The sequence below is a fragment of the Undibacterium sp. Ji50W genome, from assembly GCF_049340445.1.
Classification (GTDB): domain Bacteria; phylum Pseudomonadota; class Gammaproteobacteria; order Burkholderiales; family Burkholderiaceae_D; genus Undibacterium.
This window is the reverse complement of the sequence record NZ_JBMPOX010000027.1, coordinates 1-57,671: the sequence shown is the minus strand read 5'-3', so window position 1 is coordinate 57,671 and position 57,671 is coordinate 1. Positions and strand designations below refer to the sequence as shown.

The window sequence follows — 57,671 nt, the reverse complement described above, 5'->3', positions numbered from 1 at the left end:
GGGCAAACGTCCTGCGGACGACGTAAAAGCCAAAACGTATCAGCGCCAGTGAACCAATGATGGGGACCAACAAGGTCAGCAGATAGGTATGCTGCCATTTACCTAAAATCACTTTGGCAATCAGTATGAAGATCAGGGCCAGTGCCGGTGACAGCACCCGGGTGAAACTTTCCACCCCCAGCTTGACGACATCAGAATCGGTTTCTTTGGTCGTCACACCACGCCTGAGCGTGCGTGACAAGACCCAGGCCAGGCCAACACAAAACAGTACGACGCCTACCTGCCAGTAAAAATCTGGCTGGCCCACATCATTCGATAAATCAGACAATAAACTGGCGAGTAGTGGCGTGCTCATGGTGCGTGCTCAAGAGTAGATTTGGGATGCATCCCTGCCCTGTTGAATCGTGGTCAGGGATGCTGGCGATCAGACTTTGTTGCGTTCCATAATGGCGGCAAAGAACCCGTCCGTCTGGTGCAGGTGCGGATACAGTTTCAGGTAGTCGCCCATTTCCAGCTCGACTTTTTGTTCTGCCAATACCTGGGATGCAGGCACCAGCGTGAAGTCAGCGTGTTCAGCCAGGAAAGCCTGGACGATGCCTTCGTTTTCTTCATCGAGGATACTGCAGGTGGCATAGACCAGACGGCCACCCGGCTTCAGCATGCGCGCTGCACTGGCGAGGATGGATGCCTGCTTGACGTTGAGTTCAGCCACGCCTTCCGGGGTCTGACGCCATTTGACATCCGGATTACGGCGCAAGGTACCCAGACCGCTGCAAGGTGCATCCACCAGCACGCGATCGAGCTTGCCTGCCAGGCGTTTGATCTTGGCATCTTTTTCATGCGCGATCACCACCGGATGCACATTCGACAAACCGCTGCGCGCCATGCGTGGCTTGAGCTTGGCCAGACGTTTTTCAGAAATATCAAAGGCGTACAGGCGACCGGTATTGCGCATCAATGCACCCAGTGCCAGGGTTTTGCCACCGGCACCGGCGCAAAAATCTGCCACCATTTCACCGCGCTTGGCACCGACCAGTTGGGCCAGCAACTGACTACCCTCGTCCTGCACTTCTATCGTGCCATCTTTGAACAAGGGTAAATTTTGAATCGACGGTTTTTTTATTACACGCAAACCCGTGCTGGAATACGGCGTAGGTTCGGCAATGATGGGGGCCTGCGCCAGAGAGGCGATGACCGTATCGCGGTCACCCTTGATGGTGTTGACACGCAAATCCAGCGGTGCCGGGGTATTGAGTGAGATGGCCAGTTTCAGCGCATCTTCTTCGCCAAAACGTTCCAGCAATTTGGTCCATATCCATTCAGGCAGGTTGGCCTTCATGATCAGCGGCAGGTGCGTGCGGTCAATTTCCATCACGCGTTGCAGCCAGGCGGTTTCATCTTCAGTCAGACCACCAAGGGCATCGACACCGACGGCATCGACCAGACCCAGCAGGCTGAGACGACGCATGGGTGAACCTATGCCGGATTCAGAAAAATTGGTGTACACCGATTTGTTGCGCAACAAGCCATAAATAGCCTCCGCAATCACGCCACGTTCACGTGAACCCAGGCGTGGGTGATCACGAAAATAACGCGACAAAGTGCCATCTGCCGGACCGGTAAAACGCAAAATCTCACGCAATACTTCTTCCGTGTTGACGAGAATGGCTGGAGGTAATCTCATGCTGCTTCCTTCTATATGCTGATATGACCCGGATGGGTCTTGTTACTATTTTGGACTGCCAAAAAACAGCCCCAGCGGCTTTGCCGCCCCTGGTCCTGACAATTTTGTGCAGGTCCCACTACTGATTTTACCGATTAAAATGCATCAATCACTGATACGGACACGATTGCCTTCTATCCGCAATTTGCCTTCGACAAATTGCAATACGGCACGCGGATAAATCTGGTGTTCCTGCTCCAGCACGCGGTGTGACAGGCTGTCTTCGGTATCATCGTACAGTACTGGCACAGCGGCCTGGGCGACGATGGGGCCATGGTCCAGCTCGGCAGTCACAAAATGCACGGTCACACCATGCAATTTAACCCCGGCATCGATTGCCTGCTGATGCGTTGCCAGGCCGATAAAGCTGGGCAACAGGGAAGGATGGATATTCAACATCCTGCCGGCATAATGTTCGACAAAACCTGCGGTCAATATCCGCATGAAACCCGCCAGCACCACCAGGTCAGGGGCAAATTCATCAATCTTCGCCTTCAATGCGGCATCAAATGCTTCACGCGAGGGGAATTGTTTGCTGACAACCACAGTCGTCGGTATGCCACGACTGGCCGCATAATCGAGGCCACCGGCATCGGCACGGTTACTGATCACGGCAGCGATTTGTGCCGGCCATTGCTGTTTTGCGGCGGTTTCAACGATGGCTTGCATATTGCTGCCACGACCAGAAATGAGGATAACAATCTTTTTCATGGCGGCATTGTACCGCTGACACAGGGTAAGCCCCAAATAAAAATGCCGACTTCAGCTAGTCGGCATCATGTCACCTACCTGCAAAATCTGGTATTTATTGGATACTTACGTACTCAAATGCCTACTCAAATGAATAAAAAACCCGGAAAGCGACTTTTTTTTCCGCCCAAAAATCGGCAGCATCGCGGAAGACATCGAGCAGGGTTTCTCTTGCTTCCCTGTCAAATTTTTGCGTATTTGGCAATTGCTCAATCACCACCACAAAGCCCGGTTGCGCACCGGCCTTGTAGATCATATCGGTCAGGCAGTCGGACAGCGCATCAAAATTCCGGCAAAGTGGTTTGGGAAAACCAAAAGATAAGGCAATCTTGCCCAAGACCTGCTGCTTGGTGACGGCGTCCAGGCAATAGGCATACAGGAAGTGCTGACCCAGCTTGGCAGCCTCTGCCTGCAGGTCAGGCACGCGAAAAGCCCGTATCGACTGCACGACATTTGGCGTCACCGTTGCCAACAAACTCGTTTCTCCCTCTGTTGCTGAGATCATATTTACTCTTTAATTCGTCGAAAACTTTCGTAATGGTCTTCTGTGTAATAGTATTCACCCGACGTCTGCGGGTTAGCGCCGGCAATGATGCGACGAACACCGCGACTACGGGCGCGCGGCGTTTTTACCGTGTATTCATGGTAATAACCGCGTTTCTGCTTGGGAAGTCTGGCTTCATAATTACCAAATACGACGCCATCTTTATCGTAGGGGAAAGGTCCACCCTGCTTGATCAGCTGTAATGTCGTTTGTGCTTCTTTTGGCAACTCAGCAACATTGACATAGCCAACATTCGACAGGCCGCCCGTGTCTTTCGCAAAAGAGGTAGCGGCGAGCAAAGCAAGCGCCAGAAATACCAGCCATTTTCTAAAAAATGTTGGATTTACCATTATTTTCAAATCCGCACGTGCTTAAACAGGGCATAGAGTAACGGTTTGTCCATGATGAATCAATCATTGTTGCACTTGTTACAATGTAAAAATGCGTGGATTTGTCATATTTGTGACAGAAAAATGCTTGTGAGAAATGAAAGCATGCGAAGTGTATGCGATGACCGTGCTTGACCGTTTCCCACGGTCAACAATGACGCAATGACGCAATGACGACCTCAGGCGGCAGCCTGGCCTTTTGCCTCGGAATTAAAAAAGCACAAGACATCGTCGCTGCGGGCACGGGTATCGCGCCTGCCGAGTTCTATCAGTTCCCGCGTATAGCTGGATTCAAACAGCAGGTAAGATGCCAGTGCCGAGCCGCGCGCTTCGGTGGCACCGATGCCACCCAGCATGGTGCGGACTGGTAAAGGCAGGCTATTGGTATGGCGGCTGGCGATTTCATCCAGCCTTTCGGAAGGGGCAATGACCAGGATATCCACCGGGCGCAAGGGGGTTTTTTCCAGTAGTTCCGGCGGCAGCATGGACAGGGTTTTGTTGACCCGCATCAATCTTTCTATATCCACTGCCAGACTATCCAGGAAAATGCTGGACAAGGCATGGCCAGCGATCTGCGCCAGGCTGGGGTAACGGGCGGTTTCGGTACTGACGCTGGGTGGTTCGGCCAGGCGACCAGCACCGACGATCATGATTTTCTTGGCACCCAGATGGATGGCTGGCGAAATCGGTGCCAGTTGGCGCATGGAACCGTCGCCGCAATATTCCATGTGGCCACTCCAGTTCAGCGGCACCGCAGGAAAAATGAAAGGTATCGCCGACGACGCCAGCAAATGCTGGACGCCGATGAAATCGCGCTGCGCCAGGCGCTGGCTCCTGATCCAGGGTTCAATATCGGCCAGGGTCTGGTAAAAGGTCAGATGCTGACCCGCCGTGTAGGATGAAGCAGTCACCGCCAGCGCATGCAGGCTGCCATTTTGAAAAGCGCTGTCAAGGCTGGACAGATCCAGCATGCGCGTCAGCAATGCTTCCAGCGGTGAATTGTCGAGCAGGGAATTCGGTGGTGCCTTGCGCCATTTATTCAGCAACCAGCCAAACGACCATAAGGTCAGCCAGCGTGCGCCGCTACGCATCACACCCAGCGAATCGGCACGGTACACTTGCGCCGCTTCAAAGTTTTCCCAGATATGCAGCATGCGCTTCAGCGCATCGCCAAAATCATCCGCACCGCAGGCCAGCGCGGTCGCATTGATCGCCCCGGCTGAGGTGCCGCAGATAATGCCAAACGGATTTTCCGCCGGATGCCAGCCCGCCTCCGCCAGAATCGCTGCGATTTCATTCAGCACACCAACCTGGTAGGCAGCACGCGCACCACCCCCGGTCAAGATCAATCCTGTCGCAGCATTCTTGCTATATGGTGTAGGCATAAAAAAAGGGCAAATCCAGATGTGCCCTAGTGTAGTAGCCTACTGACAATTTGTCATGCTGCATGGCACAGTGAAAACACTGCATTCGGCAAATACAACATCCCGTCATTAGTTGATGGCGGAATTCAAAGATATCCACCGACATCCACTCGCTCATGAAGAATGCGGGCAATCCGAATTTCATGCTCACCAATTTCATAAAAAACCAGATGAGACCCAATCAGATGTAATCGGCAGCCATCAAACAAATCATCCCTGATACGGCCAATAGCCGGGTGGTTTGCCAGCAAGTGTATCCCCTGCTCTAATTTGTCTGCATACGCATCCATCTTATTTTCACCCCAGGTCTGAAGGGTATATTGCAAAATATCGCTCAGATCCTGTTGCGCCAAATCGGAAAGAACAACTTCAAAATTATGGGTTATCTGTTGTGACAAGAGGATTCACCTTGCGCCCTGTTTTTGCGTTTTTTATGGCTTTGGCTTTACTTGCATTCATGTCGAATACGGTCGTTTCCCCCCCATGAAGTTGGGCGACACCACGTTCAAGCTCCTTACGCAAAAGCGTATGCTGATCACGCTGCTCCATCAAGCGTAAAGCCTCACGCACGACTTCACTGGCGTTGTTATACAAGCCACTTTCAACCTTGGCCTTCACCAAGGACTCCAACACTGGAGTCAAGCTAACATTCATAGTAGCATCCTCAAGAAAAATTCAGACCCAAGAAGAATAACAAACTTTGTCAAAGTTTGACATAATTTTCCCAAATCAACCTGATATTGCTGAATTAAATTGCCATGAAGTGTTAAGAAAGCGTAGCGAGCGCAAGTTTGAGTTAAGAAGCGCAGTAGTTTTTTTCTTGCAGCACACTGAGGCGCAGTAAGTGCTGAGAAAGCGTAGCGAGCGACGCTAGTTTTGATTAAGAAGCGCAGTCGTACTCAGGTACGACGACGAATTTACAAAATAGCAGATCAAAAATCGCGCCGCGCAGTAGCTTTATCAGCATTTACTACTTGGGCTGCATGCTGGTCGCATGAAGTGTTGAGAAAGCGTAGCGAGCGGCCTTAGTTTTAGTTAAGAAGCGCAACCGTACTTTAGTACGGTGAGCATCGCAGGCTAAAAATAAGGTCGCGCAGTAGCTTTATCAATACTTCACTTGGGTTGCATGCGTATGGCTCCATCTAAGCGGATAGTTTCCCCATTCAGCATCACATTTTCAATAATCGACTTGGCCAGGCTCGCATATTCATCCGGCTTGCCCAGGCGTGACGGGAACGGTACCATCTTGCCCAGGGCATCCTGCACTTCTTGTGGCATGCCCAGCAGCATCGGGGTTTCAAAAATGCCGGGGGCAATGGTCATGACGCGGATGCCGCTGCGTGACAGGTCGCGCGCCATCGGCAGGGTCAGGCCAACGACGGCGGCTTTGGACGAGGCATAGGCTGCCTGGCCGATCTGTCCGTCATAGGCCGCGACAGAGGCGGTATTGATGATGATGCCGCGCTCGCCATGTTCGGCGGCGTCGGTCTTGCCCATGGCGTCTGCTGCCAGGCGACACATGTTGAATGTACCGATCAGGTTGATGTTGACCACACGCTGAAATACGTCCAGCGGATGGGGGCCATCCTTGCCCACGGTCTTGACGGCAGGGGCAACACCGGCGCAATTGATCAGGCCACGCAGGGTACCCATGGAGGTAGCGGCTTCCACCACGGCTTTGCCATCGGCTTCAGACGTCACATCACATTTGACAAACTTGCCAGCCAGTTCTGCCGCCAGCTTTTCACCGGCTTCGACCTGCACGTCTGCCAGCACGACCTTGCCGCCATTGGCAACGATCATTCTTGCGGTTGCTGCACCCAGGCCGGAAGCGCCGCCGGTGATGATAAATACATGATGTTGGATTTGCATGGTGGTCTCTCTCAGCGAATGATTTCTATGACGCGGGTTGATAGTGGGTTGATAGCGAGTTGATAGCATTGGGAAGATGATATTTCCTCTTATTTACGTTTACGTAAACGTCACACATGCTTATTGTAGCGAATATTCTTCTCAAGACAAAAATAAAAATGGCAGCGACTTTCTCGCTGCCATTTTCAATGCTGACTACCATTTGGCTAAACACACCTACGCACAGCTAAACTGCAAGCCAGCGGTCTGCCTTATTTGCTGGCAGAAGCCGGTTCAGCCATGGGCGGTGGTGGCGGTACATCCATAGGGGCCGATGCTGATGATGCTGCTGCCGTGGGCACCACTGCTGCAGCAACCGATGCAGAGGCCGAAGCTGCCGGTGCCGCCATCTGCGCAGGCGGGCTGGCGTGACTGCTGGCTGCTGCTGTAATGCCGGTAGCAGGCAACAGAGGTACCAGCAACAGGGCCACAATGTTGATGATCTTGATCAGCGGGTTGACTGCGGGACCGGCGGTATCCTTGTAAGGATCACCGACGGTATCGCCCGTTACTGCTGCTTTATGGGCGTCCGACCCTTTGCCGCCAAAATGACCATCTTCTATGTATTTCTTGGCGTTATCCCAGGCACCGCCGCCGGTGGTCATCGAAATAGCCACAAACAGACCGGTGACGATGGTTCCCATCAGCAAGCCACCGAGTGCAGCCGGCCCCAATAACATGCCAACCAGAATAGGCACGATGACAGGCAACAGCGAAGGAATGATCATTTCCTTGATGGCCGAGGTGGTCAGCATGTCCACCGCCTTGTCATATTCGGGTTTGCCGGTGCCATCCATGATGCCCTTGATTTCCTTGAACTGGCGCCGCACTTCCACCACCACCGCACCGGCTGCACGGCCCACGGCTTCCATCGCCATGGCACCAAACAGGTAAGGGATCAGGCCACCGATGAACAGGCCGACAATGACTTGCGGGTTGGACAGGTCAAACGAAGTGCTCTTGCCAACCGAATCCAGGGCATGCGTGTAATCGGCAAACAGCACCAGTGCCGCCAGACCGGCAGAACCGATGGCATAGCCCTTGGTCACGGCCTTGGTGGTGTTGCCGACGGCATCCAGCGGGTCGGTAATGGCACGCACCGAAGCAGGCATTTCCGACATTTCGGCAATACCGCCGGCATTGTCGGTAATCGGGCCATAGGCATCCAGGGCAACAATAATACCGGCCATGGACAGCATGGATGTGGCAGCGATGGCGATGCCATACAGGCCAGCAAGTTGAAAGGAAACCAGTATGGCGGCACACACCGCCAGTACTGGCCAGGCCGTCGATTTCATCGATACGCCCAGACCGGCGATGATATTGGTGCCATGACCGGTAGTCGATGCCTGGGCCACATGCTGCACGGGTTTGAAGTCAGTGCCGGTATAGTATTCAGTGATGTAGACCATCAAGCCGGTGAGGACGATACCGACCAGGGCCGAACCCATCATCTTCATGCGCATGACTTCATCCGGCCAGACTTGCCAGGTGACGACGGCAAAACCAATCAGTGACAGACCGGCAGCCCACCACAGACCCGTGTACAGGGCCGACATGATTTTCTTGCCCGGTTTGGCCTTGACCATGGAGCAACCGACGATAGAAGCCAGTATGGACACCGCCCCCAGCAACAGCGGATAGACGATGGCTTCGGTCACATTGCTGGTCACCACCAGGGCACCCAGCAGCATGGTGGCGATCAGGGTCACCACATAGGTTTCAAACAAGTCAGCGGCCATACCGGCGCAATCACCGACGTTGTCACCAACGTTATCGGCAATCACGGCGGGGTTGCGCGGATCATCTTCGGGGATGCCGGCTTCGACCTTGCCCACCAGGTCGGCGCCAACGTCAGCACCCTTGGTAAAGATACCGCCACCCAGACGGGCGAAGATGGAAATCAGCGATGCACCAAAGGCCAGGCCGATCAGGGGTTTGAGGACGTCATGCTGGGTCAGCGTACCGCCAGCCGCATTGGCCACCAGTACCCAGTAAAAAATGGTCACACCCAGCAAGCCCAGGCCGACTACCAGCATGCCGGTGATCGCGCCGCCTCTGAATGCGACATCCAGGGCTTCATTCATGCCCTTGGTGGCTGCCTGTGCAGTCCTGACATTGGCCCGCACCGATACATTCATGCCGATGAAGCCGCAGGCTCCTGACAAGAAAGCACCAATAAAAAAACCGATGGCGGTGATCAGGCCCAGACCGGGCATGGCGGCAATGGCAACAAACAGCACCACGCCAACAATGGCAATGGTGCGGTACTGCCTGGCCAGGTAGGCGGCTGCGCCCTGTTGAATAGCGGTGGCAATTTCCTGCATACGCGCATTGCCGGCATCCTGTTTCAAGATCCAGCTACGCGATATCAGGCCATACAGTACGGCAATGACTCCACATGCGATGACAAACCAAAGACTTGCTGCCATGTTGACTCCTCCTGTTGTTATGGACACGCCTGCCTTGTGGGCAAGCATGCTTTTTTGACGACAAAGTAAAACAAGGACATTTCTTCATTCTTACGATACGGCGCTATCAGAGCCAAATCAGAGCCAAATCAGCTCTTGGATAAGAATGAAACCTGCACACTGCGAAACTTGTTCGTTACCCATATTTTTGGAGTGTCATGTGAGTGACATGACCTGGCTTGGGCTGGCCAAAAAAAAGCGGACAATCGAGTCCGCTTTTTTAAAACTTATTCTGCCAGCGCAGCAAATGCGCTGTCGCGGATAGTGTCTACCGGTCCGACGCCAGCGATCTTGCGATATTTAGGCGCGCCAGGCTGACCGGATTTAGCCCAGTCGCCATAATAAGACAGCAGCACTTCAGTTTGTTCGTGATACACGGACAGGCGTTTCTTGACGGTTTCTTCCTTGTCGTCGTCACGCTGTATCAGTTCTTCACCGGTGACATCATCCTTGCCTTCCACTTTGGGTGGATTGAATTTGACATGGTAACTACGACCAGAACCCGGGTGTACGCGACGGCCACTCATACGGTCAATAATGGCTTCATCAGGGACAGCAATTTCCAGTACATAGTCTATTGTGACGCCGGCATCCTTCATCGCATCCGCCTGTGGCGTGGTGCGTGGAAAGCCGTCAAACAAATAACCATTGGCGCAATCTGGCTGTTTCAGCCTGTCTTTGACCAGGCCGATGATGATGTCGTCGGACACCAGGCCGCCTGCATCCATCACCTTTTTGGCTTCCAGACCCAGCGGTGTGCCTGCCTTGACTGCAGCACGCAACATGTCGCCAGTAGAAATTTGAGGAATATTGAATTTTTCTTTAATGTAATTGGCTTGTGTACCCTTGCCGGCACCCGGCGCTCCCAACAAAATAAGACGCATTTTTAATTTCCTAAGACGAGTTTGAATTTTTTTGTGCATGTATGGAACATGCCACCATTTATTTTTATGGTCGGCACGGCTATTTTGCTTTTTTTCTTATTTAGCAGTGATAACACAGTATCTTTTCACGAAACTTACCACAATTTTCCCGTTTCTTGATGCTTTGCCACGAAATCCGGGCTAAGTTCACCGTTTTTTTATTTCTTATCAATAAAGAATTGCCTGACCCGCAGCAAGTCTTCTGCCGTGTCCACCCCTGGCGCAGGGCTGGAAGCGGTCACGTGGACGGCAATCGCGTAGCCATGCCACAAGACCCGCAATTGTTCCAGTGCCTCGATTTGTTCCAGTGGGGAAATAGCAAGTTGCGGATATTTTTTTAAAAAATCGTTGCGGTAGGCATACAAACCAATGTGACGCAAAGGTGCATAGCCAGCCGGGAACCCGCTACGGCTGACAGCAAATGCATCCCTGTGCCAGGGAATGGTGGCGCGCGAAAAATACAGGGCGCGGCCATGTTTATCCAGGACCACCTTGACCACATTCGGGTTAAAACCGTCGTCGACTGCATGGATGGGGTGGGCGGCTGTTGCCATGGGTACATCGGCATTCACCAGGGCGGCAGTGGCAGCGATCAGGGCCGGGTCGATCAGCGGTTCATCGCCCTGCACGTTGACGATGACGGCATCATCGGCCAGGTTCATGCCAGCAGCAACTTCGGCAATGCGGTCCGTGCCAGATGGATGGTCAGCCCGTGTCATGCAGACGGGCACGCCATGGGCCTGGCAGGCGGCCACAATGTCAGCATGGTCAGTTGCCACCATGATGGCGCTGGCACCGGATTCCAGTGCGCGTTCAGCCGTGCGTACCACCATGGGTTTGCCGCCGATATCGGCCAGCGGTTTGTTCGGCAGGCGGCTGGACGCCAGCCTGGCCGGTATGATGGCAATAAAACTCATGCCTGCAAATCCAACATCATTATCACACTTAGCATACTCAACCTATCCAGATTCAAACTCAGACTCTTGCCGAGACTTCTTCTGGCGTCAGCGCACGGGCCTGGTCTGCCCACATGATGGGAATATCGTCCCGAATCTGGAACGCCAGTCTGTCTCCATAGCAAATCAATTCCTGGCTGGCTTTGTGGTAGACCAACGGTCCCTTGCACAAAGGACAAACCAATACATCAAGCAGACGTGCGTCCATGCTTTTTCTCCGAAATCATTTGTATCAGCGATGCGGCAAAGCCGGCATCCAGTTCTGCTTCCACCGGCACGACCCAGATACGGGTATCGTCCAGCAAAGCCGCAATTTGCCTACATTTTACTGCATCCTTTTCCGTGATCAGGATGCATTCTGCATCTACCCGGCTAAAACTCTGCGCGTCATAGGCATGATGGTCAGGAAAAGCCAGCCCCTGGCACACCAGCCCCTGGCCCGCCAGCATATCAAAAAACCGCTGCGGATTGCCTATGCCGGCAGCGGCCAGCAGATGTTTACCACGAAAATCTCCCAGTGGTTTTTGCTGCTGCCTGTCATTCAAGCGATAGGCAGCCCCGACCTGCAAGTGCATGCGCACCGCATCTGCCGGTACGCCAGGTGCTGACAGGCTACTGCCAGCAGGCAAATTACATACCGTAAAATCACGGCTGCGCTGCACCGGTTCCCGCAAGGGGCCGGCAGGCAGCAGCCAGCCATTGCCGACACCACGCTGATCAAACAAAATGATTTCGACATCGCGTGCCAGCGCATAGTGCTGCAAGCCGTCATCAGCCACGATCACATCCACTTGCGGATGGGCTGCCAGCAAAGCCTGACCTGCCATCACCCGATTGCGCCCTACTGCCACCGGACACTGGGCACGTTCAGCAATCAGCAAGGGTTCATCCCCCACCACTTGTGCAATTGAATGCGGGCCGACCAGGTTAACGCTATCCGCGTCAGCGCCATAGCCGCGTGAAATCACACCGGGATTCCAGCCCGCCTTGCGCAATTCCTGCACCAGCCAGATCACCAGCGGTGTCTTGCCGGTACCGCCAACGAAGATATTGCCGGCCACCACCACCGGCACTGCCAGTCGGGTCTGCGGCTTGTAGCCCATGACAAACAGGCCAAAGCGAAACATCACCAGCAAGTGGAACAGTTTTGATAGTGGCCACAACAGGCAGGCCAGCACGCCACGCTTTTGCCAGGCTTTCAACAACAGGCTTTCCATGCGGGTTCCCATGCCATGTTCAAAAAAAGAAACCGGGGAGCGATACACACTCCCCGGCTACCTGACTATACGGTTATCAACAATACAGACGGTGTCCTTACTTGGACCTGGCCGATGCCTGCGCTGCAAAGGTGACCTTGGACATCCCTGCCAGCCGCGCTGCTTCCAGCACATCAATCACCGACTGGTGCGTGGCCGCACGATCAGCATTGATGATGATGACCGGATCAGGTTGGTTGCCGGTTGCCGCCGGGTCGAGTGCCGCTGCGGCTTTTTTCAAATCTTCTGCCAGGGTCAGGGTGTCGAGGAAAGACACTGCCTGGTTATTGATTTTGTAGCGCCCCTGCGCATCAATACCGATATCGATCTGGTTAGGCTTATCCTGCGCCTTTTCGGCATCTGCCGTCGGCAAGGTGATCTGCAATTCGGTAAAACGGCTGTAGGTCGTGGTCACCATCAGGAAAATCAGAATGACCAGCAAGACGTCAATAAACGGGATCAGGTTGATTTCCGGCTCTTCCCTACCCCTTCCTTTACGAAAATTCATGACTACTTCCTGGCGCTGTGAACAACGTCAACAAACTTGATGGCCTGCTGTTCCATGTCCACCACGATACTGTCCACCAGGGCACGGAAATGACGCCAGAACACCATCGCAGGCATCGCAATCATCAAGCCAAAGCCGGTATTGTACAAAGCCACGGAAATACCGTGCGCCAGTTGCGCCGGGTTGGCACCAGATGCATTTTGTGAACCGAAAATTTCTATCATACCGACAACGGTACCAAACAGGCCCATCAAGGGGGCGAGTGAAGCGATCGTACCCAGGGTCGTCAGGAAACGTTCGAGGTCATGCGCAACGGCACTGCCGGCTTCTTCTATCGACTCTTTCATGACATCGCGTGGTGCATTGACATTGCGCAAACCCGCAGCCAGCACCTTGCCCAGCGGTGAATTGCCCGCCAGTTGTTGTATCACTTCGGGTTTGACCTTGCCGGCCTGGTACACGCGGATAACTTCAGCCAGCAGTGTCGGTGGCAAGATACGACTACGACGCAAAGACAGACTGCGTTCGATGATTAATGTCAGCGCAATAACTGAGGCAATCAGCAACAAATAAATTGGCCAGCCTGCGGCTTGAATGATGGCGAACAAATTAACTCCTTGAAGGTTCCTAAATCCAAGCCCGCAATGTAGCGCGTTGTCTGCCTGCGGGCAAGAGCAGGCAGCAAAAAACTCTACACAAAATTTATCACCTCCCACAACTGTTTTGCACAAAATCTGTGTGCAAGCTTGTGGATAAGTCTGTGCAATCTGACTAAACCCATGATTTGTATGGATTTTTCATCACTGCCAAAGAATTAGGCACAGCCAATCTGTGGATAAATTGGTATTTTCAAGCCAGTTTCCGGGCGTGGTTCTGCACATAATTTGTGGACAAGTTTGTGCAAAAGCCGGGTACAGATTGCCAAGCCCATGATTTCAAAGAAGATTATCGCCATGCCAATAATTTAGGCATGGCGCTTATTTGGCGCTTTTCTGCACAAGTTTTCAGCAGTTCAAAAATCCCTGGGGAAAACCCGTTTGTTTTACACAAAAATTGTGGACAAGATTGTGCATTACCCGGGGGGAAAGAGTTAAGTCCATGATTTATATACAGGAATACCCCCTGCCAGAAAAACAGGCAAATCACTCATTATCAGCTTTTCAACCGTGTTTTAATCCATAGACCATGTAAAAGTGTGTAAAACAACAAGAGCGAAACAGTGCTCTGGGGAAAAACCCCATGTTTTGCACAATTTATGTGGACAAGATTGTGTAAAAGCCTCGGAGATGTGATCAAGTCATTGATTTATAATCATAAAATTGCCACGCCTAAAAAAGTGGCACGAGGCATAAACAGTGGAAAACAATTATTTAATTGTCTTTTTCAACATTTTTCATGAACACAAAGCTGCTTTCTGCACAAAATATGTGGACAAGTTTGTGTAAAAGCATAGGAAAACATGGCAAGTCATTGATTTTATTCAACATTACTTCAGTGCCCGTATTTTGAGCAAAGGCAGGACTGGCCTCTGGCAAAAAGTTTTCAACAGCTTAATCACAATTTCTGTGGATAAGATTGTGTACAAGCTTGGCAAATCAAGCCAAGGTCTTTGATTTGAAAGAGAATTTTCATATTGCCTTTTTCTTTTGCAGATTGATTCATATTAAAAATCAATGACTTAGAAGCTAAACTTTCATTTGTTTTGACATTGCAGAGGCAAAATGACATGCTGATGACCAATCCACGCTTCTGTGGACAGAATTTACGCCGCCAAGCTTTATGAACACTGATTCTCGTTTTGCAAACCCAGTAAACACGCCGTCCGTGATGACAGTTTCGGCGCTGAACCAAGCTGTGGCGCAGCTTTTGGAACGCAACCTGCCGCTGACGTGGGTTTCCGGCGAAATATCCAACTTTACCCGCGCCGCTTCTGGACATTGGTATTTCACGCTAAAAGACAATGCGGCCCAGGTCCGGGCCGTCATGTTTCGTGGCCGTGCCCAATATGCCGACTTCCAGCCCAAAGAAGGCGACAAGGTGGAAGTACGCGCCCTGGTTACCCTATATGCACCGCGTGGCGATTACCAGCTCAGCGTGGAAGCCATACGCCGTGCCGGTGTCGGCAATCTGTATGAAGCCTTCTTGCGCCTGAAGGCGCAACTGACACAGGAAGGCCTGTTTGACGTTGACCGCAAACGCCCCCTGCCCACATTTGTCCGGACCATAGGCATAGTCACCAGTCCGCAGGCAGCTGCCTTGCGTGACGTACTGACCACCTTGCAGCGGCGCGCACCGCATGTGCATGTGATCCTGTATCCGACCCCGGTGCAGGGTGACGGTGCCGGTTCCAAAATTGCGCAGGCAATCGCCTCTGCGGCTGCCCGGGAAGAATGCGATGTGCTGCTGGTCTGCCGTGGTGGAGGCAGCATGGAAGACCTGTGGGCTTTCAATGAAGAAGTCGTCGCCCGCACCATCGTCAACTGCCCGATGCCTGTCATTGCCGGCATCGGCCATGAAACCGACTTTACCATCGCCGATTTTGCCGCCGACGTCCGCGCTGCCACCCCCACGGCAGCAGCAGAACTGGCAGCCACGCCCAGAAGTGAATGGATGCAGTTATTACAGCGCCACGCACAGTTACTCAATCGCAGCATGCACCGTCGCCTGGATCACCATGCCCAGACCCTGGACTGGCAAAGCCGCCGTCTGCTCAGCCCCAAAGCCGCGATTGCCGCCCGCCGCCTGCAAGTCAAGCAACTGGCACGTTCCCTCAGCTACACCGCCAGCACCAGCCTGAACCAGGCCAGGCATGAACTGGCACAACTGCGGCAAGCATGGCAGGCACAGCGCCCCGGCGTCGCCACCCCCAGGCTGATACTGGCCGAATGGCAAAGACGCCTGCAAAACGCTGCCAAACGCAGCCAGGATGCCCATCGCCAGCAATTGCAGACCCTGCAAGCCCAACTGGAAATGCTGAGCCCCCAGCGCACGCTGGAACGCGGCTATGCCATACTCAGTGATCATAAAGGCAAGGTTTTGCGCAACACCGCTGAACTGAAACCGCAAACCCTGCTACAGGTAAGACTGGCAGAGGGCACAGCAGATATAGGTATCAGCAGCGTGCAAGCCAGTCTCGACTGAAGGTGGGCTGACGAAAAAATGCTCCAGCTATATTGGAACTCACCGGATTGATCGTTTTGCCAAACGGCAGAGCACTTTGTATCAGTCTGCGTGCAAGCTTTTGTACAAAAGCTTACAATGCTGGTCTGGCTTTTCCGGATTGCCGGAAATGGATAGACTCACGATAAAAGGACGCGATATGGAACATACCTTACCGGCACTGCCCTATGCACTGGACGCTCTGGCGCCACATATTTCCAAAGAAACGCTGGAATACCACTATGGCAAGCATCACCAGACCTATGTGACCAATCTGAACAACCTGATCAAGGGTACAGAATTTGAAAACTCTACACTGGAAGAAATCGTCAAGAAATCTTCTGGCGGCGTGTTCAATAACTCAGCCCAGATCTGGAACCACACTTTCTACTGGAATGGCCTGAAACCTAACGGCGGTGGCGCACCTAGCGGCAAACTGGCAGATGCCATCAATGCCAAATGGGGCTCTTTCGATGCATTCAAAGAAGCGTTCACCAAATCCTGCGTAGGCAACTTCGGTTCTTCCTGGACATGGCTGGTCAAAAAAGCCGACGGCACACTGGATATCGTCAACACATCCAATGCAGCCACGCCACTGACAACAGCCGACACACCGCTGCTGACTTGCGATCTGTGGGAACACGCTTACTACATCGACTACCGCAATGCACGTCCAAAATACCTGGAAGCATTCTGGGCACTGATCAACTGGGAATTTGCGACAGCAAACCTGGGCTGAGCCAACTTGTCATGATGCCAGTCGCTTCATGACAGATGAAAAAAAACCTGCGCTTGCACAAGCACCGCAGGTTTTTTTTCACCCATCGTTTCAAGTGTCTGTGCGAAGATCATGCCTCTTCATGCGTTGACAGATCTACATTCTGGACAACTTTTCGCCCCACTACTTAAGCACATGCACACCAACGCCTCACCTTTATTACGTTTCCTTCCCGCCATTTTTATTTTCATCTGGGCATCCGGTTACGTAGTCGCCAAATTTGGCCTGCCCTATGCCGAGCCGCTGACGTTTTTATGTCTGCGCTATCTGGGTGTGATCATCTTCATGCTGGTGCTGGCGCTGGCCATGCGTGCGCCGTGGCCAGAACGCCGTGCCTGGCTGCCGATTGCGATTGCCGGCGTCATGATGCAGGCCATGTATCTGGGTGGTATCTGGTGCGCCGTCAAGCTCGGTATGCCAGCAGGTGTGGCAGCGTTGATCGCCAATACCCAACCCATTTTCACAGCCTTGCTGGGCCCCATCATCGGTGAGCGTATCTACGGCAAACAATGGGCTGGATTGGCACTGGGTATTTGTGGCGTGGCACTGGTGGTGGCCAACAAGATTTCTGTCATCGGTTTATCCGGCAGCAGCGTGGCACTGGCCATCATGGCGCTGACTGCCATGACCATAGGCACCCTGTACCAGAAAAAAACCTGCCCCAGCTTTGATGTCAGGACTGGCCAGGTCATACAGTTTGCTGCTTCCCTCATCGTCACCCTGCCATTTGCACTGATGCTGGAAACCCAGACCATCATCTGGACACCGCAGTTTTTTGCCGCCATGGCCTGGTCGGTATTTGTCTTGTCCGGCGTTGGCATCTCGGTGCTGTTCATCATGATACGGCATGGTGAAGCAACCAAGGTCACCAGCTATATGTACCTGGTACCGGCAGTCACTGCCGCCATGGCCTGGCTGATGTTTGGTGAAAAACTGACGATGACGGCCATACTGGGCATGGTGGTCGCCCTGGCTGGCGTGGCGCTGGTGGTCAGGCCTGCAAGATAAAATCTTTTGAAGATAGAAGTGCAGGCCCCGCACTTCTATAATTGACTTCTTGAATATGTATTTCAGCTCATCCCACGTCTCTGGCGCAGGTAAATTGCCATGCATATCATGCCTGCGCCAAGAACTACGCCATACCAGAGTTCTGACTTGTAAAGCAACTCCCATGAGGGACTGATCATATCATTTGGCCAGCCAGCAAAAGAATGTATGAAGTTTACTCTCTCGTCACTCACTTTTTCATAGGCAAACCAGGAAGCGGGAAAGATGCTTAGCAGACCACGTCCGAGCAGATTGAACTGTAGCCAGCGCACATTCAAATCCATGCCTAAATTATTTTTCATGATACTAGACAACAGAACGGTCACCACTGGTATCCCTATCGCCCATAATGCAGGTTTCACCCTGGCCCAAGATGAGATCAACATTAACCAGCCTACACCTGGCAAGGCCCACAATACATAAATCGGTAGCAGTGCCAGGGTATTTAAAGGCAACAAATATGTTCTTGAATCGGTCACTAAAGCAGTAAAAACATCTGTATGTAATCCGCCGAATTTCAACTTCACGACCAGGATAATGACAATCAATACCGACGCCAACAAGGCATACAAAAACGAAGCCAGAGGTAGCACCAACAAAGCAAAGATCAATTTGGATGCGACGGTACTGGTAGCAGAAATGGGCATGGATTGCCAAAACAAAATACTTTTGTCATGCCTGTCGTTATAGAGCGAACTTAGACAATAAGCGCCAATTAACAGCGGTAGCACAAAACCAAAAAAGGTCGCAGATATAAAAAAAGTCTGAGTCAGAATGGTCAACATATACCGGAATTCCGCGCTATCCATATCTGCAGGAACCACAAGTTTTCCATAAGCCCGAAAATTACTAAAATTTGAAAACGTAAAAATCAGAACTATAAGCAGTGCCAGAATTGCATTCACCCACACGAGCATGGTTTTATTTTCCCAATACTCACGGCGTAGTAACCAATAAACTTTCTTAATCATTGCGCTCCCCTCATCATGGCCACATAAATATCGGCGATTCCAGGTTGTCGCAAATCACCAAGTTTACACAAAACGTCTTTTCCAATACCGTCAAATAACATAATGGATCTACCAAATACTGAACGTTGATCAACGGGGCTAAGAGACTTTGCTTGCTCCAAAGACTCAGGATTCAAACTGACCTCGACAAACCGCGCACCCAATTGCTCCATGCTGGTATCAAGCACGATTTTTCCTTCATTGATAAAGATCACGTCACTGAGGATATGTTCCACCTCTTCCACCTGATGAGTGGTGATGATGATGCTCTTGTTTTCATCAAAATAATCTTCCAGCAGGTTTCGATAAAACTGCTTGCGGTAGACCACATCCAGGCCCAGGGTCGGTTCATCCAGCACCAGCAATTTGGCGTCGATGGCCATGATCAGGGCCAGATGCAGTTGCGCCACCATGCCCTTGGACATGGCCTTGACCTTCATGTCCGGTTTCAGTTTGGTATTGGCGATATACTGCTCGGCTTTGACACGGTTGAACCTGGGGTGTACGCCTTCGACAAAAGCAATCGCGTCTTTGACCTTGAGCCAGCGCGGCAAAATGGCGACATCGGCGATGAAGCAGACATCATTCATCAGCGCATCACGTTGGGTGCGCGGGTCCAGACCCAGTACCTGCATGTCGCCATCAAAATCACCCAAACCCAGTATCGCATTGAGGGTGGTGGTCTTGCCCGAGCCATTCGGCCCTATCAGGCCGACGATGCGACCTGGCGCGATCTCGAAGTTCAGGCCATCAAGCACAGGCTTCTTGCCATAGTGCTTGCTAATGCCACGGGCTGAAATGACGCTATTTACTGTGCTATTTACTGTGCTGTTCTCAGAGCTATTCACTGAACTGGTCATTTTGTGCCCCCCTTATCCTGCAAGCCCGGCAATTGCTGTACATCCAGCCCCAGTCTGCGTATGCGTTCCAGCATGGCTGGCCATTCTTCGTCAATGAAACGCTGGCGTTCATTCGCCAGTAATTTATCGAGCGCTGTTGCTGTCATATACATGCCCACTCCTCTTCGTTTTTCGACCAATTCTTCATCTACCAATTCCTGATATGCCTTCAAGACGGTAATCGGATTGAGCTGATACTCTGCCGCTACCTGTCTTACCGAGGGCAAGGCATCCCCCGGCCTCAACAAGCCATCCAGCATCATGCCCAGCACACGCTGTTTCAATTGCCGATAAATCGGCGTCTGGTCATTCCAGTTAACACTCATGCTTACACCTTCCTTTATGTACCAAGTGAGGCAACACAAATCCTGCTTATTCCATGCCTTACCGGCTGTTGATTAGTGTTGTAGTCAACTATAACACCAACTCAATCGTTATGTACAAGTTTTTTTGTGGGCTTATGACAAGACTGGTCTGGCGTGGCAAACTTGCTCATTTTCCTACCATCTTTGATACGGACATTCACCATGCGTCACCTGAAGTCATTGCTCTGCCTGTGGACACTATTGGCAGTAACTGCAACCGCCTATGCCGATTGCCAGCCAAACTCACCTATGCACAATGAGTTGAAAGCCCTGAAAGCGGATGGCTGGAAACTGGCCGACGACGACAAACGCCAGCAACTGGCGCTGTCGGCAGCAGATTGTCTGGGTGTGAGCAACCCGGAACTGCGCGATGAACTGGCCTTTGATGCGCTGTCAGCCTGGATGCGTGCCGAGAAGCTGACAGTGACTACCCTGACAGCTTTGCGCATCAGGATGCTGAATGCCGTGCAGGCACCCGCCGCAGAAGAAACCAGTTTCCTGCGTCCGTTTGCCATCCTGACACTGGCTGAACTGGTGCGCGTGGACAGACGCAAACCCTATCTGACAGCCGAAGAACGCATAGATATTGTCAATGCCGGTAGCCATTACCTGACTCACCTGCGCGACTATCGTGGCTTTGATGAAAAAAACGGCTGGCGTCATGGCATTGCCCATAGCGCCGACCTGATGCTGCAACTGGCGATGAATCCGGTGATAGAAAAACCGCAGCATGAAACCATGCTGGCGGCGATTGCCTCGCAAGTTGCGCCATCCACGCATTTTTACCAATATGGTGAAGGCGTGCGCTTGATGACGGCGGTGTTTTTCCTGGCAAAGACACCCAGCTTTGGCGTGCGTGACTGGAATGTATGGTTCAATAAACTGATGGAAAACAGCATACAGGCTGGCCCCAATACCCAATATACACAGGCAAGGCTGGCACAAAGACATAATGTCAGCGCCTTTTTGCTGCCCCTGTATTTTTCTGTCAGGGAAAACACTGATCCGGCATTGAAAGAAAATTTCTTGCCGGCCTTGCGGGAAGCGCTGCGCAAAGTAAATTAAAACGCCCTTCCGTTCATACCAGGGCCCATTCAGCAGCAGCGCGTGCATGAATGGCCGTGGTATCAAACAAGGGCACACCGGCATCTTCCTGACTAACCAGCAGACAGATCTCGGTGCAGCCGAGGATGATGGCTTCGGCACCATTTTCTATCAGCCCCGCCATGATACGACGGTAGTGTTGACGCGATGCCGCATTGATTTTACCCAAGCACAGTTCTTCATAAATAATCTGATGCACGATGTCACGGTCGGCCAGTGCAGGCACCAGCACTGCCAGGCCGTGCTGACTATGCAGACGTTCACGATAAAAATCCTGCTCCATGGTAAAGCGCGTGCCCAGCAAGCCCACCTTGCCAAAGCCTGCCTTCTTGATGGCATGTGCAGTCGGGTCAGCAATATGAAATAGCGGGATCGTCCCCGCTGACTCGATACTGGCTGTCAGTTTGTGCATGGTATTGGTACACAGCACCAGAAAATCTGCGCCCGCCAGTTCCAGTGAACGAGCGACCTGCGCCAGGATGACAGCAGCCGCATCCCAGTCACCCGCCGTTTGCAGTTTTTCTATCTCGTGAAAATCCACGCTGTACAGAATGATCTTGGCCGAATGCAGACCACCCAGTTTCTCTTTGACAGTTTCATTGATCAGGCGGTAATAAGGAATGGTGGATTCCCAGCTCATGCCACCGATCAGGCCTATGGTTTTCATTACAACTCCTGTAGTTTGATTCAGCCCCTATAATAGACAGAGCATTTTTTCTATGCTATCAGGAAATTTCAGCCAGAAGCTTTTACCAGGAATTTACTCAGGAATAGCAATTTGTCCATAGCTGATATCGCAATGGATTGCGGTTTTGCTCATCAATCCCATCTCGGCAATCATCTCAAATCCAGCCTGGGTGTAAGCCCCAGCAATACCGCAAATCAGCGCTGATGTACGCAAAAAACTGAACCGATCCGCGTTCAGACAAAGCAAAAGCAAATTTTCTACCGATTTTTATCAAAAACATTTTCGCGAGGAACTGTTTCCACAGGCATTTGTCTATAGAAAATGCGTTAATTCCTGCTATCGAGTAATAAAATCGGCGAGTACGCATCACACTTATATCCACCCCATACCTGCTAATTAAACTAAAACCAAGGTTTTCACTATGTCCCCGAAAATTCTCACCGTCAGTATCGCGCTTGCTTTTAGCACTGCGGCCAGCCTGCTGTTGCCACAAGAAACAGCGCAAGCTGCACCTGCCATCGCCAATGTCAACAATGTTGCCAAGATCAAGCCAGCCGATCTGACACTGGAACAGGTCTATCGCGCTAAAGGCTATGCAGGCCAGGCCGCACGCAATATGCTGTTCAGCAAGGATGGCCGTTACCTGGCCTACACCTGGAACCCTTTCGGTGAAAATGGTTTTGATTTATACGTGCATGACACCCAGACCGGCGAAACCAAACGCATTACCTCACCCGCCCTGATGAAAACCTACGATGCGCCCGAAGACTGGGAACGCTTCGATAAAAAAGCGGCGCAAAAAGAAAAAGAAGAAGCCGAACGCCAGGCCAAGGCCGAAGCCCAGGCCGCCTATCTGCGTGGTGAAAAAGTGAACCTGATGCAGTGGGAAGAAGTGGCACTGGAAGAAGTCAAACATGAACTGGCTGAGAAAAAAGCCAGGGACGCCGCAAAAAAAGCCGAAACGGATGCCGAAGCAGCCAAGGAAAAAGCCGCCGCCGCTGCCGCCAAAACTGGTACCGCCAGCGTAGCCAAAGCCGACGGTGACAAGAAAGATGAAAAGAAGGAAGTCAAAGACGACAACAAAGTCAAGGAAGTCTGGGAACTGCGTGACGAACTGAAAAAGAAACTGGAAAAAGAAAAACTCAAACCCACCGATCTTTACCCAGGTGTCGATGCCCTGGTCTGGGCGAATAAAAAGAATGAACTGATCTTCCAGTACCGTGGCGACCTGTTCCGCCTGAACATGGCAGATGCAAAAATCGAACGCCTGACCCAGACCGACAAGCCAGAACGCATCATCGCCTACCAGGCAGATGACAATGGCTATATCTACATGGATGAAAAACGCCTGTACAGCGCCAGCTTTGACAACAGCGCTATCCGTCAATTGAACCGTGAACTGATACACCCTGACGATGCCGACAAAAAATACCGCATCGTCAATACCGTGCTGAGTGAAGACAAGCAATGGATGGCCATCTCTGCCGAGGCACCAGATGCCAAGCCAGAAAACGGCAAGCCAGTACCACCGGCCGAACGCCAGGTCGAAATCATGAACTATAGCGAACGCTTCGCCACTGCAAAAAAAGTGCCACGCGAAGTGTCGGATGACAAACGCAAGATACTAGCCACGGCCCTGTACATACGCCGCGTTGGCGATGCCTCTGCGCGCCAGCCACAACCGGTCTTCACCAATGACGGTGGTGATGTCTGGTTTGAAATGAGCGCGGTTAATTGGGCCAAGGATGGCAGTCGCTACACCTTCTCTACCTGGGAACGTGAAAAAGACTTGCTGCGCATCTACGTTGGCAAAGCAGAAGAAGGCGTCAAGCCACAAATGGTACTGGAAAGACGCGGCAATGTCGGTCACGAAGTCGTGAACGTGCTGGCACCCCGCTTTACGCCAGACAGCAAGCAACTGATTGCCGTGCTGGACGAGCAGGGCTATCGTCAGCCGTATGTGATTGATGTCAGCAATGGCAGCGCCAGGCCGGTACTGAAAGGTGATTTTGAAGCCCACAGCATCATCGGCTTCAGTGACGACAGCAAAGCCATGTTTGTACTCGCCAACAGGGATGATTTCGCTGCCATGAATGCCTATAAGGTAGACCTGGCAACGGGTGACATGAAGGCAGTGGGCCAGGCCGGTGATTTCCATCGCGCCAGCAGCGTCACCGACAGCGGCGACAAACTGGCCAGCATGGCCGGTCAATGGGCCAGCCGTCCTGAATTGAAACTTATCGATATCAGCAAAGCCAAATCCACCACGCTGACACAAAGCCATGACCCGCAATGGAATGCGGTAGACCTGCAACGTCCTGAACGCTTCAGCTTCACTAACCGCCATGGCGACAAGATCCAGGCGTATGTCTTCAAACCGGCCGGGTTGAGCTCTTCCGATCACCGCCCTGCCATCGTCTACACCTACGGCGGCCCGCTGAATGACAGACATACCGTCGAGACCGACAGCTTCCAGCAAACCGCCTATATGTTTGGCATGTATATGGCCGCCAAGCACGGTTATGTGACAGTGGCTGTGGACCCGCGCGGTCATTCCAATTATGGCCGCAAATTCAGCGATGCCAACTGGGAACAGGCGGGCAAACCACAGACAGAAGACCTGGAAGACCTGACCAAGTACATGCAAAAGAACCTGGGGGTCGATGGCAAACGCATAGGCCTGACCGGTTGGAGTTTTGGCGGCTTCCAGACCCAGTACGCGATGTATACCAGCCCTGACACCTTCGCCGCCGGTATCGCCGGTGCTGGTCCGACAGAATGGGAAAACTACAATAGCTGGTACAGTGGCCGCACCATAGGCAAGACCGAACGCAGCAAGCCCACCCTGCGCAAATACTCACTGCTGCCTTTGACAGCTGGCCTGAAAAAGCCGCTGATGCTGGTACACGGCATGCAAGATCCAAATGTACTGTATCAGGATACGGTCAACGTTTATCGCGCCCTGCTGGAAAACGGCAAGGAAACCCTGGTGGACCTGTTCCTTGATCCGGACGGTGAACATGGCCTGGGTGGCGCGGTCAAACCCAAGGCCTTGCACAAGAAATATGAAGCTTTCTTCCTGCAGCATTTGGGCAAGGCTAAATAAGTAAACATCAGGTAAAAATACAGGTAATAACGCAGATAAAGAAAGCGGCTGAGTGGTAACCACTCAGCCGCTTTTTTGTTATCTATCGCCGTGGTAATGTTTTGCAAAGATTACCGTAGATCATATCTGCCTGAATTCAGATAATACGATCTGCCCTCAACCCCTATCAACCCTTAGCTGACTGTTCAAACATGAAACCCTATCTGATACCAGGCATCATATTGCTGATGACAGTCGGCCTGCATGGCAACGCCCATGCGATGACCGAAAAGGAAGCTTACAATAATCTGATATTTTTTCAGGCAGCCGCCAATGAGGGGGAATTCTGTGAAAAAAAACTCAACATCCAGGCCCTGCCTGCGCTGAAAAAATGGCAGCGCGAGAATGCCAGCGTGCTCAATCGATCCATCAATGCCATCGAGTATCATCTGATGACCGACAAAGGCTTGTCAAAACCGGAAGTCAAACTGGCCATGGTTGAGGTATGGAAAAAAATGGATGACATAGACCAACGCAGGCTGGCAGACAGGCGCACGCATACAACCTGTAGGCAATTTGCGCAATCGCTGAAGTTTTATGAATCCAGACTCACGCAATAAGCTTCCAGACTTGAAGTATCTGCATCAGTTATCGGCAATTCCCCATGAAAATTACCGTAGACTATATACGGCGGCATACTGATAATGACAACACCGCTTAATTCCAAGCAAGCACCATCTCAGGAGTACCTCATGAAAAGTAGCGCCCGCCAATACCTGTATTCTGTTTTCAGGCAAGTAGCACAGGAATTTCGTCAGATTGGACAAAAAGTCGGCGAACGCCTGTTGCGTACGCCTTTGCCAAAAGTGCTGATGATCTGTGTAGGCATCGCCCTGCTGATCGCCATCATCCCTCTGGTCATTACGCTGTTTATCGTCTTCGTGTTATTGAAACTCTTGCTGGCCGTGGTGCTCATGAGCATGGGCCAGAGTCCAGCCAGGGCCAAACCGAAGAGCAAACCTGTTCAGACCATTTATGTTGAACAACATACGGACAGGCAATAAGCTAAAGAGATGATCAGGTCTTGTTTTCCGCTTTGTTTACGGCTTTGATTACGGCTTTGATTTTACCAGTCTCAGCCTTCGCGCCTTTCTTGCTTTCCCGCTTGAGCGGCGCGCCCACAGGGCAGATGGAAAAGGCAAACTGCGTCAAGGTATTGACCAGACTATCGCCATTTAATTTATACATCACAAACTGTCCCTGACGTTCACCAGTGATCAGCCCGGCATTTTCCAGTACTGACAAATGACGGGAAATTGCCGGCGCACTCATTTTAAAGCGCGCAGCAATATCCCCTGCAGTCAATTCCTGCTCCGACAAATAAGCAAGAATCTGCCTGCGCGGTGACGATGCCAAAGCTTCAAAAATCTTATCAGAAGACATTATTCATTTTCAAAAGACCGTAGCCGCGCAATGCGCGGCATAGGGTTTTATTTCAAATATTCAGCTTAACGAGCTGCAAGATATTAAGCAGGTGCAGAAATTTTTTCGGACCCCCGCATATCATTGACTCTCACCCAGCCTGTAACAGTTCGGCCAAACTTGGCAATCATGACCATGTTGAAAAAATGCATGGCACCCAGACAAAGTACCGACACGCCTATTTTACTACCAACATACGGGATCATTCCGCCAGGCGAGATTTCCCAGCCATCCAGACGAATTGCAATCAACCCAACATTGATCAGATAAAACCCAACAACCAGCAAGTGATTTGTAGATTTTGCCAGCACTTCATCCTGACCAAAACATTTTACCAAGAATACCTCACCGTTTTTTGACAATGTTCTTGCTACCCATATTGTCATGATGACGGAAACGATTAAATAGACCAGATAGCTAAGTTCCATGCTCATTTCATACTCCTTCAAGGTTTAACAACAATTCAGTAATTAACTAATATGTTAATAGCTTAATTAATTAATGTCAATATTAAATAACAGCAAGCGTTGACAAACATTGACAAGCCACATCGATGAGCACGATAACGGCAAACGCTGGTATTCATACCTGGAAAGTCTCGCATCGGATTTTCTTATGGCAAACTGAGGGGCAGTCTGGTCCAGCGTTTAACAGAACACTGGCAATTATTCCCGACAAGTCACCCGCTACAAATTGATGACAATTTGCAGACATTTCGGGCGGTATTTTTTTCTCAACAGCTTCTATGATGGTGTCAATTCATCATAAAAGCGGGAACAAAATGAAACCTCAATATCTACTTGGTCTGTGCACGATGGCGGGCATACTGGCGGCCTGCGGTGGTAGTGGCAGTGTCGGTACGGCAATCAGCACCCCTGGTGCCAGCCTGGCTTTGCGTGGTACAGCAGCAACCGGCATGGGCATTTCAGGTGCCACTGTCAGCGCCAAATGCCGCAGCGGTAACGGCACGGCCAAGACCGCTGCCGACGGCAGTTTTGATTTAACTGTCAGCACTGGCAACAGCACAGCGGCGGCCCTGCCTTGCGTACTGGAAGTCACCAACGCAGCCGACAGCAGAAAACTGCATGCTGTCAGCATTAATGGTGGTGTCGTCAATCTCACGCCTTTGACCGAGATGTTGTCGACCAGATTGATGCGCACCAGTATGAACACAGTGTTCGCCAGCCCGGATGCGGATGCCATTGCCAGGGCGATCACCGTCAACAGCAGCAAGGCCGCGCAGACCGAGATCACGCAGTCCCTGATCATGATGACGGACACCAGCAAGATCGACGATTTCATCACTACGCCACTTAAGGCCGCCGTACCTGGCAGCGCGGGCACTGGCGACGCGCACGACAAGGCCTTGGATAACCTGAAGCTGAACATGGATGGAAAATTGTTTGACCCCTTCCTGCTGATGCTGACCAAGGCCGCTACCAGCAAAGATATTGTCGTCCTGGGCCAGCCTGGTTGCTTGCTGAGCGACCTGAATGGCCTGCCCCTGTCATGCAGCACACCTGGTGTCTGGACCAGTGCACCGAAGATCAATATCACCCCCGGCGCGGTCTTGCTGGCCCCTGGCGGCAAACTGAATTTCAGCGCAGAAATGAATTACCCGCCGAATGTCAACTATGTGCGCCAACCCGTGAAATGGGTAGTACTGGAAACCGATGGTGGCAGCATCACCATCAATGGCGAATACACAGCACCCACCAAGGCTGGCACCTACCATGTGCAGGCACAAAGGGAAGATTACCCGACGGTCTCAGTGAATGCCACGGTGGTAGTAGACAACAGTTCGCCCGGCTTCGTACCGGTACTGAGTGTGCCCGGCCGCCTGATCACCATGATGCCAGGCAGCAGCACGACACTACAGGCAAACATTAATTACCCGCCGAATGTCACTTACCTCGCCAACATCAGGCAGCCTGTGACCTGGAGCGTGGTGGAACCCGATGGCGGCACTATCAGCCTGCTGGGCGTGTACACGTCACCACAAAAATCCGGGATATTCCATGTCGTGGTCAGAAGGGATGATTACCCTAACCTGTTCGTCACGCTGGATATCAATGTCACTTATCTGGACGACTGAACCGTCAATTAGCACAGGCTGAATACCGACATAGTTACCTTAAAACGTATTCAGCACGCATTTGTAAGCTATCTGGAACTCATTTCTTCCTCAGCTTTGAAATGAGTTCCAGTTAATCCTTGTTCACAATTTCTGCGACGGACTGATGGGTATAATCCTGCCTTATGCAATCTGAAAGACATTGTAATATTTACTATGTTTTGGCATGAGCACTGCTAGACTGATCATCATGGAATAGCAGGGTGACAAGGATTTTTATCGCATCTTGGTTTTGTCATAAGCCCTCAGAACCTGTTTGCGATCTTACTGCGCGAACGTGATCGGGGCTCATGCGCTGCTCAAAATGCTCATGGTCTTAAGTACATTCCGCTTTTTGCGCTGCGTTTTTGTTACCCTTACCCCGCTGACGCTCGCTCGCTACAGATCGTAAACACGTTCTAAGTAGAATTATTAAAAAAAGTTAAATTAAGAGTTGCTTTTGAGAATTTTATGTCTAAGATACAGATTGCAGATGATTCCACACAGCAATTTCTTAAAGACGCATAAGTAGGCTGTGGCTTGAACAGAATGTCGGGTGTTGCTGGCCTCAACCCCTACAAGCCCATTGAGGAATCACCGTATCCATATTGGGAGATATTCATGGACAAGCTGGAAATATTTAAAACCATCGCCGCCGAGGTTAACCGGGGTGACCTGGTCTTCCCGACCAGCGTCGATTCATCGCTGCGCCTGCAAAAGGCACTGGATGATCCTGACTGCCACGTCGATGCGGCAGCCAAAATGATCGCAGCCGACCCGCTGTTGTCGGCACGTACCGTGGCCCTGGCCAATTCCGTTGCGTATAACCGTTCTGGCAATGAAGTGACCAATGTACGCCTGGCCGTCAATCGCCTGGGTTTTCGTACATTGAAAGCCATGCTGGCATCGGTCATCGTGCGTCAGTTGAACAGCCAGGTCAAAGACCCGGCACTGAAGGCTAAAGCAGCGCAATTGTGGGAACATTCAGCCCATGTATCCTCGCTGGCGCAAGTGATTGCCAAGCAGGTGACCAAGGTTGATCCTGAAACCGCGATTTTTGCCGGCATCGTGCATGAGGTCGGTGGCTTTTACCTGATATCGCGCGCTGAAGAATTCCCTGGCCTGCTTGATGGTGAACCGGCTACCTGGATAGAATATGGCGAACGCCTGATCGGACGCGGCATCATGCGCCGGCTGAGCATACCCGAAAGTGTCATGCAGGCCGTCGAAGCCTTGTGGCATGGCGTCTGTTCTTTCCCACCTGAATCTTTGGGTGATACCCTGATCCTGGCGAATGACATAGCACCGGTACTGTCGCCCTTGCATAATAGCGAAGGCGACAAGATTGCCCGCTTTTCACGTCGCATCAACTTTGAATTTGAAGACGGCAACTTTCAGGATGTGATGTCTGATTCGGAAGAACAGATCGATTCGCTGACCGCAGCCCTGATGCTGTAAACAGCATCGGGTGTCACCCGGCATCGCACAATCCCAGGCGTCAGCAGCTATCAGCTTGCTGGCGCTTTTTCATTGGTGGCCTGCAGTAACTGGCCGCCCTTGCCTGTGTCGTTTGAAGCAAGATGCAGACCGGTTTAGCGCACTGCGAAAGTCACGCTGACGCGCAAACCGGATGCCAATCTTTCATCAGAAAAATCAAGCTGCACACCTGCACCGATACGTGTGGAAATGGCATGAACGATAGCCAGGCCGAGACCGGAGCCAAGCTGGTCATTCCCCAGCACGCGGTAAAAAGGATCAAATACCCGTTCCCTGTCCGCCACAGCAATACCGGGCCCGTTATCTTCAACCGTCAAGGTGATCGCAGCATCAGTGCTTGCTACCGACAAATCGACACGCCCTCCATTCGGGGTATAACGGATAGCGTTGTCCACAAGATTTCTGATGAGAATGATCAGATCAAGTTCGTTGACCATGATGTCGGCATCCTGATCACCAACCACGCCAATGTCGAGTTGTTTCGCATCGGCCAGCAGCATCACTTCTTCCAGAACACGTCGATAGATTTTTTGTACAGACACGCCGGTATCGGATGTACTGGTGGTAGTTTGCACACGCGCCAAAGTCAATAACTGCGCCAATAATGTTTTGCCTCGCTCAATACCCTGGCGCAATACCTGTAGACGCTCCCGCGCATTGACAGACATGTCAGTATTGGCCAACAGCTCAGCCTGCAGCGACAAGGCTGTCAATGGAGAACGCAGTTCGTGAGCGGCATCCGCAACGAAACGTCGCTGTGTCCCCATGAATTGTTCCACACGCGTTAGCAGGTGATTGATGGCGACGACAAACGGGCGGATTTCACGAGGCAGTGTCTCGCAAGAAATCGGATGCAGCGCCTGTTCATCACGCCTGTTTATTTCAACAGACAGGCTTGCCACGGGCTTAAAGATGCTGTGCACGATGTTGGCCACCATCAATAGCAGTATCGGCATCAATAGCAGGAAGGGCATCAAAGTACGCAATGCACTATTGTTAGCGATTTCATCCCTGACAGACATTTCTTGCGCGACAGCCAGGCGTTTTCCCATACTCAGCGTATGCACCAATACACGATAAGTTTCCTGACCGTTGTTGAAGGTCTGCATGCCATCTTGCAAGGTTCCAGGTAGTGGCAAAGGCGATTTGACGGTAATGGCTGCAATAGCACCACTGCGTGCTGCCACCGGCAGCAACTGCACAAAAACCCGGGAGTCCCCGTCAACACCGTCGTTCGCGTTTTTGCCTGCCTCTGTGTCTGTTACCTCAGCCCAATTCTGGTGTTCAGACAAGGCAGCAATCTGGCGTAACATATCGTCCTGAAGCTCATTAACCTCGTCGAGTGCAGAGAAAAAAGCAAATACCCCGGCGATCAGCGCCACGCCGCATATCGCCACTGCCAACCACACGGACAATCTGACCTGGATAGAATTTTCTATTCGTTTTTTGATACCATCCATCCAACACCTCTTACATTTTTGATCACTGCATTGCCGAGTTTCTTGCGCAGCCCATGAATCAGAAATTCGACTGCATTGCTCTCCACTTCCTCACCCCAACCATACACCCGGTCTTCGAGTTCCCTGCGGGATAAAATGGCACCTGGGCGTACCATCAGTGATTGCAAAACCGCGAATTCCCGGCTAGATAATTGGACTGCTGCGCCTTGTTGCACGCGTGCCTCGCGAGTCGCCTGATCAAGTGCAACGATGCCATTGCTCAATTCAGGATTGGCAACACCGCCCTTCCTTCTGATAGCAACCCGCATGCGTGCCAGTAATTCGCACATTTCGAATGGCTTGAGGATGTAGTCATCCGCACCACCATCAAGACCACGGATTCTGTCTTCCACACCGTCACGCGCTGTCACGATCAGCAGCGGTACCGGATTGTCCCGCATGCGGATGGAATGGAGTACGTCCAGCCCATCTTTGCCTGGCAAGCCCAGATCAAGCAGGACCAGGTCATAGTACTGGCACGATAACACCTGAATGGCAGACAAGCCGTTGCGCATCCAGTCCACTGCATAGGATTCCTCTTTCAGCGCTGAACACAAGGCGTTTCCTATCATCACATCGTCTTCGACCAATAACACGCGCATCTGTCCGCCTTAGGGTCTTTGCCACATTTAATCAGTGAGTCGGTACGGTGGTGATGAGTATCGTCATCACCACAACTGCGTGATGATGACGAAAAAGTGGAGGCCTGAGTGAGTGTCACGCCTGCCAAGTCTTCTGCTTTATGTCTTTACTCTCATCTTCTGTCGATCATACAAGAACTTTACTTCTTGTTTGCATCTCCTTTTTTGTCAGCTTCTTTTTCTTGCGCTTCCTGCTCCGGCGTTTCGTGTTTTTGCGAAATGACCTGGCCCGAAACCGCATCAATCATGATTTCTTCACTACCTTCAGCGGATTTAAGCTGCAAGTCGAAGGAATATACCAGGCAGTTTTCTTCAACCTCCAATTCCCTGCTCATTACTTTCTTCAAATCGGCTTTGCCAATCAGTTTAAGGGCCGTTGCCTGCGCATCAGCCATGCTCACTTTGGCCATTTTCTTCATTTCCTTGTTCGTCAGGGTACCGTTCACTTTAGCACTGCATTCCGCCTGAGCTGCACCGGCAACCAGCGAAAAAACAGCAATGAGGGCGAATGCAGTAATGCGGACAGTACGACCAAATACCTTGATTTCAGACATGCGTTTCTCCATTTGATAGCGTAAAAGATGTAAGACAAATTAATTGCAAGGATTTACGCCAGACCATTCCATTGAGTTTTGTGGAATAATTTTGCGTAAGTCCCAAGCCTATACAGAGAGAATTAGCGCAAGCTTAGGTGCCTGAAATAATCAACTGCCGGAGATTGAAGATAATTTTTGCAAAGACCCCTGATCAGTGGCAAGACCAGTCCCAAAATACCAATTCCATTTTTCCAGACTGCGGCCCGGTAGAAAACCCCTGGCCCGGCAAAACGATAGCGATAATACCAGTGCCAAAATAAAACAAAGTGGTATTGGTTGTGAGTTCAAATACTGCAGGTTTTCATTACCATCATGTGACATCAGCGTGGCTTTAAAAAGTCTGTGCAAAAAGCCTTGTTTTTCCCATTCAAACAAAGCTGACGCGGCGTTGACAACGATGCACTGGCACTTAAGTGGCATTATAAATATAAAACCAGTTGACCAGTTTTTTTGCGCCTAGTATGTTGTGGCTGCGTGCCTGAAAAAGGCAGATAAAAACATCGCGGTAGCCAGAAATGGTTTCAGAACATCATTCAGCAGAGACATACACTATGCGTACAGAAAAAGACCAGCCCCAGCACCCCATGCGATGGGTACCCAGCCTGTATCTGGCATCCGGCATGCCGTTTTATGCGGTCGCCCTGATCGCTGGCCTGATGTACAAAAGCATGGGCGTGCCGAATGACCAGATTGCCCACTGGACTGGACTGGTGGGGCTGGCCTGGGTATTCAAGTCTTTGTGGAGTCCTTTCCTGGAAGCCGCAGGCAGCAAGAAAATGCTGGTGGTGCTGTTTCAGTTGATCGGTGGTGCGGCACTGGGCCTGGTGGCAGTTTCGCTGCAATTGTCGATGTATTTTGCCATCAGCATTGCCTTGCTGGGTGTGGTGGCGATTGCATCCGCCACGCATGACATCGCATGCGATGGTTTGTATATGGCCAGCCTCAACAACAAGCAGCAAGCCACCTATGCAGGATGGCAAGGCGCATTTTTTAACGCCGCGAAATTCCTTACCCTGGGCCCCATGGTGTATCTGGCTGGTTACCTGGAAAAAACTCTGGCACCGGCGCAGGCCTGGACCATCATCTTTGCCATCATGGGCGTGCTCTTGTTCGGCCTGGGTTTGTACAACAGCTGGTCACTGCCTGGTACTAAAAACACGACATCCAAAGCATCCATGCACAGCATCTTTGTGACCTTGCAGGACGTGATCATTGAATTTTTCAAAAAACCCGGCATCTGGCTGGCAATCACCTTCATCATTTTATTTCGCGCCGCCGAAGGCCAGATACAAACCATAGGCCCGCTGTTCTTGCGCGAAGCCAGGAACCTGGGCGGCCTGGGCCTGACTACCGATCAGGTCGGCATTGCTTACGGCACCGCCGGCACCATCGCCTTCCTCGGCGGTAGCGTCCTCGGTGGTTACTTCGCTTCATGGCTGGGTTTGAAACGCGCCCTGCCCTGGCTGATACTGGCGATGAATACCCCCAACCTGGCCTTCTTCTTTTTGAGCAGCAGCCTGCCAGAAAGCATGACCGTCATCACCGCTGCGCTGGCCTTCGAGATGTTTGGCTATGGCTTCGGTTTTGTCGGCCTGATCCTGTTCATCATGCAGGTGGTGGCCCCCGGCAAATACCAGACTGCCCACTATGCACTGGGCACCGGTGTCATGCAATTGGGTTTTGTCTTGTTCAAGACCATCAGCGGCGATATCCAGGTGTCACTGGGCTATAAGAATTTCTTTATCTGGGTATTGCTCAGTGCCATCCCGGTATTGATACTGACCCGCTTTGTGTCGCATGGCGATGCCCCGCCGGGTGCCAGCAAATCCGGTGAAACTGAAGGTTTGGTGAAGACAGCGGATGCATAGAATCTCCTGACTAAAATGCCGTGGCGCAATGTAAAAATTGCGCCATTTTTTTCGTCCGCGAATAATTTTTACTTATTTAAAAAATAACACTTGACGCTCCCTGCAAATGGGCGTGCAATAGACAACATGCGCAAGAACGTGTTGACGATCTGGACGCATGCCAACTTACACCGGAGACCTATCTTGCAACCAAGGACAAAAAAATTATTGCGCCGCCTGAGCGCCATCAGCGTCATGCTGGTCAGCACCAGTCTGCTGGCACAAAGTTCAGGTATTACCCGCACCATCGTGACCAAGGCTGATTCATCCATTCCCGGCAAGGAAGATATCATTGCCCGTATTGAAATCGCCGCTGGTGCCGTGGTCGGCTGGCATACCCATCCCGGTGATGAAATCAGCTATGTGACGGATGGCGAGGCAGAATTACTGGTCGCCAATCAGGCACCACGCAAAGTCAAGGCTGGTGAAGGATTTGTCATACCGGCCGGTGTCGTCCATAGCGCCAAGAACCACGGCAGCACTCCCATCAAACTGGTCGGCGTATATGTGCTGGATAAAGATAAACCACTGGCCTCACCTGCACCTGCACCGGCATCTGTACCCGCCGCAACTTATTAACAACCGGTAGATTAATGGGTGTAACGCCGGAATATGGCATCCAGCTCGCCGCTTTTTTTCAGGGCGGTAATCGCCGCATTCAGCCTGGGTAGCGCCGCTGCCCGGGATGGGTGTACGCGCAGCATCATTTCGCTTTCATCGATCATGCGGCCTTCATCGCAGGCATAGCGTTGTGCATCGACTTTTGTCCAGTATTGCCGGACATAATTGCTGATGATGATCTGGTCAAAGCGCTTGGCTTTCAGGGTCAGCAACAGATTGGGGGAATTGAAAATGTCAGCGCGCTGTATATCCCCGCTGGCAAAAGCTGCTTCAAATTCGGGATAAAAGTAGCCGGAAATCACACCGATTTTCTGCCCAAAAAAATCGCTGACGGCCTGCTTTTTTGGCGCTTCGCCCGGCCTGAAACACAGTACCGCTCGGGGCAAGCCAAAAGACAGGCTATACAAACCAGGTAATGACGAATTGCTGCGCCATTTGGGATTGGCACCGACTTCAATATCCAGTTGCCCATCTTCAAAAGACTTCAACAAACGGCGCATGGGCAGGTATTGCTGATCCAGTTTGTCGCCACTCAGGCGAACGATGGCCGCCATCAAATCCGGGAAGATGCCGCTAGGCCCTTTGTCCCCTACCAACACAAAAGGTGCGTCACCGCCTTCATAATAGGCAATGCGAAAGGTGTCTGCCATTGCTGGCGATGCGATCAGCACCGACACTGCAAACATCCATTTCCTGATCATTACGTCCTCGAATTCCTTGATTGTTCTCCAGGTGGTGACCTGAAGATTAGGGCTACCAGGCAAGTGTAATGTGAAAACATGACAGGATACTTGCAGAAAAGAAATCAAATTTGCAAACGATGGTTAAGAACCTGCTTACGATCTTACTGCGCGAGCGTGATCGGGGCTCATGCGCTGCTCAAAATGCTCATGTACTTATAGTACATTCCGCTTTTTGCGCTGCTCTTCACTCCCGCTGACGCTCGCTCGCTACAGATCGTAAACAGGTTCCAAGCCAACCCGGGTAAGCGCAAGGCCACACCGTCATTCAGCCCCCGAAAACCGCCACCCATCGCATAGTCAGGCGGGATGACTTGTCGAAATTTACAGCAAGGGCTATCTTTGCTGCATGCAAACCGCACATGCATCCTCTCCGTGCTGTCCTGCACTGCCAAGACCTCGACACATCGTCGTGGTCTTCATGGTGCGAAAAATCGCGCAAAAGCGGCGGAAAACGGAAACATTTATTCTAATTTTCAGTTAAAAACATGCTCTCGCGAGCATTTTTATGAATGAGTGGCATTTGCTTTCGAAGTTTAAGAAAATTTGAATTGAATCAAACGTTCCTTAAATAATCCGATGTGTTTATGATGCGCTGCTAATTAACTCATGCGCAATATGATATTTCTCCCAAAATGGGGAATCGGGCCAACGTTGCTCTTGTCGATAGTATTGCTTGCACAACACAGAGAATTGTTGATACTGCATTCGTATCGACTGTGCCACATCTCGTATCTCCCCCTTGTTCACGATAGCGTCTGCTGCCGCGATGGCGTTGGCGATGGCTTTGCAAATACCTTGCGAGGTGAGCGGGTCGTAGGTTGAAGCCGCATCACCGATTGCCAGCCAGTTTGCGCCATGGAGTTGATCCAGGCAATAAACGGGAGCAGGAAAACTGAGTATTCCATCGGACATGGGGATACCAGCTTGCGCCAATTTTTGCGTATGAGGTGCGGCGGCCATCATTGCATCCCAGGCCTGGATTTGTTGCAGTTGCTGAGCCTTGACTGTATTGGCATCGCTATAAAACGCTAGCAACAAAGTCGCATCAGGCAAGTTTGCGCCATACCACCAGCCATGCTGTACTGCTTCGAGGTGTGTTAAACCATTTTTCCCAACTTGAGTATCCGTGATTGCAAAACGCCTGGCCAGGCAAACCAGCGCCTGAGCATTGCGCTTTTGACTGCCGCACTTGCGCGCAAATACGGCACGTGGTCCACTCGCATCAATGACAAAATCGGCATGGATACGGGTTTGATCTGGCGTAGTCGATGTCTTCTCTGCCAAGTGAAGCTCATAGCCGGATGCAACACTGGAAATGACATCTTTGAGCATGGTATTGACGCGCAACTCGACTCCACGACTTTGCGCCTGCCCGGCTAAAAATCGATTAAATTTGCGTCGATCCAAATGCCAGCCATGTCCGAACGGATTCATCAAGGTGTCGTTATAGCCGCGTTTGTCGCTGCCCCAGTATGAACAACTGCCGTAGCAAGGCGCATGGCCTTCACGCAGAAATGCCTGATCAATTTCGAGCGTCTGAAACAGGCGCAGGCTTTCCGGTGGAATGCTTTCGCCTATACAAAATTGGCTGTAATCATGCGCTTCAATCAGTACTACATTCGACACCCCACGTTGCGCCAATGCCAGTGCGCATGCACTACCCGCCGGGCCGCCACCGATAATGGCGACCCGGAATCGCGAGGGATTTTCTATTGACACTTATTTTTTCTTTTCTGGTTCAGGTGCATAGAGTTTGTCGATTACCGTATTTGGCCAATACTCAACCAAATTGCTTTCATCGGTTTCGAATTGGCTACTCACTTCAAGAAAATAATCCTCGCTTTTCAGAGATGGCGCATCAGCATCCTGCGCTATCGCCCGACTTTGCAGGATGAAACCGATACGACTCCAGTTCAATAGGAATTCTTTGCGGTCTTGGTAACGCCCTGTGTTCATCGCTGGACGGTTAAAGCCCTCATTCTCAAATCGCCTTGCCTTCGTACCGTTACCACGTACAGAAAAACGCTGAACTGCCTTTTCCCCATCGCGAGAGACAACATAGCCATTGTTTGCAACCACATCGCGATAGGTGTACACCGCAACCGGTCTTTGTGCAGGCCAGGATGCGAAGGTAAAAGTATTGAGCCCAGCAAAATTCATGTCTGTTGCAGCGTCGATATTTTCATCGGTCAATTCACCGCCCGGGTTGGGGTCGGGAAGGTGGGTTGCGCAAGAGTTGTAATCGGTATGCCAAGGCAGCGCCATGAATTTGCAAAAATCCCCAGGTTGCACAGGGGACTTGCGTAGTGGCGTATAACCAACTCCCAGAAAAGGCGTATCCTTGCTCGCCTTACTGTAATCCAGTACTTGCATATTGATGCGGAATGGTCCTGCGCTGCCAGGCGTGGCCCAATTTGCGTGATAGAGATTGGGGTCACGAACACTAAAGCCCATTTCTATACCTGGACCAAAGCGTCCACCCAGGCAATTGAACAGGATGGTCTTATCGAGCAATTCACCAGGCCCCAAGGAAGCCGATGGCGTATCGTCGGGGCGCTGATAAATATCATTAGCCCATTGCGACATGAAAAAGTATTGGCTGGTAGTAAGGCTTAAAAAACTTTTTCCCTCATCGCCCAGAGACAGGGGCATCAGCGGAGAACCTATTGTCGAACCATCCGCATAATTTGGGTCGCGGATAAAATTCATGATCGGAAAATCCAATCCATCCGCAGGCAAGTCCCCAAGGAAATCATGTCTCTCCACAGCTTTGTCCGGCAAACTGACATTCCATTTCTGTAAGGATGCTGCGCGCAAGACAGGAAATACATCTTGCACATAATTGGGCTTGAAACTCACTTGATATTTTTGATCTTGATACACAGCGGGCTGCAGTGCGAAATTTTCCAGCCAAGTGGTATACAACTCGCCCCACAATGTCACGACGTTCGTCGTTTGTGGCGCATAGGCTGGGTCGGTTGAAATCACCCAGGCACTGCCGTCAACTGGGCGCGTACTGCCATCGTCGAATATTAAAAATGCTGTCACTGGGCCATCGGCGGTATCGTCCAGCCAATTGTCGTTATTGACGTTTTGATTCAAACTCGCATGCGGCGCGTAATTGCCTTGCGCGTCGAAGCCGCAAGCCAAACCATAACCGCCCAATACCAAAAGACGCCCATTACTTTCGGAACTCAATGCACCCAGGGTTTGAATTTTGCGGCTATAAATTTCTGGCTCAGTGTGTGCATCTTCGCTGGCGGGAAACGAGATGGGGTAGTTGGCCAGGTCGATAATCGCCCCTGTGCTCACCTGACCGTAACAGGGTAATGTCATGTTGTCGAAACGGATACTGCCACCACTCGCCGCATGCAAGGCGCGCGGACCTGCATCGATAACCAGTTTCTTGAGGCGCTGCGGATCGGCGGGATCGGCGCAGTTTGCAAATGTGGGATTGCGTAACTTCGGAAACTTACCCTGTTCGAACGGCGTGACACCTTCACCACCTAGCCAACTGTTGGCTTTTTTATTCGCCAAGTGCACAGTCCACACGATATCTTTGACTGTCTTTCCATCCACCATGCTGCCAATCTGAATTTCATTTCCGCCGCCATTGGGATAAGTTTCAATACTGCTGTGATCGGGGAAGTCATACTGATAAATTCTGAAGCGCGCAGCTTGTCGCTTCAACTTGCCGCTAGCATCGCGCAAGTCGCTACTCATGATGGGCGTCTGTTCTGTACCGGGTTTGATCGGCAAACCACCTTTCATCGCCTGACCTGGAATATCCATGCCAGCCATGCTTTCCGGGCCAAGATAATATTCTTCGCTATTGCCCACGCGGGCAATACCAATGACGGGATGGATGCGTAAATTCGTGTGTGCCATGTATGGCTCCTGATGGGGTAGATGATATCTAATTTTTCTGATGGGAAGTTATGGGAGCATGCCTTCCCTTACCCACTGGTCGTATATATTGATCGCTTCTTGAGGCAGTTTTCCAGATGGCGGCATAGGATGTGGTGCCGCTTTGATGAACTCATCATGCTTGCCACCTCTGACTGGTAAACGCTCTTCAGACTTCACCAACCACTTGCCATTTGCCCGATCATAGTCATAACCATGAATGGCTACCTGTATCTGGTAATAGAAAAATTTCACACTCTCATAGTTGCCCAAGTGCAGCGTTTGTGTTCCGCTTTCCGTGGCCAGTTTCACCTTGTCCATTTCGGCAGCGTATTTTGAAAACAGGCATTTAATATCGTCTTTAAAGCTTAGTTTTTTCACTTTTCTATCCTCGGCACTTTCTTCATTATTTGGATACTTTGGAATAAATCAATATTTCAGGCGCACTGAAATCCTTATCCATGATTGGAGCCGTTTTGGTGCCGCTGATGGCTGCCGTGACTTTCCATTCCTGTCCTTGTTTTTTACCAACCAAACTATTGATGATGCCCGTGATATCTTCGCTGATGACAATATCTCCATGCGCGTGATGGCCAACCAATGCCCAATATGCTGTGCTGGAAATCAAGTAACGGTCGCGAAAATCCTTGTCGGAAATCGCTTCTTCAACATTCGCTGGATACAGGTATACGTCCGCTTGAAAGCTGTAATCTTTGGACTGATCAATGCGTGAAAATTTTACGTTTACTTTGTTCGGATTGCCCACTATTGCGTTGGGAATGATGTACTTGCCAGTGCGCTTAACCTTTGGATTGGCGACAGCTTCGCTTTCGCTATGGCTTAACAAGGCACTGAACAGACTGATTTGATTATCGCCAAACACATAACCGGCTTGCGCATGTCCATCGATCAAAGCCTGAATTTCATCTCTGCGCAAAAATTCATCGCCAGTTTGCGACTGAAAACCATAGCCCAGTTTGATCGTATTAAAGTAAATACCGGCAGCCCCCATATTTTCCGTGTACGAACCTGAATCGCTGCGTTTTTCGCCTCCACTCCCTGTATTGAAACCTATCGGTTTGAGCAGACTATCGTCTTGTTCGCCGCGCAGATAAGTGTTTCGATTACTGCCACTCATTTGTTCCGTACCATGTTCCTGAATCCATTTTTCCAAGCTGTAATCGAGGAAATTATGGAAGACATAAAAAATCGGATCCAAGCCTGCTGTCGTGTTTTGTCCCATGTTGCCATTCACATAGCCATAATGCATTTTATTGTGAATTTGGGTTTCCAATTTACCGCCAGTGCTGAGTCCATATTCGTTACCACCAAAAGCATTCCAGTCTAGATAAAAAATCTGGTAGGCCATTAAATAGGGCGAGGTTTGCGGCAGGCTACGGGTTAATTGTTCACGGCTACGCGTCGTGTCGTAAAGGGGGGAATTTATATTTTCAAACGCTTTTGGATAGCGCACGCCGCTCGGTTTTTTTGTGAAATTCCAATATGGCAGGGTGACGTTCTTTGTGCTTGGCCCGAAAATCCCTTCGGGATCCGCAGCTTGCAAGGCTAGTTCATAATAATACAATTCTGCACGATGCCATTGCAAAAAGGTATTCTTTCTATGCTCGCATTCACCCGGGTATTCCTGGTGGGTCTTCGTGCCATTTGGAACATTGAGAAAATTGCGCACATTGCAGCTATCGAGATTAGGGTTGCCCAGCAACCTTGTCATTTTTTCTGTGGACAAGGAAGCAGTGCGTTGATCGAACACATCAATCGATGCGCAATCGTGCACCCATGCCTGCCATAGAAAACCAGTACGATCAAAAACATTCTGCTCACTTTTGCGCTTCATCATTTTTACAGCATGTTCATATGCTGCGAGTTCTGCAGGCGTTAAGTCATCAATGTTCTTACGATATTTGACTTCACGCGTAAGGTTATCGTTGACTTTGAGCTCAATCATGGATGCTGGCAAATCGGCTTTTTGCGCAAGTGCATTGGTGCTGCTTAATCCCAGACATAATAGCGCCGCAAGCAATCGATAATTCGATAGTTTCATTTCTGGATTCCTTCTGGATTCGGTATGAATTTTTAGCAACTAGAAAAAACCTCCACAAAAGTACACATTTTAGTGACGATGTGGAGGTGTTTTATTTGTAAAAATTTGGGTGACTTTAGTGTGACTCAGTGTCCAGCATGTCCACTCTGTACGTCATGTGCACCATGTGCGCCAGCAGAAGCCCCGCCTTTTCCATTTGGAACGACAACCTTGACGTTTTGCATCATGCCCTGGTCTTCATGTTCAAGAATATGACAGTGCAAGACGTATTCGCCGATGTAACGCTGGTAGCGGGTTGCGATTTCGATTTCGTAATTTGGTGCCACCAGAAGCGTATCTTTCCAAGTGCCAATTAAATTTTGATACTGTTGATAGGAGTCGCTGTTCTTGTCTTCAGGATCTTTGCCCACCCATTTGATGCCAACAATTTGAAAAGGGTTAACGTGGATATGGAATGGATGGCTACCTACTTTGGATCTGAGTGTCCAAATCTGCTCGGTCCCCAAAATCAGAGTGTGGTCAACACGGTCTGGTTTATAGGTATAGTCAAGACTCGGTTGCAGATTGGGATCAAACTTTCCCTCAACCATAAAGCGTGTTTTTTCTTCTACCTTGGCACTATCAAAGACCTTGGCAATATCAAAGGTCACGTATTCTTTAGGTTTACTATTCAGTACAGCCAGCTTTTCAGGAGTAAAGCTCGGATGCGGCACAAATTTATTGAGTTGCAAATCGTTCCTTAAATTCTCTTTGACTTGTTCGCGCACAGAAGGCGGTTGTGTTTGTGCCGCCGTGAGCAACTGCTGAGTCATGAATTTGGTTTGGCTCGCTTGATCTGTTGCGTGGTTTGCTTTGCCGATGGCTTGACCAGGCTTGCTCGCGTCTATCACTGCAAGCAAGCGTGCATTTTTGGCCGCGTCATTGTTAAGCGAAGAAGCTGCTTTGTCATCGTAGACGCAATATTTACCTGCATTGGGCAGCGCAAACAGAATATCGCTGCGATAACCAGGCTGTAGGTAATTCGTGTTTTTTGAAATAGCCTTGGCATGCGTCAATCCATCGCTGGCGACTTCAAATTGCCATACATCGCTGCCATTGCAAACTTCCTCTATCGACTTCTTCCCACTCAATAAGGCATCGACATCATTGATGCTGTCGATCTGCTTGATGCGCAATTTCACAGTATCTTGAAAGCCTGCATCAATCAAACGCCAGCGATATACAGTATTGTCTGCCATGACGATTTTAGGCTGTACCTGACCATTGATCATCGTATTACGCCCTGAAGTACGCCAGATACTTGGATTCTCCACTTGACCAAAGCTCTCCACCACACCGACTTCGTTTTCGCTGCAAGTCCAAGGGCCCACTTCTATTGTGTTGCCTTTTTTATCTTTGCCATAAGTAGTATGATAATTTGAATAGGGTTTATCCGGTGTATTGTCAAAGCAAGCGTAAGGCACTTGCTGCAGCATCATGACTTCAGCACTGCTACCACCCTTAGGTTCGAATTTCTTTAGCAAAGTATCCAGATCACCATTTCCTGTGGGACTGGGATAGCGATCACCTTTTACAATCAAGGCACCTGTCATGCCACTGCCTACTTGCATCGCTGTTGTGCCATGCACGTGCGGGTGATACCAAAACGTTCCTGCAGGATGGTCTACCGGAACATTGTATTCATACTCAAAACTGACATTCGGTTCGATCGACAGTAATACATTGTCGCTATTCCCGCTCGGCGAAATCCACAAGCCATGTGAGTGCAGATTGGTGATATTAAAACAGCCAGGACTACCAGCCGCATTCAATGCCGTTGGCGTACATTGAACTTCGGTTTGATCCGTATGCTCAGCTAATTTTTCGACCTGTTCTGGCAATTGATTATGCAGCTTATAACGTACCGTTTGGCCGGGTACAACCACAACACTGGGTGCTTGAAAGCGTGCTGCACCAAGCGCATCGGCAGCCCAGGACTTATCGGTTTTTTGCTGGTAGGCGCGCAATTTAACTTTATCCGCTTTGCCTGTCAGCGGGTTGTAAATGCTACCTTCGGTATAGCGAATAAACAGGTCGTAGGATTTTTCGAATTGGTCTCTTGCGCTAGGTGTGTGACCCGCAGGTAAGTCATTTGGAGTCAACAATGGCGGCATTTGCAACAAGCGATGATTAAGTGCATTCAGTGTCGGACTAAGCGCTACATTTTCCTTGGCCAGGACAGGAGCAGAACATAATGCAGTGACCGCAAGCCAAAAGAATGTGTGTTGATACTGAAATGATTTTTGGTGTGACATTTAGGTATCCCAAGTTAGACCTGGAAACGGCAGTTGACCGCTCCAGGGAGTTAATAAAGTCTTCAATTATTGTAAGAATTCAGAGCTGAATATCCACCCCAGGCAAAGCTGGTGTAAAACTTGGCGCACCAATTAAGGTCGCTTTTCTGCTTATCACTATCAGTTGCTGCTATTTTTAAAGTTGATGCATCAAGAAATTCAATGCTGCGTGACCTTTTTATCAGCAATCAGATGATCGAAGTATAGAAATATCGTCGAATAAGGACGCTGGGATTGCGATATATAGCATTATATCAATTATCTAAATGCATTTCAAAAGATACACTATTTACTCCGAATTTACGCTGGGCAATATTACTTTAACAAAAAAACTCCAGGGAAAAACGAGAAAAAATTGATTCTATTGCTATAAAGTTGATTTTTCGCAACACTTTCCGTGCGAAAGCGTGATGGGGTATTCAGTAATATATTTCACATTGGCAACACGTCGATTGATCTTACAAATCTCACGAAAGAAAAGGCCAGATCACATGTCTAATGAAGAAAAAGTCAAAGGCCCAGCATCTTATTTTCCATCAATAGAAAAGAAGTATGGCAAGCCCATCCAGCATTGGCTGGACCTTGTTCAACAAAGCAAAGGGTTGAAGCACATGGAGATCGTGAACAAACTCAAGACAGAACACGAGTTAGGACATGGGCATGCTAATACGATTGTCGCCTATGCCTTGAGTGAAGACAAAAAATAGACTGGTCGTTGTGGTGGCTAACATCGACCCAGGGCCCCGCCGGGTTTAACCCCAAGACCTTTGAAGGGCCATTCTTGAGCTTCCTGTCATTTGCCAATTCGCTGATTCCCCTGCTGGTACTGGAACTGTATCTGCGCGCACAAGATAGCAAAAGTACAGCCGCCCGATACAGCATGGCAGGCGTGCTGCTGGTGTTGAGCGTGGCCAGCGGCATTGGCATTGGCATTGCCGTAGCCTTCATGGGTATGTGGCGACCACATCTCTGACATTTTGCAAATAAAGCCAAATGCATGGGCAAGTATGCACCGGGCTACTGAGTGTAAAGGCAGAGAATAATGGAAATTATGCCTTCACTGCAAAACCCAAAGCGGCCAGCGCAATTTCAGCGGCTTGCTGGTCTTGCAGCGCATTGCCGCCGGATATGCCTATGCCACCGATGACGACGCCATTATCGATGATAGGGCAGCCACCGCCAACGGCAACCAGGCGCGGCCTGTGGGCCAACTGGGCTACGACATCATTGCTGATGATGGCATTCCAGCTGTGTGTGGGTATGCCAAAAGACGCCGCCGTCCAAGCCTTGTCAATGGCCACATCCACCGTCAGGAAAGCGGCATTGTCAGCCCGTTCAAAGGCTTTCAAATGACCGGCATTGTCTGTGACAGCGATGGTGACAGTAATGCCAATGTCGCGCGCAGCAGCACTGGCCGCAGCAATCAAAGCCGCTGCTGCACTCGCCGTGATACTGGCTGCGGGAAATGATTTAGTGATTTGTGTCGTTTGCATAAATTTTTATCCTATTAAAAGAAAAGTTGGGCCTTGCCCCCTACCCACGACGAAAACTCACCAGCCTGGTGGATTTTTTGGTAGAAGCACTAAGGTAGAAGATGCTGGCTCAGCCTCACTGGACTGCATGCCTGAAATCAAAACCCCTGCAATACAATCTTGCCCTGTGCCTTGCCGCTTTCTATCAGGGCATGGGCCTTGCGCAGGTTGGCGGCAGTGATACTGCCAAAATTGGCGTTGACTGTGGTGCGTACCTTACCGGCATCGACCAGTGCTGCCACTTCGGCCAGCAACTTGCCTTGTTCATCCATGTCCGGTGTCTGGAACATCGAACGGGTAAACATCAGTTCCCAATGCAGGGAAATCGATTTGGATTTCAACTGCATCAGATCCAGTGTTGCCATATCATCGATCACACCCAGGCGACCTTGCGGCTTCAGGCTGGCGATAATTTGTGCATAGTGTTGCGGCGTTTGTGTCAGGCTGGCGACGATATCCACGCCATCAATACCCAGCGCCTTGAGTTCTTCGCTAAGTGCTTTTGAATGATCGATGACCGCATGCGCGCCAAGATCCAGGCACCATTGCCGTGTGCCGGGGCGTGATGCAGTGGCAATCACCCGCAACTGCGTCAACTGACGTGCCAGTTGTATGAGTATGGAACCGACACCACCGGCACCACCGACGATCAGCAGTGTCTGCCCGGCACCACCATCCTTGGGTAGGCCCAAACGATCAAACAGCAATTCATAGGCCGTAATGCTGGTCAGTGGCAAGGCGGCAGCCTGCGCATCGTCCAGGCTGGCTGGTGCCCTGGCGACGATGCGTTCATCCACGGCATGCAATTCACTATTTGCGCCAGGACGGTTGATGGCACCGGCGTAATACACCCGGTCACCCACGCTGAAATTGCTGACGGCAGAACCGACAGCCTCAACCACGCCAACCGCATCCCAACCCAATACTTTCAGTTGGCCTTCAGCAGGTGCGCTGCCTGCTCTGAGCTTGGTGTCGACAGGGTTGACCGAAATAGCATTCACCCGCACCAGCAGGTCGCGTGCTTCCAGCGCTGGTGTTGGCAATTCCACATCTTCCAGGGATGCGCTGTTATCGATGGGTAAACAATGGCGGTAAGCAATGGCTCGCATAAATAATCCTTGAGTATGTCGCATGGTGTCCGGAACCATATCCAGATCAGTCCAGACATTGTAGAATCTGAAGCGTGAATTGATAAGCTCAATAAATAACTATCACTTTCAAATGAAAATTGAAAATATAGGCGACCTGCATGTGCTGGTGCAGACAGCGCGCTGTGGCTCACTGTCTGGTGCTGCCGGTGTGCTGGGCATGACACCGGCAGCTGCCAGCGCCGCCATGAAGCGACTGGAAACCCAGTTGGGTACACGCTTGTTTGAACGGTCAACCCGGGCACTGCGCATCACCGCCCAAGGGCAAATCCTGCTCGACTATGCGCAAAGGGCGTTTGATTTACTCGATGAAGGCGAATCGCAGGTATCCGAGGCCCGCACCGCTCTGGTAGGCACGATACGGGTCGCCGCCCCGTCCGACCTCACGCGTACTACCCTGCTGCCCTGGCTCGATGAATTCCTGGCCCTGCACCCGGGTGTGCAACTGGCACTGAATGTGGGCGACAGGCCGCTGGATGTCGTGCGTGATGAAGTCGATGTGGCACTGCGTTATGGCACCCTGACAGATTCACGCCTGGTGGCACGCCTGCTATGCCAAAACCACCCCCTGCTATGCGCCGCACCATCCTACCTGGCCCGCCACCCTGCCCCCACAAGCCCGCAAGACCTGACCCAACACAACTGCCTGATTTTCGAGCGCAATGGCCGCCTGCACAAAACCTGGCGCTTTGCCCAGCAAGGGAAATGGAAGGAAGTACGTGTAAGCGGTGACCGCAGCGTTGACGACGCCTCGCTGGCCCGCATGTGGGCAGTGGCCGGTGCCGGCATCATTTTCAAGTCATTGATCGACGTCAGGGCAGAACTGCAAGACGGCAGCCTGGTGCCATTGTTGACGGATTGGGAGACCGATCCCTATCCACTGCATGCGCTGCTGCCCAGCGGGCGCTTCATACCGAACCGGGTACGGGCGCTGGTGGATTTTTTAGCAGAGAAATTTTCAGTAGTACTACGCTGACGCAAATTCAGGCTTCCACACCCCACACCAACACTGCATTGCGTAAGTCCTGTTTATTCATTTTATTCATTTTTTGTTTCATTGCCATTCAACTCTGTATAACGTCGGAAACCGTCGCGTACTGCATCCAGCAAATCCTGGTCGTTCCATGGTTTGGTCAGGAATTTATAAATTTCACCGCGATTGATCGCCTCAGTCAGGCTATCCAGACCGGTATACCCGGACAAAACCATGCGTATGGTCTTGGGATACAATTTGCGTGTACGGGCCAATAATTCTGTGCCTGTCATGCCTGGCATTCTCTGGTCAGTCAGGATCACACCCACAGGGTGCAATGCCAACAATGCCAGCGCTTCTTCGGCACCGCTGGCAAGCAGTATATGATAATTTTCGCGACGGAATAAGCGTGACAGCGAAGACAGGATACCGGCTTCGTCATCCACCAGCAACAGCGCCAATCGCTCTTCTTCGGCCTGGGTTTCTTGCGGAACATAGGTATCCATGAAATCCGTCATGGCGTCACCGGGCAGGGGTTTGCTGATCAGATACCCTTGTATGACATCGCATTGCAGGGCACGCAGATAGCGCGCCTGACCTATATCTTCCACCCCTTCTGCAATGACTTCCAGGCCAAGGCTATGACCCATGGCAATGATGGCCTTGACGATGGACGCATTGCCGCTATTGCTCGTCATGTCACGCACAAAAGCCATGTCAACCTTGAGTTTGTGTACTTCAAGTTGTTGCAGATAAGCGAGAGAAGAATACCCCGTGCCAAAATCATCAATAGACAATCGCACCCCCAGCGCTTTTAAATCCGCCAGGGATTTGAAAGACTGCTCCTGGTCCAGCATGATGCTGCTTTCGGTGATTTCCAGTTCCAGCTGGTGGGCTGCGATACCGGTTTCTTGCAAACATGCCCGCACTGTTTCCACCAAAGTCCCGCGGCTCAACTGCAGCGCAGATATATTCACAGCAACCTGACGCAAATCAAAACCCATATTTGACCATTGCTTGATTTGCTGGCAAGCCTTGCGCAAGACCCAGGCCCCCAACTGCACGATAAAACCACTCTCTTCGGCCAGCGAAATAAAACTATTTGGCGGGATCAGTCCGCGCACAGCATGTTGCCAGCGCACCAGCGCCTCCAGCCCCACAATTTGACCGCTGATCAAATCCACCTGAGGTTGATAATGCAAGCGCAACTCGTCACGTTCTATGCTGCGACGCAAGTCGGCTTCCAGCGTCAGGCGCTCTTTGGCGCGACGGCTCATATCAGAAGAAAAGAAACGCAAGAGACCACGTCCCTGCGCCTTGGCCTGATGCAGGGCGGAGGCGGCATTGCTTTGCAGGGATTCAGTATCACTACCGTCATTGGGATACAAGGCAATACCGATACTGGCACCGACATACACGCTATGCGCGCCGAGTTCGACCGGTCTGGCCATTTCCTCTATCACACGCTGTGCCAGCAGATCTACCCAGGGCATGCCATCTCCTGGATGAAGGATGATATTGAACTCATCGCCACTGATGCGGGCAATGGCATTACTATCGGGCAGGAGGGTTGTCAGGCGTCTTGCAGCTTCTATCAATAATTGGTCACCCAGGCTATGGCCCAGGCTTTCATTGATGGTCTTGAAATTATCAAGATCAATATAAAGCAAGGCAAACTGCGTCTGTTCACGTTCAGCATTTTGCAAGGCATGAGTCAATAATTCATGGAACAGGGCGCGATTGGGCAAACCTGTGAGCGGATCACGGTTGATGAAAAAATCCAGCTTTTCTTCGGCATAGCGACGTTGCGAGATATCACGGTGGGAACCGCGCAAGCCCAGGTACTTACCGCTGGCATCGTGCACCGTCTTGCACACATGTTCTATCCAGCGCTCTGTCCCATCCTTGGCCTTTATGCGAAAAATCAGTGCGGAAGCATGTGCACCGCTTGGGTCATTGATGTCATTTGGGTCGCTTGATTTGCTTGATTCACTTGATTCGCCGGCGTCATTTGAATGTGGCCCATGTAATTTCCATGCATCCAGATCATCAGGATGAATGATTTTTTCTATCAGCCCTGCATCTGCGAAAAACTCTTCCGGGGTATAGCCAGAATCTTCCAGACAAGCGGGCGACACATACAGATAGCTGCCATCGGGTGCCATCCAGTATTCCCAGTTGGGTGAATAATCAGCCAGGATGCGGTATTTTTCTTCGCTCTTGATCAGCAATGCCGTACGTTGCGCGACCAGTTGTTCAAGAAAATGCCTGAGTCTGGCCAGTTCCAGATGGGTGCGCACGCGCGCATATACCTCATCGATGTCAAAGGGTTTGGTAATGTAGTCTGCACCGCCAACGTCAAAGCCTTTGAGTTTTTGTTGTTTGGTATCGAAGATGGTGACGAAGATGACAGGAATACGATTGCCGGCAGCGGTAGCCTTGATGCGGCGGCAAACTTCATACCCATCCATGCCAGGCATCATAATATCCAGCAAGACCAGATCGGGTGGCGTTGCACCAGCCACCATTTCAATTGCCTTGGCGCCGGAATTGGCAACCATGATGCGATAGCTGCCTTTTAGTGCTTCCAGCAATTCATGAATATTTTCCGGCACGTCATCCACCACCAGTAAGGTGGGTGGACGTGCCGGATCAGTATGGCGAGCGATATCAAAATTGATGGGATAGCGGCGATAGCGCTGCAATTCCAGTTGGTTGCGCACGCGCAGCAGCAAGAGATCTGGATTGACAGGCTTGGTAATGTAATCAGCCACGCCCAGGGTCAGGCCGCGTGCTTCGTCACCGGCATCTGAAATGGCCGTCACAAAAATCACCGGAATGTCTGCCGTAGCCGGATTGGCTTTCAAATGCACCAGGACAGAATAGCCATCCATCCCCGGCATTTTTATATCCAGCAATATCAGGTCGGGATGGGGTAGCCGCTGTGCCAGTTCCAAAGCTTTTTCGCCAGTACTGGCAGCAATGATGGCATAGTCGTCACGCAACATGTTCATCAAGCCATGCAGGTTTTCAACCACGTCATCGACGATGAGTATGCGCTGGCGGGTAGTAGCGGTGTGGGTAACGTGGGCAATATTGGCAATATCGGTCATGAGACAGTCACTCGCTTAATGGACTTAGACGTTTTTTCAGATCAGTCAGCAAGGCGAGCGCGGCATCAATATCAAACACATCGACGCTAGCCGCAATGGCTGCCAGATCCGCTTGCAAATGTGTCCCGCTGACCCCGGCTTGCAACTCAGCCAGTACCGGCTCGACACTACCCAGATCATACGCTAATGCCTCACCCAGTTGTTGCAATAGCACGTTAACTTGTGCAGCATCCAGGATTGCTGGCGCAGAGGCATTCGCATTCTTATTGGCATTGGCAGCCTCTGCCTCGCTGTCCAGTCTATCAATATTGGCAAACAGGTCTTGTGCCAGGCTATGCAATTCATCCAGTTGTGTCTGATCGGGCACTTCCCCCTGTTTTAGCAGCTTATCAATATCGGCTATTTTACTGTGCAATGCGACGGCAGCAACATTTCCTGTCACACCTTTAAGCATATGACAATACTCTTCAGCCTGCAGCAGGTTTTTTTGTTCCAGCAACTTTTGCAACTGGCTGGGCATATCCGCATAATTCACCCTGAAGCGCCGCAACTGCTTTAGATAGGCAGAAGTTTTTCCCCCTATACGACGCACCCCCTCGTGCGCGTCCAGACCGGCCACGGCCAGCCATGCTGGCGGGATTTCAAGTACCTGGCGCGTGGCGAGGTGTGCACCTGACCTGGGGTCTGGAATATGTATCCACTTGGCCAATACCGCCATCAGTTTGTCTGGCGCGATCGGTTTGGTGACATGGTCATTCATCCCCGCAGCCTGTGTCTTTTCTGCATCATGTGCCATCGCCAGCGCAGTCGTCGCAATGATGGGGAGTTGGGCAAAGCGTGCACTGCCATCCGCATTGACCAAGGCACGGATACGCCGTGCCGCTTCCAGGCCATCCATGACCGGCATCTGTATATCCATCAGCACGGCGTCATAGTCATGTCTTTGCACTTGCTCGATTGCGTCCAGGCCATTGACTGCCTGATCCACGTCTATCCCTTCGCTGCGCAGCAATTCGGTGACAAACTCACGATTGATATCATTGTCTTCCACCAGCAAAATACTGGCACCCGCCAGTTGACCGCTGACCGCCAGGTCGGGCAGTGTTACACGCAGCCTGTCAGCACTCCCCAGGATGCGGGCACGACCAAGTACCGTCAATATGCCATCCAATAATGCAGAAGGCGATACCGGTTTGATGAGGAAACCATCGACACCCGCCTGTTCGGCAAAACGGATCACATCCTCACGGCCATGGGCGGTCACCATCACGATCTTGGGTTGAGACTTGATGGCAGTATCACTACGTATGCGTCTGGTCACCTCATCCCCGTTCATGCCCGGCATGCGCCAGTCTATCAAGATCAGGTCGTAGGCTTTGTCACCAGCGTTTCTGAGCATGTCGAGCGCACTGCCACCATTTTCTGCGGTGCTGACGTCCACATGGAAATAGCTCAACATTTCTGTCAGGATTTCACGCGATACCTGGTTGTCATCGACCACCAGGATACGCAAATCATCCAGCAGCCGACCAGTTTGCTCTATCAGGCTGGTGGCGGCAGTCTGCGTCCTGGTCGCTATTTTCAGTTGAATGGTAAAGCAAAAGGTGGTGCCCTTGCCAAGCTGGGTATCCTCTATCCAGATCTGCCCACCCATCAACTCAACCAGGTTTTTACAAATTGCCAGACCCAGCCCAGTGCCACCAAACCGGCGCGTGGTCGACTGATCGGCCTGGGTAAATTTGGTAAACAAGCCATCCCGGATATCTGCCGGGATACCTATGCCAGAATCCCGCACATACACTTGCAGCCGTACATCCGTTTCAGTCAATGACAGGCATTGAAAGCCCAGTTCCACCTCACCATGTTCCGTGAATTTGACCGCATTGCCACACAAATTCAATAAGACCTGCCCCAGCCGCAAAGGGTCGCCTATCAACACAGGAGGGATGCTGACATCATAACGAATCAGGAACTCTATGCCCTTGTGTTCAGTCTGGTAGCTGATGGCATCGGTAAGCTGCTCAAGCACCGCTTCCAGCGAAAACTCAATTTTCTCAATGCCCAGTTTGCCTGCTGCTATCTTTGAAAAATCCAGGATGTCATTGATGATACCCAGCAGCGAACGGGCTGCGCCTTGTGCCTTGCTCAAATAATTGCGCTGAGTGGAGCTCAGCTCGCCTTTAAGGGCCAGATACAACATGCCCAGCACTGCATTCATGGGCGTGCGAATTTCATGGCTCATATTCGCCAGGAACTGTCCTTTGGCAAGATTGGCGGATTCAGCCTGCTCCTTGGCCGTCAGCAATTCCTGGGTACGCTCAGTCACTATTTTTTCCAGATTGTGATTGAGCTCGTCCAGTTCCTGCAAGGAGACAAATAATTGCTGACGGCCTTCATTAAAAGCCTTCACCAGTTCACCCAGTTCATCCCGATAAGGATAAGGAACATCTTCCATCGGCATATCGCTGGAACGAAACCGCCAGTTCGCCACTGCCGTGGCAACCGTGGTCACAGAATTGGACAAACGATAGCGTATGGTCCATAAAAAAATCAGCCACAAGGCACTGGTGACAATAATGGAATTCAGCAGCACGATCAGGAAACCGTACTTGACACGATTCCAGATCACATCATGGCCAGAATACATCTTCAACTGGCCAAGCAAGCGGCTGTCACCACGTGGAGCATGATAAAAAAGAGGAATAACAGTACGCTTGATCTGGCGCGTAAAAAAAACCGCTGGCTCTTTAGTTGTGGGCGGCACAGCGCCCATTTCCAGCAACATTTCTCCGGCAGCATTTTCGATCTGCACACCAGTGACGATGGCATTTTGGCTGGCACTTTGTGCGATGCTCACCAATTGTGGGCGATCCAGCTCCCATACCGCATTGCTCACATGCGGAGCAATTGTCTGTCCCAGGGAAGCCAGGTCACCATCAATATCACGGCTGACGCTGACATACTGGATCAGTAATTGTGCCACGGTCATACTGATGGCAACCAGCAGATACCATGGCAGCATCGTGTACAACAAACGTCGGGAAAGTGTCTGCGCCAGGAACATCGATTGTCCTTCAAGAGTTAACACTACGTTTTAGTGCCACCACCACCGGGTATCCGGCTCCAATGTACCTGCTGGCAAAACTGGATTAGCGAGCTTGATCACTTGACGCCGCTCGCTTGCCAATTGCTTTATTTCTTTTGCATGATAAGACTCGAACAACTGGCGAAATGAGCCATCTGCCAGCGCCAGTTTTAATCCGCGCTCTATTCTCGATGCAAGTTGTTTATTGTCTTTGTTCACCCAAAAATAAACCGGGTAAGGGAAATACAGCGCCTTGCTTTTTTCTGTCATCAACTGCGGAAATTGCGCTTTATGTTTTTCGATTTCCAGGTAGGCTTCATTCAAACCGCGCGTAAATGCATCAAAGCGCCCAGCCGCCAGCATGCCAAACAGGTTTTCATAGTTAGTCGAGGTCACTACCGTAAATCCATTGGCACGTAAAATCGCTAAATCCGCCCACTGGCTGTTCAGGCCGAAAGTCAGTTGCTGACGCAATGCCTGTTCATCCATCAGTGCAATACTGGCCTGGTCTGCCTTGCGAATCACCAACACCCGATAACCGATAATGCCACGCAAAATGTCAATTTTGATGGGCAACATCTGCGTCTCACGCTCGGTATTGGTGCCCAGCGCAATGACATCAATCACACCCGACTGCAATAAAGAAATACCACGATTCTGGGTCACGTCTTCAGCAAAAGGCTCCAGCCCGACATGGGCCGCCTCATCGCGGGTATGTGCGAGCGCCAGTTCAAGCAACTTCCAGCGGTATTCGTAGATAGGGCCAACCGGGAAATATTTCAGGCTGGATTTCAGACCCGCCTGGCCTGCATAGGAAAACGGGCTGGCACAAAGTAGCACGCAAAAACAGGATGCCAGCATAGCCTGCAACAGCCCAGGCACGACTTTACCCAGGCCCGTATGCCACCCCGCCATGCGCCTGACGTAATCTGAGGAAATGTGCAAAGCAAGGAACATAGACTTCCCACTTTCAAGCTGTTTCTATCCTGACTTGTCGATAAGTCACTAACAACGCCTGAATGCAGTATTCCCCAATTGAGCGAATATCACAAGAGCAACTTTCGTTTTTCACAATTCGTCAACAAAACCTGTCAACAGGGTGAATTCTACTTATTCCTCTCAATTGCCGAGTCTTTAGACAATGTTCTCGGATATTTTTCATTAGAAATCTGCGGAATCCCAATCCTCTTCATGTCCTGCAAGTGCCCGTCGCAATACAAATTCCATAGATAACAATATCTATTTTTTTGGCATTTTTTGAGAGATGTTGGCAATCCGATCAGATAACACTTGAAGGCAAAATATTTCGATGTAGCTCCAGCGTTTGCGATAGCTGTCTCCCTGACCGGCGAAAATATAAAGCCCATCCTCCATACCAACTTTACCTTTAATAAGGTCTAGCTCATCTATGTCTCGCCCTAACCAAGACGGCACGTCAACTACTTCACTGCCAAATTTATTCTTCGACTCGGAATCGGCAGAGTAAATGCAATTCAATTGCGAAATAATGGCGTCAGGTTCTGCATCTATTCTGTAACAATAAATCTTTTGGACCGCCACTGGAATTTGAGCGTTAAGGCGCACAAACAAATCTTTTTGCACATCGTCTGCACTCTTAGTAATATTTATCAAAGCAAGTGCAAAAACCAAGATTAACGTGATACTTACTAAGAGGGTTCGTTTTGTTTTCCAAAGTCGATAATTTATTTTCATGTGGATAACTTCTTTAAATTTTAGCGTTCCGTATCACCAAACAGGGTATTGCTATTCAAGAAAACAGAGGTGAACCCGCGGTGATTACTCTTCTAAATCCATATGTACGTTATTTGGGCTGCTGATCTAGGATTTGGCTAACCACGCTTAAATACCAATAACTATCAAGTCTGCTAATCAATGGATTAACGTCGTTTTTGGTATGGATTGAAATATCCATTTCGGGTTGCTTTGTTTGGTCATAAACAATATATTCAACTCCCACTCCATCCAGAAAGGACTCTGGTATTTCAACCTCTTTCGTTTCCACCTTATTTTTACTGCGAATTTTATAGTTACAGTCTAACAATCCGTGTAGATCCTTCCCTTTTACGAGGTGGTAACATTCAATCCTTTCGATGTCTTGAGATATACGAACAGAAAAGTGTTTAGTCATTGATATTGTTAAATCAGATTCGCTAATAGTTGGCCTCAAAAATGCTGTCGCAACACAAACTACAATCAAAATTACTCCACCTATCCAGGCTTTGCACTTCCATTTAGATACATTAATTTTCATATTTTTTGTACCATTTCAATTGAGATTTCGTATTAACTTTCCCATTCAAAATTAGGTTATAACACTCGTATAATCATTTCATTGAAGTGGTCTTTTTGATACCATTTTAATTAGCGTTGTCCCCGCTACGTCTTGTAATCTCACCGCACGACGTTATGATGTCCCATTCCTCCCACCGTCTAGTGTTACCGTTAGATTGTTTTGCTTTATCGGTCATTTCGTATCTTATAAATGCTTCCAACCGGTCATCAAAGAACCCTTCAAAAATACCTCCTAAACGAAAACCATTAGGTTCTTCTGGTTCGACCTGGCAATTGTCCGGATGATTTGCGTGGTAGTCACGTCCAGTCTTTTCTGTTGGACCCAATAATAAGTCTCCACGTTCTATCGTCTTGTCATATAGCTTTATGCACATTTCGTCTTTAGGAATAATCCGCTTTTCTTTTGCACAATAATCTGGAGGGCGAGCCGTTACATAGGCGTATAGCAAGTAGGTGATCAACAAGCCAGGTATGGCCACCTTGAGAGACTTCATGAATGCCAGGCGTTTCTTCAATGGTGTTTTCATACTGGTTCTCTCAAACAATGTTAATAAATGCTTTGGTTGTTATTTCGCATTCGTTGCACATTTTTTCTCACAATTACTCAAATTCTAATCAAGCACTTTCATGTTGAACAATTTTCAGTCAAGGCAACGAAACATCCATCACAATGGCACCACTCAGTGAAGCGAGAATGAAGGGAATGTGAAAGTCGTGTGAAGTAATACAGCTTTCTGAAACTGTTTTAGTATTTTCATTGCGAGAGCCAAATGCAGACGCGTTTTTAAGAAAAAATGCGCGCAAGACTATTCTGGAAAGATATGACCTCAAAAGCATTTGCCTGCCGGCTCAATTAAACTTGCTGCAGATGGCGCTCAATAAAGGATAGGTCGTCATTTGATGATTGTGACTTCCCACCAGGAAGTGCATTGACCGGAACTGATGCTGACGATGAGCTGGTTGTTGCGGTCTTGTGTTTGGGCGGATGGGGCTAGTGTAGTGCTTCGTTTTTCTTTGAACCAAGCTGGCGATTTGCGCGGATGACTTTCTGCAGAATGTCATTGGCCTTGGCGGTCCAGACAAAAGGTTTCGGATTTTGATTATGCACATTGATGTA

55 protein-coding genes and 1 pseudogene (1 of these 56 running past the window's edge) are annotated in these 57,671 nt (G+C 50.6%); 16 read left to right on the top strand and 40 right to left on the bottom strand.

Features of this window, described 5'->3' with window-relative positions:
- The 16 genes from ACO0K9_RS25370 to ACO0K9_RS25295 form a co-directional block, all read right to left on the bottom strand.
- Positions 1–355, bottom strand: partial view of a mechanosensitive ion channel family protein gene (locus ACO0K9_RS25370; protein ID WP_422989694.1) — the start only. It extends 944 nt beyond the left edge of the window; 355 of the gene's 1,299 nt are visible here — the first part of the coding sequence; the start codon lies at positions 353–355; its stop codon lies off the left edge, out of view.
- A gap of 69 nt (positions 356–424) precedes the next feature.
- Complete coding sequence (locus ACO0K9_RS25365) at positions 425–1,684, bottom strand: RsmB/NOP family class I SAM-dependent RNA methyltransferase (protein WP_422989692.1); 1,260 nt, start codon at positions 1,682–1,684, stop codon at positions 425–427.
- A gap of 144 nt (positions 1,685–1,828) precedes the next feature.
- On the bottom strand, positions 1,829–2,434 hold the full coding sequence (purN, locus tag ACO0K9_RS25360) for a phosphoribosylglycinamide formyltransferase (RefSeq protein WP_422989690.1): 606 nt from the start codon (positions 2,432–2,434) through the stop codon (positions 1,829–1,831).
- A gap of 121 nt (positions 2,435–2,555) precedes the next feature.
- Positions 2,556–2,978: a barstar family protein gene (locus tag ACO0K9_RS25355; protein ID WP_422989688.1), complete on the bottom strand. Its 423-nt coding sequence runs from the start codon at positions 2,976–2,978 to the stop codon at positions 2,556–2,558.
- A gap of 2 nt (positions 2,979–2,980) precedes the next feature.
- Positions 2,981–3,367 carry a ribonuclease gene (locus ACO0K9_RS25350; RefSeq protein ID WP_422989686.1) on the bottom strand — a complete coding sequence of 129 codons (387 nt, stop codon included), beginning with the start codon at positions 3,365–3,367 and terminating at the stop codon, positions 2,981–2,983.
- 218 nt (positions 3,368–3,585) lie between these two features.
- Positions 3,586–4,791, bottom strand: a complete 1,206-nt coding sequence (locus tag ACO0K9_RS25345; RefSeq protein ID WP_422989684.1) for a patatin-like phospholipase family protein — start codon at positions 4,789–4,791, stop codon at positions 3,586–3,588.
- Between the two features lie 125 nt (positions 4,792–4,916).
- Positions 4,917–5,228 (bottom strand): type II toxin-antitoxin system RelE/ParE family toxin, encoded by a 312-nt coding sequence (locus ACO0K9_RS25340; protein WP_422989682.1) that lies wholly within the window; start codon positions 5,226–5,228, stop codon positions 4,917–4,919.
- Complete coding sequence (locus tag ACO0K9_RS25335) at positions 5,206–5,484, bottom strand: type II toxin-antitoxin system ParD family antitoxin (RefSeq protein WP_422989680.1); 279 nt, start codon at positions 5,482–5,484, stop codon at positions 5,206–5,208. Before ACO0K9_RS25335 ends, ACO0K9_RS25340 begins: the two co-directional genes overlap by 23 nt.
- Before the next feature lie 459 nt (positions 5,485–5,943).
- A complete protein-coding gene (locus ACO0K9_RS25330; RefSeq protein ID WP_422989678.1) occupies positions 5,944–6,702 on the bottom strand; it encodes a 3-hydroxyacyl-CoA dehydrogenase in 759 nt (252 codons plus the stop codon).
- Positions 6,703–6,953: 251 nt separating this feature from the next.
- Positions 6,954–9,173 (bottom strand): sodium-translocating pyrophosphatase, encoded by a 2,220-nt coding sequence (locus ACO0K9_RS25325; protein ID WP_422989676.1) that lies wholly within the window; start codon positions 9,171–9,173, stop codon positions 6,954–6,956.
- A 266-nt stretch (positions 9,174–9,439) separates the two neighbouring features.
- Positions 9,440–10,096, bottom strand: coding sequence for an adenylate kinase (gene adk / locus ACO0K9_RS25320; RefSeq protein WP_422989674.1), 657 nt, complete (start codon positions 10,094–10,096; stop codon positions 9,440–9,442).
- 197 nt (positions 10,097–10,293) lie between these two features.
- Positions 10,294–11,052 carry a 3-deoxy-manno-octulosonate cytidylyltransferase gene (gene kdsB, locus ACO0K9_RS25315; protein ID WP_422989672.1) on the bottom strand — a complete coding sequence of 253 codons (759 nt, stop codon included), beginning with the start codon at positions 11,050–11,052 and terminating at the stop codon, positions 10,294–10,296.
- 58 nt (positions 11,053–11,110) lie between these two features.
- Positions 11,111–11,299 carry a Trm112 family protein gene (locus tag ACO0K9_RS25310; protein WP_422989670.1) on the bottom strand — a complete coding sequence of 63 codons (189 nt, stop codon included), beginning with the start codon at positions 11,297–11,299 and terminating at the stop codon, positions 11,111–11,113.
- A complete protein-coding gene (lpxK, locus tag ACO0K9_RS25305; protein ID WP_422989668.1) occupies positions 11,280–12,320 on the bottom strand; it encodes a tetraacyldisaccharide 4'-kinase in 1,041 nt (346 codons plus the stop codon). Before lpxK ends, ACO0K9_RS25310 begins: the two co-directional genes overlap by 20 nt.
- Positions 12,321–12,405: 85 nt before the next feature.
- Entirely contained in the window at positions 12,406–12,855 is a 450-nt protein-coding gene (locus ACO0K9_RS25300; RefSeq protein WP_422989666.1) for an ExbD/TolR family protein, read from the bottom strand.
- Between the two features lie 2 nt (positions 12,856–12,857).
- The gene (locus ACO0K9_RS25295; RefSeq protein ID WP_422989664.1) at positions 12,858–13,463 is read right to left on the bottom strand and encodes a MotA/TolQ/ExbB proton channel family protein; all 606 of its coding nucleotides are present in this window, start codon (positions 13,461–13,463) and stop codon (positions 12,858–12,860) included.
- Between the two features lie 290 nt (positions 13,464–13,753).
- Between ACO0K9_RS25295 and ACO0K9_RS25290 the strand changes: the two genes are divergently transcribed.
- The 4 genes from ACO0K9_RS25290 to ACO0K9_RS25275 all read left to right on the top strand — a co-directional run bounded on the left by ACO0K9_RS25290 (position 13,754) and on the right by ACO0K9_RS25275 (position 17,800).
- On the top strand, positions 13,754–13,957 hold the full coding sequence (locus ACO0K9_RS25290) for a hypothetical protein (RefSeq protein WP_422989662.1): 204 nt from the start codon (positions 13,754–13,756) through the stop codon (positions 13,955–13,957).
- Positions 13,958–14,634: 677 nt separating this feature from the next.
- Entirely contained in the window at positions 14,635–15,996 is a 1,362-nt protein-coding gene (xseA, locus tag ACO0K9_RS25285; protein ID WP_422989660.1) for an exodeoxyribonuclease VII large subunit, read from the top strand.
- Between the two features lie 178 nt (positions 15,997–16,174).
- Positions 16,175–16,753, top strand: a complete 579-nt coding sequence (sodB, locus tag ACO0K9_RS25280; protein ID WP_422989658.1) for a superoxide dismutase [Fe] — start codon at positions 16,175–16,177, stop codon at positions 16,751–16,753.
- A 174-nt stretch (positions 16,754–16,927) separates the two neighbouring features.
- Complete coding sequence (locus ACO0K9_RS25275) at positions 16,928–17,800, top strand: DMT family transporter (RefSeq protein ID WP_422989656.1); 873 nt, start codon at positions 16,928–16,930, stop codon at positions 17,798–17,800.
- Positions 17,801–17,862: 62 nt separating this feature from the next.
- On the opposite strand, the gene ACO0K9_RS25270 is transcribed toward ACO0K9_RS25275, so the two are convergent.
- From ACO0K9_RS25270 to ACO0K9_RS25260, 3 genes are read right to left on the bottom strand one after another with little or no spacing between them, the layout of a single operon-like run.
- The gene (locus ACO0K9_RS25270) at positions 17,863–18,810 is read right to left on the bottom strand and encodes a hypothetical protein (protein WP_422989654.1); all 948 of its coding nucleotides are present in this window, start codon (positions 18,808–18,810) and stop codon (positions 17,863–17,865) included.
- The gene (locus ACO0K9_RS25265; RefSeq protein WP_422989652.1) at positions 18,807–19,709 is read right to left on the bottom strand and encodes an ABC transporter ATP-binding protein; all 903 of its coding nucleotides are present in this window, start codon (positions 19,707–19,709) and stop codon (positions 18,807–18,809) included. Before ACO0K9_RS25265 ends, ACO0K9_RS25270 begins: the two co-directional genes overlap by 4 nt.
- Entirely contained in the window at positions 19,706–20,074 is a 369-nt protein-coding gene (locus ACO0K9_RS25260) for a GntR family transcriptional regulator (protein WP_422989650.1), read from the bottom strand. Before ACO0K9_RS25260 ends, ACO0K9_RS25265 begins: the two co-directional genes overlap by 4 nt.
- Before the next feature lie 201 nt (positions 20,075–20,275).
- Between ACO0K9_RS25260 and ACO0K9_RS25255 the strand changes: the two genes are divergently transcribed.
- Complete coding sequence (locus ACO0K9_RS25255; RefSeq protein WP_422989648.1) at positions 20,276–21,178, top strand: DUF2785 domain-containing protein; 903 nt, start codon at positions 20,276–20,278, stop codon at positions 21,176–21,178.
- Between the two features lie 13 nt (positions 21,179–21,191).
- Here the strand turns inward: ACO0K9_RS25255 and ACO0K9_RS25250 are convergent, their stop codons facing one another.
- Positions 21,192–21,884, bottom strand: a complete 693-nt coding sequence (locus ACO0K9_RS25250; protein ID WP_422989646.1) for an aspartate/glutamate racemase family protein — start codon at positions 21,882–21,884, stop codon at positions 21,192–21,194.
- Positions 21,885–21,941: 57 nt separating this feature from the next.
- Here ACO0K9_RS25250 and ACO0K9_RS25245 point away from each other — a divergent pair, with 57 nt between their 5' ends.
- From ACO0K9_RS25245 to ACO0K9_RS25230, 4 genes are all read left to right on the top strand, one after another.
- Positions 21,942–22,109, top strand: a complete 168-nt coding sequence (locus ACO0K9_RS25245; protein ID WP_422989728.1) for a helix-turn-helix domain-containing protein — start codon at positions 21,942–21,944, stop codon at positions 22,107–22,109.
- A 217-nt stretch (positions 22,110–22,326) separates the two neighbouring features.
- Complete coding sequence (locus tag ACO0K9_RS25240; protein WP_422989644.1) at positions 22,327–25,011, top strand: prolyl oligopeptidase family serine peptidase; 2,685 nt, start codon at positions 22,327–22,329, stop codon at positions 25,009–25,011.
- Between the two features lie 191 nt (positions 25,012–25,202).
- Positions 25,203–25,610, top strand: a complete 408-nt coding sequence (locus tag ACO0K9_RS25235; RefSeq protein ID WP_422989642.1) for a hypothetical protein — start codon at positions 25,203–25,205, stop codon at positions 25,608–25,610.
- Between the two features lie 132 nt (positions 25,611–25,742).
- Positions 25,743–26,054: a hypothetical protein gene (locus ACO0K9_RS25230; protein WP_422989640.1), complete on the top strand. Its 312-nt coding sequence runs from the start codon at positions 25,743–25,745 to the stop codon at positions 26,052–26,054.
- Between the two features lie 13 nt (positions 26,055–26,067).
- On the opposite strand, the gene ACO0K9_RS25225 is transcribed toward ACO0K9_RS25230, so the two are convergent.
- Positions 26,068–26,433, bottom strand: a complete 366-nt coding sequence (locus tag ACO0K9_RS25225) for a metalloregulator ArsR/SmtB family transcription factor (protein ID WP_422989638.1) — start codon at positions 26,431–26,433, stop codon at positions 26,068–26,070.
- Between the two features lie 83 nt (positions 26,434–26,516).
- Positions 26,517–26,906, bottom strand: a complete 390-nt coding sequence (locus ACO0K9_RS25220) for a hypothetical protein (protein WP_422989636.1) — start codon at positions 26,904–26,906, stop codon at positions 26,517–26,519.
- A 347-nt stretch (positions 26,907–27,253) separates the two neighbouring features.
- Between ACO0K9_RS25220 and ACO0K9_RS25215 the strand changes: the two genes are divergently transcribed.
- Complete coding sequence (locus ACO0K9_RS25215) at positions 27,254–28,567, top strand: hypothetical protein (RefSeq protein WP_422989634.1); 1,314 nt, start codon at positions 27,254–27,256, stop codon at positions 28,565–28,567.
- 639 nt (positions 28,568–29,206) lie between these two features.
- The gene (locus ACO0K9_RS25210; RefSeq protein ID WP_422989632.1) at positions 29,207–30,043 is read left to right on the top strand and encodes an HDOD domain-containing protein; all 837 of its coding nucleotides are present in this window, start codon (positions 29,207–29,209) and stop codon (positions 30,041–30,043) included.
- Positions 30,044–30,177: 134 nt separating this feature from the next.
- Here ACO0K9_RS25210 and ACO0K9_RS25205 read toward each other — a convergent pair whose 3' ends face one another.
- From ACO0K9_RS25205 to ACO0K9_RS25195, 3 genes are all read right to left on the bottom strand, one after another.
- Complete coding sequence (locus ACO0K9_RS25205) at positions 30,178–31,542, bottom strand: ATP-binding protein (protein ID WP_422989630.1); 1,365 nt, start codon at positions 31,540–31,542, stop codon at positions 30,178–30,180.
- Positions 31,518–32,183 carry a response regulator gene (locus tag ACO0K9_RS25200; protein WP_422989628.1) on the bottom strand — a complete coding sequence of 222 codons (666 nt, stop codon included), beginning with the start codon at positions 32,181–32,183 and terminating at the stop codon, positions 31,518–31,520. Before ACO0K9_RS25200 ends, ACO0K9_RS25205 begins: the two co-directional genes overlap by 25 nt.
- A 179-nt stretch (positions 32,184–32,362) precedes the next feature.
- The gene (locus ACO0K9_RS25195) at positions 32,363–32,776 is read right to left on the bottom strand and encodes a PepSY domain-containing protein (protein ID WP_422989626.1); all 414 of its coding nucleotides are present in this window, start codon (positions 32,774–32,776) and stop codon (positions 32,363–32,365) included.
- A 593-nt stretch (positions 32,777–33,369) separates the two neighbouring features.
- Between ACO0K9_RS25195 and ACO0K9_RS25190 the strand changes: the two genes are divergently transcribed.
- The gene (locus ACO0K9_RS25190; protein ID WP_422989624.1) at positions 33,370–34,686 is read left to right on the top strand and encodes an MFS transporter; all 1,317 of its coding nucleotides are present in this window, start codon (positions 33,370–33,372) and stop codon (positions 34,684–34,686) included.
- A gap of 183 nt (positions 34,687–34,869) precedes the next feature.
- Positions 34,870–35,304, top strand: a complete 435-nt coding sequence (locus ACO0K9_RS25185; protein WP_422989622.1) for a cupin domain-containing protein — start codon at positions 34,870–34,872, stop codon at positions 35,302–35,304.
- 11 nt (positions 35,305–35,315) lie between these two features.
- Here the strand turns inward: ACO0K9_RS25185 and ACO0K9_RS25180 are convergent, their stop codons facing one another.
- The 6 genes from ACO0K9_RS25180 to ACO0K9_RS25155 all read right to left on the bottom strand — a co-directional run bounded on the left by ACO0K9_RS25180 (position 35,316) and on the right by ACO0K9_RS25155 (position 44,351).
- Positions 35,316–36,032 (bottom strand): substrate-binding periplasmic protein, encoded by a 717-nt coding sequence (locus tag ACO0K9_RS25180; RefSeq protein ID WP_422989620.1) that lies wholly within the window; start codon positions 36,030–36,032, stop codon positions 35,316–35,318.
- Positions 36,033–36,671: 639 nt separating this feature from the next.
- Complete coding sequence (locus ACO0K9_RS25175) at positions 36,672–37,808, bottom strand: FAD-dependent oxidoreductase (RefSeq protein ID WP_422989618.1); 1,137 nt, start codon at positions 37,806–37,808, stop codon at positions 36,672–36,674.
- On the bottom strand, positions 37,809–39,977 hold the full coding sequence (locus ACO0K9_RS25170) for a LodA/GoxA family CTQ-dependent oxidase (protein WP_422989616.1): 2,169 nt from the start codon (positions 39,975–39,977) through the stop codon (positions 37,809–37,811).
- 48 nt (positions 39,978–40,025) lie between these two features.
- On the bottom strand, positions 40,026–40,376 hold the full coding sequence (locus tag ACO0K9_RS25165; RefSeq protein WP_422989614.1) for a hypothetical protein: 351 nt from the start codon (positions 40,374–40,376) through the stop codon (positions 40,026–40,028).
- Between the two features lie 25 nt (positions 40,377–40,401).
- Positions 40,402–42,057, bottom strand: a complete 1,656-nt coding sequence (locus ACO0K9_RS25160) for a tyrosinase family protein (RefSeq protein ID WP_422989612.1) — start codon at positions 42,055–42,057, stop codon at positions 40,402–40,404.
- A gap of 125 nt (positions 42,058–42,182) precedes the next feature.
- Positions 42,183–44,351, bottom strand: coding sequence for a multicopper oxidase family protein (locus tag ACO0K9_RS25155; protein ID WP_422989610.1), 2,169 nt, complete (start codon positions 44,349–44,351; stop codon positions 42,183–42,185).
- 530 nt (positions 44,352–44,881) lie between these two features.
- Here ACO0K9_RS25155 and ACO0K9_RS25150 point away from each other — a divergent pair.
- Together ACO0K9_RS25150 and ACO0K9_RS25145 are read left to right on the top strand one after the other, a co-directional pair.
- Positions 44,882–45,097, top strand: coding sequence for a DUF4287 domain-containing protein (locus tag ACO0K9_RS25150; RefSeq protein ID WP_422989608.1), 216 nt, complete (start codon positions 44,882–44,884; stop codon positions 45,095–45,097).
- 74 nt (positions 45,098–45,171) lie between these two features.
- Positions 45,172–45,363 (top strand): hypothetical protein, encoded by a 192-nt coding sequence (locus ACO0K9_RS25145; RefSeq protein ID WP_422989606.1) that lies wholly within the window; start codon positions 45,172–45,174, stop codon positions 45,361–45,363.
- 76 nt (positions 45,364–45,439) lie between these two features.
- Here the strand turns inward: ACO0K9_RS25145 and ACO0K9_RS25140 are convergent, their stop codons facing one another.
- Both ACO0K9_RS25140 and ACO0K9_RS25135 read right to left on the bottom strand, forming a co-directional pair.
- Positions 45,440–45,868: a GlcG/HbpS family heme-binding protein gene (locus ACO0K9_RS25140; protein WP_422989726.1), complete on the bottom strand. Its 429-nt coding sequence runs from the start codon at positions 45,866–45,868 to the stop codon at positions 45,440–45,442.
- Between the two features lie 152 nt (positions 45,869–46,020).
- Positions 46,021–47,031 carry a zinc-binding alcohol dehydrogenase family protein gene (locus ACO0K9_RS25135; RefSeq protein ID WP_422989604.1) on the bottom strand — a complete coding sequence of 337 codons (1,011 nt, stop codon included), beginning with the start codon at positions 47,029–47,031 and terminating at the stop codon, positions 46,021–46,023.
- Positions 47,032–47,143: 112 nt separating this feature from the next.
- Between ACO0K9_RS25135 and ACO0K9_RS25130 the strand changes: the two genes are divergently transcribed.
- Positions 47,144–48,046 (top strand): LysR family transcriptional regulator, encoded by a 903-nt coding sequence (locus ACO0K9_RS25130; RefSeq protein ID WP_422989602.1) that lies wholly within the window; start codon positions 47,144–47,146, stop codon positions 48,044–48,046.
- 62 nt (positions 48,047–48,108) lie between these two features.
- Here ACO0K9_RS25130 and ACO0K9_RS25125 read toward each other — a convergent pair whose 3' ends face one another.
- The 7 genes and pseudogenes from ACO0K9_RS25125 to ACO0K9_RS25095 form a co-directional block, all read right to left on the bottom strand.
- Positions 48,109–51,156: an EAL domain-containing protein gene (locus ACO0K9_RS25125; RefSeq protein ID WP_422989600.1), complete on the bottom strand. Its 3,048-nt coding sequence runs from the start codon at positions 51,154–51,156 to the stop codon at positions 48,109–48,111.
- A 7-nt stretch (positions 51,157–51,163) separates the two neighbouring features.
- Positions 51,164–54,220 carry a response regulator gene (locus tag ACO0K9_RS25120; protein ID WP_422989598.1) on the bottom strand — a complete coding sequence of 1,019 codons (3,057 nt, stop codon included), beginning with the start codon at positions 54,218–54,220 and terminating at the stop codon, positions 51,164–51,166.
- 30 nt (positions 54,221–54,250) lie between these two features.
- Entirely contained in the window at positions 54,251–55,198 is a 948-nt protein-coding gene (locus ACO0K9_RS25115; protein WP_422989596.1) for a substrate-binding periplasmic protein, read from the bottom strand.
- 282 nt (positions 55,199–55,480) lie between these two features.
- On the bottom strand, positions 55,481–55,954 hold the full coding sequence (locus ACO0K9_RS25110; RefSeq protein WP_422989594.1) for a hypothetical protein: 474 nt from the start codon (positions 55,952–55,954) through the stop codon (positions 55,481–55,483).
- Between the two features lie 109 nt (positions 55,955–56,063).
- On the bottom strand, positions 56,064–56,513 hold the full coding sequence (locus ACO0K9_RS25105; protein ID WP_422989592.1) for a hypothetical protein: 450 nt from the start codon (positions 56,511–56,513) through the stop codon (positions 56,064–56,066).
- A 106-nt stretch (positions 56,514–56,619) separates the two neighbouring features.
- Positions 56,620–57,081: a hypothetical protein gene (locus tag ACO0K9_RS25100; RefSeq protein ID WP_422989590.1), complete on the bottom strand. Its 462-nt coding sequence runs from the start codon at positions 57,079–57,081 to the stop codon at positions 56,620–56,622.
- A gap of 464 nt (positions 57,082–57,545) precedes the next feature.
- Positions 57,546–57,671, bottom strand: a pseudogene (locus ACO0K9_RS25095) (IS630 family transposase); the annotation flags it as partial.

Bases quoted from the DNA above. Each gene is read 5' to 3' on its own strand.
- ACO0K9_RS25365 (WP_422989692.1), bottom strand. From the start codon at position 1,684: ATGAGATTACCTCCAGCCATTCTCGTCAACACGGAAGAAGTATTGCGT.
- purN (WP_422989690.1), bottom strand. From the start codon at position 2,434: ATGAAAAAGATTGTTATCCTCATTTCTGGTCGTGGCAGCAATATGCAA.
- ACO0K9_RS25355 (WP_422989688.1), bottom strand. From the start codon at position 2,978: ATGATCTCAGCAACAGAGGGAGAAACGAGTTTGTTGGCAACGGTGACG.
- ACO0K9_RS25350 (WP_422989686.1), bottom strand. From the start codon at position 3,367: ATGGTAAATCCAACATTTTTTAGAAAATGGCTGGTATTTCTGGCGCTT.
- ACO0K9_RS25345 (WP_422989684.1), bottom strand. From the start codon at position 4,791: ATGCCTACACCATATAGCAAGAATGCTGCGACAGGATTGATCTTGACC.
- ACO0K9_RS25335 (WP_422989680.1), bottom strand. From the start codon at position 5,484: ATGAATGTTAGCTTGACTCCAGTGTTGGAGTCCTTGGTGAAGGCCAAG.
- ACO0K9_RS25330 (WP_422989678.1), bottom strand. From the start codon at position 6,702: ATGCAAATCCAACATCATGTATTTATCATCACCGGCGGCGCTTCCGGC.
- ACO0K9_RS25325 (WP_422989676.1), bottom strand. From the start codon at position 9,173: ATGGCAGCAAGTCTTTGGTTTGTCATCGCATGTGGAGTCATTGCCGTA.
- adk (WP_422989674.1), bottom strand. From the start codon at position 10,096: ATGCGTCTTATTTTGTTGGGAGCGCCGGGTGCCGGCAAGGGTACACAA.
- kdsB (WP_422989672.1), bottom strand. From the start codon at position 11,052: ATGAGTTTTATTGCCATCATACCGGCCAGGCTGGCGTCCAGCCGCCTG.
- ACO0K9_RS25310 (WP_422989670.1), bottom strand. From the start codon at position 11,299: ATGGACGCACGTCTGCTTGATGTATTGGTTTGTCCTTTGTGCAAGGGA.
- lpxK (WP_422989668.1), bottom strand. From the start codon at position 12,320: ATGGGAACCCGCATGGAAAGCCTGTTGTTGAAAGCCTGGCAAAAGCGT.
- ACO0K9_RS25300 (WP_422989666.1), bottom strand. From the start codon at position 12,855: ATGAATTTTCGTAAAGGAAGGGGTAGGGAAGAGCCGGAAATCAACCTG.
- xseA (WP_422989660.1), top strand. From the start codon at position 14,635: ATGAACACTGATTCTCGTTTTGCAAACCCAGTAAACACGCCGTCCGTG.
- sodB (WP_422989658.1), top strand. From the start codon at position 16,175: ATGGAACATACCTTACCGGCACTGCCCTATGCACTGGACGCTCTGGCG.
- ACO0K9_RS25275 (WP_422989656.1), top strand. From the start codon at position 16,928: ATGCACACCAACGCCTCACCTTTATTACGTTTCCTTCCCGCCATTTTT.
- ACO0K9_RS25270 (WP_422989654.1), bottom strand. From the start codon at position 18,810: ATGATTAAGAAAGTTTATTGGTTACTACGCCGTGAGTATTGGGAAAAT.
- ACO0K9_RS25265 (WP_422989652.1), bottom strand. From the start codon at position 19,709: ATGACCAGTTCAGTGAATAGCTCTGAGAACAGCACAGTAAATAGCACA.
- ACO0K9_RS25260 (WP_422989650.1), bottom strand. From the start codon at position 20,074: ATGAGTGTTAACTGGAATGACCAGACGCCGATTTATCGGCAATTGAAA.
- ACO0K9_RS25255 (WP_422989648.1), top strand. From the start codon at position 20,276: ATGCGTCACCTGAAGTCATTGCTCTGCCTGTGGACACTATTGGCAGTA.
- ACO0K9_RS25250 (WP_422989646.1), bottom strand. From the start codon at position 21,884: ATGAAAACCATAGGCCTGATCGGTGGCATGAGCTGGGAATCCACCATT.
- ACO0K9_RS25240 (WP_422989644.1), top strand. From the start codon at position 22,327: ATGTCCCCGAAAATTCTCACCGTCAGTATCGCGCTTGCTTTTAGCACT.
- ACO0K9_RS25235 (WP_422989642.1), top strand. From the start codon at position 25,203: ATGAAACCCTATCTGATACCAGGCATCATATTGCTGATGACAGTCGGC.
- ACO0K9_RS25230 (WP_422989640.1), top strand. From the start codon at position 25,743: ATGAAAAGTAGCGCCCGCCAATACCTGTATTCTGTTTTCAGGCAAGTA.
- ACO0K9_RS25225 (WP_422989638.1), bottom strand. From the start codon at position 26,433: ATGTCTTCTGATAAGATTTTTGAAGCTTTGGCATCGTCACCGCGCAGG.
- ACO0K9_RS25220 (WP_422989636.1), bottom strand. From the start codon at position 26,906: ATGAGCATGGAACTTAGCTATCTGGTCTATTTAATCGTTTCCGTCATC.
- ACO0K9_RS25215 (WP_422989634.1), top strand. From the start codon at position 27,254: ATGAAACCTCAATATCTACTTGGTCTGTGCACGATGGCGGGCATACTG.
- ACO0K9_RS25210 (WP_422989632.1), top strand. From the start codon at position 29,207: ATGGACAAGCTGGAAATATTTAAAACCATCGCCGCCGAGGTTAACCGG.
- ACO0K9_RS25205 (WP_422989630.1), bottom strand. From the start codon at position 31,542: ATGGATGGTATCAAAAAACGAATAGAAAATTCTATCCAGGTCAGATTG.
- ACO0K9_RS25200 (WP_422989628.1), bottom strand. From the start codon at position 32,183: ATGCGCGTGTTATTGGTCGAAGACGATGTGATGATAGGAAACGCCTTG.
- ACO0K9_RS25195 (WP_422989626.1), bottom strand. From the start codon at position 32,776: ATGTCTGAAATCAAGGTATTTGGTCGTACTGTCCGCATTACTGCATTC.
- ACO0K9_RS25190 (WP_422989624.1), top strand. From the start codon at position 33,370: ATGCGTACAGAAAAAGACCAGCCCCAGCACCCCATGCGATGGGTACCC.
- ACO0K9_RS25180 (WP_422989620.1), bottom strand. From the start codon at position 36,032: ATGTTTGCAGTGTCGGTGCTGATCGCATCGCCAGCAATGGCAGACACC.
- ACO0K9_RS25170 (WP_422989616.1), bottom strand. From the start codon at position 39,977: ATGGCACACACGAATTTACGCATCCATCCCGTCATTGGTATTGCCCGC.
- ACO0K9_RS25160 (WP_422989612.1), bottom strand. From the start codon at position 42,057: ATGAAACTATCGAATTATCGATTGCTTGCGGCGCTATTATGTCTGGGA.
- ACO0K9_RS25155 (WP_422989610.1), bottom strand. From the start codon at position 44,351: ATGTCACACCAAAAATCATTTCAGTATCAACACACATTCTTTTGGCTT.
- ACO0K9_RS25150 (WP_422989608.1), top strand. From the start codon at position 44,882: ATGTCTAATGAAGAAAAAGTCAAAGGCCCAGCATCTTATTTTCCATCA.
- ACO0K9_RS25135 (WP_422989604.1), bottom strand. From the start codon at position 47,031: ATGCGAGCCATTGCTTACCGCCATTGTTTACCCATCGATAACAGCGCA.
- ACO0K9_RS25130 (WP_422989602.1), top strand. From the start codon at position 47,144: ATGAAAATTGAAAATATAGGCGACCTGCATGTGCTGGTGCAGACAGCG.
- ACO0K9_RS25125 (WP_422989600.1), bottom strand. From the start codon at position 51,156: ATGACCGATATTGCCAATATTGCCCACGTTACCCACACCGCTACTACC.
- ACO0K9_RS25120 (WP_422989598.1), bottom strand. From the start codon at position 54,220: ATGTTCCTGGCGCAGACACTTTCCCGACGTTTGTTGTACACGATGCTG.
- ACO0K9_RS25115 (WP_422989596.1), bottom strand. From the start codon at position 55,198: ATGTTCCTTGCTTTGCACATTTCCTCAGATTACGTCAGGCGCATGGCG.
- ACO0K9_RS25110 (WP_422989594.1), bottom strand. From the start codon at position 55,954: ATGAAAATAAATTATCGACTTTGGAAAACAAAACGAACCCTCTTAGTA.
- ACO0K9_RS25105 (WP_422989592.1), bottom strand. From the start codon at position 56,513: ATGAAAATTAATGTATCTAAATGGAAGTGCAAAGCCTGGATAGGTGGA.
- ACO0K9_RS25100 (WP_422989590.1), bottom strand. From the start codon at position 57,081: ATGAAAACACCATTGAAGAAACGCCTGGCATTCATGAAGTCTCTCAAG.